General features: G+C 65.3%; 50 protein-coding genes and 1 tRNA gene (2 of these 51 only partly in view). 31 read left to right on the top strand and 20 right to left on the bottom strand.

Translation table 11 applies throughout. The annotated features are described in order from the left end of the window. From AC07R1_RS08495 to AC07R1_RS08480, 4 genes are all read right to left on the bottom strand, one after another. Positions 1 to 612 carry the start of an AAA family ATPase gene (locus tag AC07R1_RS08495; RefSeq protein WP_401025172.1) on the bottom strand. It extends 630 nt beyond the left edge of the window, so the window shows 612 of its 1,242 coding nt (coding positions 1-612); the start codon lies at positions 610 to 612; the stop codon falls past the left edge of the window. A 755-nt stretch (positions 613 to 1,367) separates the two neighbouring features. Then, positions 1,368 to 3,053 (bottom strand): hypothetical protein, encoded by a 1,686-nt coding sequence (locus AC07R1_RS08490; RefSeq protein WP_495110413.1) that lies wholly within the window; start codon positions 3,051 to 3,053, stop codon positions 1,368 to 1,370. Next, the gene (locus AC07R1_RS08485; protein WP_495110412.1) at positions 3,050 to 3,949 is read right to left on the bottom strand and encodes a hypothetical protein; all 900 of its coding nucleotides are present in this window, start codon (positions 3,947 to 3,949) and stop codon (positions 3,050 to 3,052) included. Before AC07R1_RS08485 ends, AC07R1_RS08490 begins: the two co-directional genes overlap by 4 nt. Before the next feature lie 289 nt (positions 3,950 to 4,238). Then, positions 4,239 to 4,326: transfer RNA gene (locus tag AC07R1_RS08480), tRNA-Ser, on the bottom strand. A gap of 123 nt (positions 4,327 to 4,449) precedes the next feature. On the opposite strand from AC07R1_RS08480, the gene AC07R1_RS08475 reads away from it, so the two are divergent. Beyond that, complete coding sequence (locus AC07R1_RS08475; RefSeq protein WP_011062013.1) at positions 4,450 to 5,121, top strand: Bax inhibitor-1/YccA family protein; 672 nt, start codon at positions 4,450 to 4,452, stop codon at positions 5,119 to 5,121. Between the two features lie 409 nt (positions 5,122 to 5,530). Here the strand turns inward: AC07R1_RS08475 and AC07R1_RS08470 are convergent, their stop codons facing one another. Then, positions 5,531 to 5,968, bottom strand: a complete 438-nt coding sequence (locus tag AC07R1_RS08470) for an Lrp/AsnC family transcriptional regulator (protein ID WP_011062012.1) — start codon at positions 5,966 to 5,968, stop codon at positions 5,531 to 5,533. Positions 5,969 to 6,100: 132 nt separating this feature from the next. On the opposite strand from AC07R1_RS08470, the gene AC07R1_RS08465 reads away from it, so the two are divergent. The 3 genes from AC07R1_RS08465 (at position 6,101) to AC07R1_RS08455 (ending at position 10,820) form a co-directional block, all read left to right on the top strand. After that, the gene (locus AC07R1_RS08465) at positions 6,101 to 6,994 is read left to right on the top strand and encodes a DMT family transporter (protein WP_011062011.1); all 894 of its coding nucleotides are present in this window, start codon (positions 6,101 to 6,103) and stop codon (positions 6,992 to 6,994) included. 251 nt (positions 6,995 to 7,245) lie between these two features. Further along, the gene (locus AC07R1_RS08460; RefSeq protein ID WP_495110411.1) at positions 7,246 to 9,519 is read left to right on the top strand and encodes an FdhF/YdeP family oxidoreductase; all 2,274 of its coding nucleotides are present in this window, start codon (positions 7,246 to 7,248) and stop codon (positions 9,517 to 9,519) included. A gap of 326 nt (positions 9,520 to 9,845) precedes the next feature. Further along, a complete protein-coding gene (locus AC07R1_RS08455; RefSeq protein ID WP_015636148.1) occupies positions 9,846 to 10,820 on the top strand; it encodes a Dyp-type peroxidase in 975 nt (324 codons plus the stop codon). A gap of 58 nt (positions 10,821 to 10,878) precedes the next feature. Here AC07R1_RS08455 and AC07R1_RS08450 read toward each other — a convergent pair whose 3' ends face one another. The 5 genes from AC07R1_RS08450 to AC07R1_RS08430 all read right to left on the bottom strand — a co-directional run bounded on the left by AC07R1_RS08450 (position 10,879) and on the right by AC07R1_RS08430 (position 16,043). Continuing rightward, positions 10,879 to 11,025, bottom strand: a complete 147-nt coding sequence (locus AC07R1_RS08450; RefSeq protein ID WP_492617314.1) for a DUF2474 domain-containing protein — start codon at positions 11,023 to 11,025, stop codon at positions 10,879 to 10,881. Continuing rightward, positions 11,018 to 11,149 carry a hypothetical protein gene (locus tag AC07R1_RS08445; RefSeq protein ID WP_015636146.1) on the bottom strand — a complete coding sequence of 44 codons (132 nt, stop codon included), beginning with the start codon at positions 11,147 to 11,149 and terminating at the stop codon, positions 11,018 to 11,020. Before AC07R1_RS08445 ends, AC07R1_RS08450 begins: the two co-directional genes overlap by 8 nt. Next, positions 11,136 to 12,152 carry a cytochrome d ubiquinol oxidase subunit II gene (cydB, locus tag AC07R1_RS08440; protein ID WP_015636145.1) on the bottom strand — a complete coding sequence of 339 codons (1,017 nt, stop codon included), beginning with the start codon at positions 12,150 to 12,152 and terminating at the stop codon, positions 11,136 to 11,138. Before cydB ends, AC07R1_RS08445 begins: the two co-directional genes overlap by 14 nt. 16 nt (positions 12,153 to 12,168) lie before the next feature. Beyond that, positions 12,169 to 13,590 carry a cytochrome ubiquinol oxidase subunit I gene (locus AC07R1_RS08435; RefSeq protein WP_495110410.1) on the bottom strand — a complete coding sequence of 474 codons (1,422 nt, stop codon included), beginning with the start codon at positions 13,588 to 13,590 and terminating at the stop codon, positions 12,169 to 12,171. Positions 13,591 to 13,718: 128 nt separating this feature from the next. Continuing rightward, positions 13,719 to 16,043, bottom strand: coding sequence for an FdhF/YdeP family oxidoreductase (locus tag AC07R1_RS08430; protein WP_053152590.1), 2,325 nt, complete (start codon positions 16,041 to 16,043; stop codon positions 13,719 to 13,721). 456 nt (positions 16,044 to 16,499) lie between these two features. On the opposite strand from AC07R1_RS08430, the gene moaA reads away from it, so the two are divergent. Genes moaA through moaE form a run of 5 tightly spaced genes read left to right on the top strand, consistent with a single transcriptional unit; the run spans position 16,500 to position 19,661 of the window. After that, positions 16,500 to 17,498 (top strand): GTP 3',8-cyclase MoaA, encoded by a 999-nt coding sequence (gene moaA, locus AC07R1_RS08425; RefSeq protein ID WP_041752364.1) that lies wholly within the window; start codon positions 16,500 to 16,502, stop codon positions 17,496 to 17,498. A 45-nt stretch (positions 17,499 to 17,543) separates the two neighbouring features. Next, on the top strand, positions 17,544 to 18,443 hold the full coding sequence (locus AC07R1_RS08420) for a bestrophin family protein (protein ID WP_011062003.1): 900 nt from the start codon (positions 17,544 to 17,546) through the stop codon (positions 18,441 to 18,443). Positions 18,444 to 18,469: 26 nt separating this feature from the next. Next, positions 18,470 to 18,952, top strand: coding sequence for a cyclic pyranopterin monophosphate synthase MoaC (gene moaC / locus AC07R1_RS08415; protein ID WP_036996513.1), 483 nt, complete (start codon positions 18,470 to 18,472; stop codon positions 18,950 to 18,952). Then, a complete protein-coding gene (moaD, locus tag AC07R1_RS08410) occupies positions 18,949 to 19,200 on the top strand; it encodes a molybdopterin converting factor subunit 1 (protein ID WP_011062001.1) in 252 nt (83 codons plus the stop codon). The genes moaC and moaD overlap by 4 nt, the downstream gene beginning before the upstream one ends. A 2-nt stretch (positions 19,201 to 19,202) precedes the next feature. Then, positions 19,203 to 19,661 carry a molybdopterin synthase catalytic subunit MoaE gene (gene moaE / locus AC07R1_RS08405; RefSeq protein ID WP_047337222.1) on the top strand — a complete coding sequence of 153 codons (459 nt, stop codon included), beginning with the start codon at positions 19,203 to 19,205 and terminating at the stop codon, positions 19,659 to 19,661. Between the two features lie 72 nt (positions 19,662 to 19,733). Here moaE and fdhD read toward each other — a convergent pair whose 3' ends face one another. The 3 genes from fdhD to mobA form a co-directional block, all read right to left on the bottom strand. Next, positions 19,734 to 20,561: a formate dehydrogenase accessory sulfurtransferase FdhD gene (fdhD, locus tag AC07R1_RS08400; protein ID WP_220222879.1), complete on the bottom strand. Its 828-nt coding sequence runs from the start codon at positions 20,559 to 20,561 to the stop codon at positions 19,734 to 19,736. 58 nt (positions 20,562 to 20,619) lie between these two features. Then, positions 20,620 to 21,510: a LysR family transcriptional regulator gene (locus AC07R1_RS08395; protein ID WP_011061998.1), complete on the bottom strand. Its 891-nt coding sequence runs from the start codon at positions 21,508 to 21,510 to the stop codon at positions 20,620 to 20,622. A 109-nt stretch (positions 21,511 to 21,619) separates the two neighbouring features. Beyond that, positions 21,620 to 22,234 carry a molybdenum cofactor guanylyltransferase MobA gene (gene mobA, locus AC07R1_RS08390; protein WP_041118955.1) on the bottom strand — a complete coding sequence of 205 codons (615 nt, stop codon included), beginning with the start codon at positions 22,232 to 22,234 and terminating at the stop codon, positions 21,620 to 21,622. Between the two features lie 226 nt (positions 22,235 to 22,460). On the opposite strand from mobA, the gene moaB reads away from it, so the two are divergent. Together moaB and AC07R1_RS08380 are read left to right on the top strand one after the other, a co-directional pair. Beyond that, positions 22,461 to 23,000, top strand: a complete 540-nt coding sequence (gene moaB, locus AC07R1_RS08385) for a molybdenum cofactor biosynthesis protein B (RefSeq protein ID WP_011061996.1) — start codon at positions 22,461 to 22,463, stop codon at positions 22,998 to 23,000. After that, positions 22,997 to 24,202 (top strand): molybdopterin molybdotransferase MoeA, encoded by a 1,206-nt coding sequence (locus AC07R1_RS08380; RefSeq protein WP_495110409.1) that lies wholly within the window; start codon positions 22,997 to 22,999, stop codon positions 24,200 to 24,202. Before moaB ends, AC07R1_RS08380 begins: the two co-directional genes overlap by 4 nt. Here the strand turns inward: AC07R1_RS08380 and AC07R1_RS08375 are convergent. The 4 genes from AC07R1_RS08375 to AC07R1_RS08360 all read right to left on the bottom strand — a co-directional run bounded on the left by AC07R1_RS08375 (position 24,199) and on the right by AC07R1_RS08360 (position 29,119). Continuing rightward, entirely contained in the window at positions 24,199 to 25,242 is a 1,044-nt protein-coding gene (locus AC07R1_RS08375) for an FUSC family protein (RefSeq protein ID WP_065363310.1), read from the bottom strand. The two genes, AC07R1_RS08380 and AC07R1_RS08375, sit on opposite strands and share 4 nt — an antisense overlap. Positions 25,243 to 25,348: 106 nt before the next feature. Beyond that, the gene (locus AC07R1_RS08370) at positions 25,349 to 26,974 is read right to left on the bottom strand and encodes an NADP-dependent glyceraldehyde-3-phosphate dehydrogenase (RefSeq protein WP_236204133.1); all 1,626 of its coding nucleotides are present in this window, start codon (positions 26,972 to 26,974) and stop codon (positions 25,349 to 25,351) included. Positions 26,975 to 27,157: 183 nt separating this feature from the next. Further along, the gene (locus tag AC07R1_RS08365) at positions 27,158 to 28,195 is read right to left on the bottom strand and encodes an AraC family transcriptional regulator (RefSeq protein WP_011061992.1); all 1,038 of its coding nucleotides are present in this window, start codon (positions 28,193 to 28,195) and stop codon (positions 27,158 to 27,160) included. Positions 28,196 to 28,204: 9 nt separating this feature from the next. After that, positions 28,205 to 29,119 (bottom strand): GGDEF domain-containing protein, encoded by a 915-nt coding sequence (locus tag AC07R1_RS08360; RefSeq protein ID WP_401400638.1) that lies wholly within the window; start codon positions 29,117 to 29,119, stop codon positions 28,205 to 28,207. 482 nt (positions 29,120 to 29,601) lie between these two features. On the opposite strand from AC07R1_RS08360, the gene AC07R1_RS08355 reads away from it, so the two are divergent. The 8 genes from AC07R1_RS08355 to AC07R1_RS08320 all read left to right on the top strand — a co-directional run bounded on the left by AC07R1_RS08355 (position 29,602) and on the right by AC07R1_RS08320 (position 39,470). After that, positions 29,602 to 32,124 (top strand): TonB-dependent receptor, encoded by a 2,523-nt coding sequence (locus tag AC07R1_RS08355; RefSeq protein ID WP_093409923.1) that lies wholly within the window; start codon positions 29,602 to 29,604, stop codon positions 32,122 to 32,124. 39 nt (positions 32,125 to 32,163) lie between these two features. Next, on the top strand, positions 32,164 to 34,086 hold the full coding sequence (locus AC07R1_RS08350) for a phytase (RefSeq protein WP_495110408.1): 1,923 nt from the start codon (positions 32,164 to 32,166) through the stop codon (positions 34,084 to 34,086). Positions 34,087 to 34,167: 81 nt separating this feature from the next. After that, complete coding sequence (gene tolQ / locus AC07R1_RS08345) at positions 34,168 to 34,878, top strand: protein TolQ (protein ID WP_125063549.1); 711 nt, start codon at positions 34,168 to 34,170, stop codon at positions 34,876 to 34,878. A gap of 16 nt (positions 34,879 to 34,894) precedes the next feature. Next, complete coding sequence (tolR, locus tag AC07R1_RS08340; protein WP_011061987.1) at positions 34,895 to 35,341, top strand: protein TolR; 447 nt, start codon at positions 34,895 to 34,897, stop codon at positions 35,339 to 35,341. After that, a complete protein-coding gene (locus AC07R1_RS08335; protein WP_220222876.1) occupies positions 35,338 to 36,159 on the top strand; it encodes an energy transducer TonB in 822 nt (273 codons plus the stop codon). The genes tolR and AC07R1_RS08335 overlap by 4 nt, the downstream gene beginning before the upstream one ends. Before the next feature lie 197 nt (positions 36,160 to 36,356). After that, complete coding sequence (locus tag AC07R1_RS08330) at positions 36,357 to 36,764, top strand: c-type cytochrome (RefSeq protein ID WP_011061985.1); 408 nt, start codon at positions 36,357 to 36,359, stop codon at positions 36,762 to 36,764. Positions 36,765 to 36,850: 86 nt separating this feature from the next. Then, positions 36,851 to 38,179 carry a D-arabinono-1,4-lactone oxidase gene (locus AC07R1_RS08325; RefSeq protein WP_495110511.1) on the top strand — a complete coding sequence of 443 codons (1,329 nt, stop codon included), beginning with the start codon at positions 36,851 to 36,853 and terminating at the stop codon, positions 38,177 to 38,179. Positions 38,180 to 38,264: 85 nt separating this feature from the next. After that, positions 38,265 to 39,470 (top strand): DSD1 family PLP-dependent enzyme, encoded by a 1,206-nt coding sequence (locus tag AC07R1_RS08320; RefSeq protein WP_172621768.1) that lies wholly within the window; start codon positions 38,265 to 38,267, stop codon positions 39,468 to 39,470. A gap of 227 nt (positions 39,471 to 39,697) precedes the next feature. On the opposite strand, the gene AC07R1_RS08315 is transcribed toward AC07R1_RS08320, so the two are convergent. Beyond that, positions 39,698 to 40,642, bottom strand: coding sequence for a SphA family protein (locus AC07R1_RS08315; RefSeq protein ID WP_495110407.1), 945 nt, complete (start codon positions 40,640 to 40,642; stop codon positions 39,698 to 39,700). A gap of 260 nt (positions 40,643 to 40,902) precedes the next feature. Between AC07R1_RS08315 and AC07R1_RS08310 the strand changes: the two genes are divergently transcribed. From AC07R1_RS08310 to AC07R1_RS08300, 3 genes are all read left to right on the top strand, one after another. After that, positions 40,903 to 41,940 carry an AraC family transcriptional regulator gene (locus AC07R1_RS08310; protein ID WP_011061981.1) on the top strand — a complete coding sequence of 346 codons (1,038 nt, stop codon included), beginning with the start codon at positions 40,903 to 40,905 and terminating at the stop codon, positions 41,938 to 41,940. A 290-nt stretch (positions 41,941 to 42,230) separates the two neighbouring features. Next, entirely contained in the window at positions 42,231 to 43,118 is an 888-nt protein-coding gene (locus AC07R1_RS08305; RefSeq protein WP_015636122.1) for a Dyp-type peroxidase, read from the top strand. Between the two features lie 17 nt (positions 43,119 to 43,135). Further along, entirely contained in the window at positions 43,136 to 44,104 is a 969-nt protein-coding gene (locus tag AC07R1_RS08300) for a Gfo/Idh/MocA family protein (RefSeq protein ID WP_177191015.1), read from the top strand. A 195-nt stretch (positions 44,105 to 44,299) separates the two neighbouring features. On the opposite strand, the gene AC07R1_RS08295 is transcribed toward AC07R1_RS08300, so the two are convergent. Next, positions 44,300 to 45,037: a TorF family putative porin gene (locus tag AC07R1_RS08295; RefSeq protein WP_495110406.1), complete on the bottom strand. Its 738-nt coding sequence runs from the start codon at positions 45,035 to 45,037 to the stop codon at positions 44,300 to 44,302. A 101-nt stretch (positions 45,038 to 45,138) separates the two neighbouring features. Next, positions 45,139 to 46,881: an amidohydrolase gene (locus tag AC07R1_RS08290; RefSeq protein WP_495110405.1), complete on the bottom strand. Its 1,743-nt coding sequence runs from the start codon at positions 46,879 to 46,881 to the stop codon at positions 45,139 to 45,141. A gap of 103 nt (positions 46,882 to 46,984) precedes the next feature. On the opposite strand from AC07R1_RS08290, the gene AC07R1_RS08285 reads away from it, so the two are divergent. The 9 genes from AC07R1_RS08285 to AC07R1_RS08245 all read left to right on the top strand — a co-directional run. Next, positions 46,985 to 47,902 carry a LysR family transcriptional regulator gene (locus AC07R1_RS08285; RefSeq protein WP_011061976.1) on the top strand — a complete coding sequence of 306 codons (918 nt, stop codon included), beginning with the start codon at positions 46,985 to 46,987 and terminating at the stop codon, positions 47,900 to 47,902. Between the two features lie 38 nt (positions 47,903 to 47,940). Next, positions 47,941 to 48,558: a transcriptional repressor LexA gene (gene lexA, locus AC07R1_RS08280; protein WP_047337206.1), complete on the top strand. Its 618-nt coding sequence runs from the start codon at positions 47,941 to 47,943 to the stop codon at positions 48,556 to 48,558. Beyond that, complete coding sequence (gene imuA, locus AC07R1_RS08275) at positions 48,558 to 49,175, top strand: translesion DNA synthesis-associated protein ImuA (protein WP_011061974.1); 618 nt, start codon at positions 48,558 to 48,560, stop codon at positions 49,173 to 49,175. Before lexA ends, imuA begins: the two co-directional genes overlap by 1 nt. Positions 49,176 to 49,182: 7 nt before the next feature. Next, positions 49,183 to 50,598: a Y-family DNA polymerase gene (locus tag AC07R1_RS08270; protein ID WP_053152558.1), complete on the top strand. Its 1,416-nt coding sequence runs from the start codon at positions 49,183 to 49,185 to the stop codon at positions 50,596 to 50,598. Then, complete coding sequence (locus tag AC07R1_RS08265) at positions 50,595 to 53,699, top strand: error-prone DNA polymerase (RefSeq protein WP_495110404.1); 3,105 nt, start codon at positions 50,595 to 50,597, stop codon at positions 53,697 to 53,699. Before AC07R1_RS08270 ends, AC07R1_RS08265 begins: the two co-directional genes overlap by 4 nt. Positions 53,700 to 54,149: 450 nt before the next feature. Continuing rightward, entirely contained in the window at positions 54,150 to 54,809 is a 660-nt protein-coding gene (locus AC07R1_RS08260; protein ID WP_015636114.1) for a CsgG/HfaB family protein, read from the top strand. 29 nt (positions 54,810 to 54,838) lie between these two features. After that, the gene (locus AC07R1_RS08255) at positions 54,839 to 55,210 is read left to right on the top strand and encodes a DUF4810 domain-containing protein (protein ID WP_011061970.1); all 372 of its coding nucleotides are present in this window, start codon (positions 54,839 to 54,841) and stop codon (positions 55,208 to 55,210) included. 5 nt (positions 55,211 to 55,215) lie between these two features. Continuing rightward, the gene (locus AC07R1_RS08250) at positions 55,216 to 55,866 is read left to right on the top strand and encodes a DUF799 domain-containing protein (protein WP_169893267.1); all 651 of its coding nucleotides are present in this window, start codon (positions 55,216 to 55,218) and stop codon (positions 55,864 to 55,866) included. A gap of 249 nt (positions 55,867 to 56,115) precedes the next feature. Then, positions 56,116 to 56,206: the beginning of a hybrid sensor histidine kinase/response regulator gene (locus tag AC07R1_RS08245; RefSeq protein WP_495110403.1), read on the top strand. 2,021 nt of this gene lie beyond the right edge of the window; the window shows 91 of its 2,112 coding nt (coding positions 1-91); its start codon is at positions 56,116 to 56,118; its stop codon lies beyond the right edge, outside the window.

Raw genomic sequence — 56,206 nt, 5'->3', positions numbered from 1 at the left:
CTTGAAATCAGAGTCTTTCTCAAGCAGGTTGATAGTAAAAGCCTTGAATCCGTGGTCGTTTGAGCCTGATATGATGTGTAGTTTTTTAAACCATTTTAAAACCCTTGTGGCGTGTTCTCCATTAAAGCTTGCGACGACGGAGAGAAAGGGAACGTCTTCCCTGGTTTGCTGGACCTCATTGTTCTTGACGAATCGCGATCCTTCGCTGAAGCCAGCCTTATTAATATTTATTGTCTGTTCGGTACGATGATAAAGTAAAGTCTCCCGCTTTTCCGGGGTGTAATAGAGCCATTCTTCAATCACTTTGCCATTCGTAACAGATACACCGTAGCGATATTTAGTGTGCTCACTGTAAAAGGATATTTCAACTTCACTTGGCTCTGTTATAGTTTTTTTGTTGAGAAGGAAAGGTACGAATTTTCGGATGGTGCCTTCCTCGACATTAGCTATTGAATTCATGACCAAGTCGCGAATCACATAAGCAGACTTAATAAAGTTAGACTTACCGCTAGCGTTGGGGCCGAAGAGAAGCGCGGACTTCAAAAGTAAATCCCCACTATCATCTTCAAAACAATTTAGGTGGCTGTCGCCTTTTGAGGTTGACGACAGCATGCTCAAGTTTTGCTGATCCCTGAAAGAGAACAGGTTTGTCACTGTGAGATTTACTAGCATAAATTCTAAAAAAGCCATTCCTTAAGTGAAAAAAAATGCAAAAACTGTCATTTTGCTTGGTTAAGCTTACGATTATGGCTCTGCTTGTCTGCGCTGACAATGCTTTCAGCGCTAATATCTCGAAAGCCAGCCCCCTCGCATGTTTGACTGGGGTAAGCTGTCCTACGTTAGGGCAAATTTAGGGTAAAGCTGAGGCCGCTATAGTCCGTTTCAGGTTACCCGACATGGCTCAACGTCTGGTAATCGTTGGCCTGGACCGGCCTGCCAAGTCTAGGAAGGGGGTCGAATCCCTATCGCCGGTAACTTGGTTTGTATTTGTCGAACTGGTTGTTGGCAAGGGAAGCGAGGCCGTGGGGCAAAAGTTGGAAAACCCGGACGCCAATCAATGCCATTTAATGCCAAACGGCCCCGTATCTAGCTGCATCGAAAAAGCCCTACAGCCCTTATCCTTCGCGGCGTAGGGCTTTTTTGCGTTAATACCCGAGCAAATCGGCGTGTGATTATCTCCTTTCGAGCCATAGCAGTTGGTGGTGAAGGACGTCTATCGGACAGAAGCGGGCGATCTCTGAAACTAGGGACGGTTCACGCTGGAATAGGTGGGTAACTTCTTTGGAATGCAGATGTACCCATCCTGCAAATTGTCTAGTTCAAGGCTCGTCTGGCAGTGCCCGGGCCCTCTTGATCGGTGGCTGCGGTCAAAGTGCCGGCGGCACTTTGGCGAGCTTCGCAACGTACCAGGTAGGCAAAGGATGGCGGTGCAACCTAGCTGAGATCGTAATCAGCACTTCCCAGGTGGTGTTGTGCCAAGCGAAATCCTCTGGGGAGGCGGCCTGGCTCGGCACTTTCACAGATGCCTCAACCTCATCAGCGGGTGTTTGCCGAAAACCAGTCAGGGCACGTGATATGCCAACGGTATTCAAATAGACATCTGAACCCGTCAGTATCTCCAGAGCCTTTTTGGGGAACCACCTTTCCTTGGTCACCCCTTCAAGCTTTGGAAGAATCTTCGCAGTCAGTTGATCGAGGGCTTTCTGGTCGCCCAGCAGAGCAGCCATGGTTCCCAGAAGCGGCACCAAGGTCGAAGTTTTGAAAAATCGACTTCTTTGGGTTTCTTTCCCGGAGAATAGGGCCAAGGCATCTTCAAGATCATCTGTATCCACCGGCATGATCCTATTCCGATGCAGAGCGGCATCAAAGCGACCAATGCACGCACGCACCATGAGTTGGCTGTTGACTGTATCACCGACGGCGATGATCGCGATCATGGCTATCGAAAGGTCAATGGCTTGTCCATCATAAACGGGTAGCAAGCATCCGTTGTGCGCGTTGATGAAGGACACCAGACGCCCGTGTATGGCTTGGAGAATTGCGGTATCGACGTTCAGTGCTTGAAGCAACAGCAGTGTGGTTCCCAACCGTCCAAGCTCATCGCAAACCAAGTCGATGTAGAGCACCTGATCGGGGCGGTAGCCGAGCATGTGTCTGCGGTTCAGGAGTGACGGCATCAAGCGCTCGTAGTACCGTAACAAGGCATTCGCATGGAGCCGAGCAAGCGTTTCGAAACGATTGAGGAACTGGGTGTCGGTCTGTAGACCAAGCGTTATCGACTCGCTCCAGAGGCGTAGCAAAAGGTACTCACCTGCGAGCACGCCTGGTTTCTGATTGCCCTCGCTTTCGCCCCAGACGAGGAGCACAGCCCACCCCATGCCCGCCGCCGCTGCTCGCTTGTGGAAGCGGTTCGCACGCGTATTTTCTGATACGTCTTTGTCATCCTCAAGTGCGGCCATGCAGTCATCAACAAACCGAACGAACCTGGAGAATGAAGCCTGGGTGTCTTCAAGCCCGGCCAAGGCTGCCCTCAGGTCGGATTTTCCTTTTCCGAGTAGCAAGGCATCGTCAAAGAGGTACTCCTCGATGTAGGGACTTAACTGATCCATGCCCCAGAAATCCAGCGAGCATAGAGGAGAGTATTCGGCCACCTCTTTCGAGATCGCCGAGTAATCTGACTGTGCATCTTGCTTAAGGGTACCGTTTGAAACTAGGACGATTCGCTTTTTTAGGCCCCGCAGAGGTTCTTGCAACCGATTCCGGACGTACTCGGTGTACGCCTGGCGGATGGAGGGAGAGATCGCCTGCTGAGTGCCATAGAAGTCGTTCCGGTTCACATTGCCAAATTTGATGATGAACAGGAAAACTTCCGTCTGCCCCTGAGCATTCTCCTTGGTGGACATGACGTCGACACCACCCTGATTTACGCCAATCTGAGCGCGACTGTGTACCGAATGCCCCATCGCTTGGAGAAGCTCTGGAAGGAGTGCATCCAGCTCATTGCGCTCGCGAAGTCCTGAAAGATAGTGTGAGAGAACCAGTTGGATGCTCATTGGTCAGCCTCCTTCCATAGGCTCATGATCTTCTGGTCATAGAGCAATGGGTCGGCAATCAAGGTCTGAGGCAATTCCATACTCATTTCCTGCGTGAACATGGGGATCATCGCCTCAACGGTTTCGTGATCGTTCTGATATTCCACTGATACTTGGTTGGAATACTTGAAATGCTGTGCGGTCGTGATCAGTTCGAACAGGGATTCGCCGTGAGCCTTCTCCGTCATCGCCCGATTCTCATTCCGTCGAAGGTAGCTGAAACTCCGTCGCATTTCCGATGACATCTGTAGCTCAGTGAGGCGGGGCAGTGCGTCCATGGCGCTACTTTCGGCGGACAGCCTTTCGTTCAGGTGCTTGGCTGGAGTTGACTGAGTCAGTGGTGAGGGTTCTGCTTCTAGGAGATGTTTGCAGGTGCTTGGGTACTCTGTCGCCAAAAAATCGAGGACGGCTGAGGTTGTTGCAGAGGTCAGAGGGCTTGAGGGAAGGTCTTCGTTCAAGCTCAACACCCAGCCAAGTGATACTGGTACAGGAACGTTCAGGGCACACAATCTGCGGGCCACCGCGTTGGCGGATGCCTCTGGGGCCCCGGACAGCGCGAACCTCACTAATTTTTGATGTTGGAAGTACTGGACGCTGACTTCGTGCGCCAGCGCTTTACTCAGCTTCTGGTGGCCTTTGTCACCAATCCATTTGCAGGCAGCCAGGACAAACAAGTCAGTAGACGCAACTCGATGGAGGCAGCTCTTTGCTTCATCTTCCAGGGTATCGGCCGCCACTTCGGCGGTTTCCGCCTCGCGCCAGAGTGCATAGAACTCGTCCAGCAAGGCCTGACCATCCTGAAGAAGATTGGCTCTGTAGAGGCGAAGGTAAAAATCGTCGAACCTGATCATATCCATGTGAATTGGTCTCCGCGGGCGTCAGTAGTACGCTTTAGGATGATATTACGCAGCCCCGTAGCTGCCGAGTGTGTTGTGTGGCAAGAATCGACCACTATAAGGCTAGGAAAATACGGGGCAGCATTCAGGTCGAACCACAGGTCTTGGCGTTCTGTCGGCAGGGTGCCGTAGGGGGGGGGGTTGCGGAAACTAAAGAAATGATGCGGAAACGGTCAGGCGGTGACGATAAGCGCTCGTGAGCAGCAGACACAAAAAAGCCCTGAAAAATCAGGGCTTTTTCGTTGAGATTTGGCGGAGGCGTAGAGATTCGAACTCTAGGACCTGTTACAGTCGGCGGTTTTCAAGACCGCTGCCTTAAACCACTCGGCCACACCTCCAGATCGCATTGCGGGCGCCATAATACCCGAATGAAACACACTGTCAAACTCTCTGCGTCGCGAGTTACAGAGCCTCTGTTATCATCCATGCCACTAAATGTTTCCCCCAACAGGAGTGTCGCCATGCGCGAACAGGATTACGCAGTTAACAACGGCGTGCAGGCCGAGCAGCTAGAGGTTAGCCGCGTCCTGCGCAACACTTACGGCCTGCTGGCCCTGACCCTCGCGTTCAGTGGGGTGATGGCCTATGTGGCACAGCAGATGCGTGTCGGTTATCCGAACATCTTCGTGGTGCTGATCGGCTTCTACGGTCTGTTCTTCCTCACCAACAAACTCCGTGACTCGGCCTGGGGCCTGGTGTCGGCTTTCGCCTTGACCGGTTTCATGGGCTTTCTGCTCGGCCCGATTCTCAACCGCTACCTGGGCATGCAGGGCGGCGCCGAAGTGGTCAGCTCGGCCTTTGCCATGACGGCACTGGTATTCGGCGGTCTGTCGGCCTATGTGCTGATCACCCGCAAGGACATGAGCTTCCTCGGCGGCTTCATCACCGCCGGTTTCTTCGTCCTGATGGGCGCCGTGCTGGCCAGCCTGTTCTTCCAGATCAGCGGCCTGCAACTGGCGATCAGCGCCGGCTTCGTGCTGTTCTCCTCGGTGTGCATCCTGTTCCAGACCAGCGCCATCATCCACGGCGGCGAACGTAACTACATCATGGCCACCATCAGCCTGTATGTATCGATCTACAACCTGTTCGTCAGCCTGCTGCAACTGTTCGGCATCATGGGTCGCGATGACTGATCACAGGTGCTGAGCCATTGAAAAAAGCCCGCTTCGGCGGGCTTTTTGTTGCCCAGGTTTTCTTTGGCTGTCCAGCTTTTCGACGCGCTCATACCTGTAGCTGTGCGGTGCTCAGCAGATGGGAGATAGCCAGTGCGCTGAATAGTGCTGGCCGCAGGGTTCGCTGTTCGCGTTCCGTCCGGCGCTGCCAAGGCGCCGGGGCGCAGAAGGGTGTGTATTCCAATCAAGGCCCGGAGAGGGTCATAGGTTATTTGAATGGGGGGCATCGATTCCATGGGTTCTGGGTTTCAGCAGGCATGAGCCTACAACCAAAACTCTGGGTTTTTCCCTGTCAGAGCTTCTTCATTTCGCGCCTTTGGAGGGGCTGCGAGGCGTTTTTTCGGACCTGGAAAGCGGTCCGGACCGCTGCCTATTCCAGAGGCGGCAGGCGCCGTTTGATCGGCGATTTCTTGACAATCGCGGTGTTGGTTTCGGCGTAGTGATTGAGGTGGTCCAGCAGGCTGTCCAGTTGTTCCATGGAGCGCACCTGGAGACGGGCAATGAAGCAGTCGTCGCCGGTGACCTTGTCGCATTCGGTGAACTCGGCAATCGCGAGGATCTGCCGTTCGACCTCCTGCAACTTGCCCGGCAAGGGGCGGATGCGGACGATGGCCTGCAACTGGTAACCGAGAAACCTGGGGTCGATCTCCAGGGTATAGGCGCTGATCACGCCGCGTTCTTCCAGCCGGCGCAAGCGCTCCGAGACGCTGGGAGCGGACAGCCCGCTGATCTGCGCCAGGGCTTTGAGGGAGCGTCGCGAGTCCTGCATCAGGGCGCTGATCAGGGTTTGGTCGATGGCATCCAGCATGGCGATCTCGTTAGGTGAATGGGTTCTTTGGCCTTGATAAAAAAGGTCTGAATCGATTCTAGCCCAGGTTTTGATCTGGCGATGGGCTCTGCTGGCTGGGCATAATTTGCCCACTTGCAAAGGAGCCTGATGATGGATGCACAAACCCGACGCGGATCATTGGAAATGACCGCTGCCATGCTGATTTCCGGAACCATTGGCTGGTTCGTCCTGGTGTCCGGGCAACCGGTGCTGGATGTGGTGTTCTGGCGGTGCCTGTTCGGCGCCGGGACCTTGCTGCTGATTTGTGGAGCTTTCGGCTTTTTGCGTAAGAACATTCTGAGCAAGCGCGCCTTGATCCTCGCGGTGCTCAGTGGCGTGGCCATTGTCGGCAACTGGGTGCTGCTGTTCGGTTCCTACTCCCGGGCTTCGATCGCCATCGGCACCGCGGTGTACAACGTTCAGCCGTTCATTCTGGTGGCCCTCGGGGCGTTGTTCCTGGGAGAAAAGATCACCCCGCAGAAGCTGTTCTGGCTGGGCCTGTCGTTCGCCGGAATGCTGGCCATCGTCAGTGCCCACGGCAGCCAGGGCGAGGAGGGTGGCGACTACCTGTTGGGCATTGCCCTGGCCCTGGGCGCGGCGGCGCTGTACGCCTTTGCCGCGCTGCTGATCAAGCGCCTGAGCGGCACGCCGCCGCACCTGATCGCCCTGATCCAGGTCTGCACCGGGGTGCTGTTGCTGGCGCCCTGGGCCAACCTCGGCGCGCCACCCCAGCAGGCCAGCGCCTGGGCCAGCCTGCTGACCCTGGGCATTCTCCATACCGGGGTGATGTACGTGCTGCTGTACGGGGCGATCCAGAAACTGCCGACGGCCCTGACCGGCGCCTTGTCGTTCATCTACCCGATTGCGGCGATCCTGGTCGACTGGGTGGCCTTCGGGCACCGCCTGGGGCTGCTGCAATGGGTGGGCGTGGGGGCGATCCTGCTGGCCGCGGCCGGCATGCAGCAGGGCTGGACCCTCAAGCGCCGGCGCAGCGTTTTGCAGTAGGCGCTACAGGTTCTGGCGGGGGCCTGCAATAGGCTCCCCCGGGCCTGGCCGGGGCCCTGGCATGGGCCCTGTACCGGTCGGCGCCTGGCCTTGACAGGCCAACCCGCAGGGCTAGATTTTACCCTGCGCTGAGGCTTTTCCAGCGCACTTGCCCCCTGATCCAGGCCCCTGGGCATCCTGCCCTGGCGCGCCTCGGTCATCCGCAACCACCGGTTCGCGTCGTGCAGCGCCGGGCCGGCCCTGGAGCGCTCATGAGTACTCGACGCAAGGTTCCCGGAATCCGCAACTACGATGGTCCCGCCGGTGGCTGGGGCGCGCTCAAGGCCACTGCGACCGCGGTGCGCGAGCAGATGGACACCCTCAAGGCGCCGCTGACCCTGATGCGCACCAACCAGCCCGACGGCTTCGACTGCCCGGGCTGCGCCTGGCCGGACAAGGAGCACAAGTCGACCTTCCAGTTCTGTGAAAACGGCGCCAAGGCGGTGACCTGGGAGGCCACCAACAAGCGGGTAACCCCGGCGTTCTTCGCCCAGCATCCGGTGACCTCATTGCTGCAGCGTTCGGACTACGAACTCGAAGACCTCGGGCGCCTGACCGAGCCCCTGGTCTACGACCGCGCCAGCGACACCTTCAAGCCTGTGGCATGGCAGGACGCCTTTGCCCGCATCGGCGAGATCCTGCGCAGCCTGCAGCCCGAGCAGGTGGAGTTCTACACCTCCGGGCGCGCGTCCAACGAAGCGGCCTACCTGTACCAGCTGTTCGCCCGGGAATACGGCTGCAACAACTTTCCCGACTGCTCGAACATGTGCCACGAGCCCACCAGCGTCGGCCTGCCGCGGTCCATTGGCATCGGCAAGGGCACGGTGTCGCTGGAGGACTTCGACCTCTGCGAGCTGATCATCTCCATTGGCCACAACCCCGGCACCAACCACCCGCGGATGATGGGCACCCTGCATGAAGCTTCGCGGCGCAAGGTGCCGATCATGGTCTTCAACCCTTTGCGCGAGCGCGCCCTGGAGCGGTTCGCCGACCCGCAGAACATGGTGGAGATGGCCACCTACGGCTCCACCCGCATCGCCTCGTCGTACTTCCAGGTCAAGGCCGGCGGCGACGCGGCGGCTATCAAGGGCATCATGAAGGCGCTGCTGGCCCTGGAGGACAGCCTGGGGCAAGTCCTGGACCAGGCATTCATCGCCGAGCACACCCAGGGCTTCGAGGCCCTGGCGGCGGACCTGCATGCCACCGCCTGGGCAGACATCGAGCAGGCCAGCGGACTGCACCAGGCGGACCTGGAAATGGTCGCCGCGGCCTATGCCAAGTCCAACGCCACCATCGTCACCTACGGCATGGGCATCACCCAGCACAACGAAGGCACGGCCAATGTCCGGCTGATCTGCGACCTGCTGATGCTGCGGGGCAACCTGGGCAAGCCGGGGGCGGGGATCTGCCCGTTGCGCGGCCACTCCAACGTGCAGGGCAACCGCACCGTGGGCATTACCGAGAAGCCTTCCCCGGCCTTTCTCGACAAGCTGCAGCAGACCTTCGGCTTCACCCCGCCGGCGCATCACGGTCACGATGCGGTGCAAGCCATGCAGGCGATGATCGCCGGCAGCGCCAAGGCCCTGCTGTGTCTGGGGGGCAACTTTGCCGTGGCCCTGCCGGACCCGGGCCAGTGCTTCCCGGCCATGGGCAAGCTGGACCTGAGCGTGCACATCGCCACCAAGCTCAACCGCAGCCACCTGCTGGTGGCCCGGGAAACCTTCCTCTTTCCCTGCCTGGGCCGTACCGAGCTGGATATGCAGGACGGCCTGCGTCAGGCGATCACCGTCGAAGACTCGATGTCCATGGTGCATGCCTCGGCCGGCAAGCTGGCGCCGGCCTCCGAGTTTTTGCTGTCGGAGCCGGCGATCGTCGCCGGCATGGCCCGGGCCACCCTGCCGGGCAGCCGCGTGCCCTGGCTGGAGCTGGTGGCCGACTACGACAAGATCCGCGACCTGATCGAACAGACCGTGCCCGGCTTTGACGACTACAACGCCCGCATTCGCATGCCAGGTGGTTTCCGCATGCCCCTGGCGGCAGCCGAGCGGCAGTGGCTGACGCCCTCGGGCAAGGCCGAATTCTTCGTCTTTCCCGGGCTGCATGAGGACAAGGAAGTGGACGGCGCCGATGTGCTGCGGCTGATCACCCTGCGCAGCCACGACCAGTACAACACCACCATCTACGCCCTGGACGACCGCTATCGCGGGGTGTTCGGCCGCCGCGACGTACTGTTCATCAGCCCGGCGGACCTGGCCGCCCGGGGCCTGGCCCATGGCGACCTGGTGGACATCGAAACGGTGATCGGCGGGCGCCGGCTGCGCTACGAGAAGATCACCGCCATCGAATACAAGATCGCCAATGGCACGGTGGGCGCCTACTACCCCGAAGCCAACCGCCTGGTGCCCCTGGACTACCTGGACGTGGACAGCGGCACGCCGTCCTACAAATCGGTGCCGGTGCGAGTGTTGCGCTCAAGCCCCGCTTGAACGGAGCCACAGCGTCACAGCGCCTCGCGACTCGTGCAGCCGCTGCCGCAGGCTGCGTACGGTCGCGTAGCGGCCGCGGCGATCCGGAAAACGCTGATGCCCGGCGGTAGATCGCCAAGCAAGGCCCTGCGGTCCTTTGCGCAGCCTCGCAGGCTCGGCAGCGGCTACAGGGTCGTGCGCTGTGCAAGGCCAGAGATGCTTGATGGCCCGGGGATTCGGTGAGTGGGAGGGCGGCACCTTCCAGGGGGAGCAATCTCCCTGGCCAAGGTCACAATCTGCTATTTTCCTGTCGGTGATTTTTCCGACCGCAGCCTGTGGAACCCATAATGACCCAGCCGTCCTCCCTGGCCGAGCGCAAGCCCGAGCCCCAAGCCATCTGCAATCCCATCACCCGTAGCGCGATCTTCATCGTCGCCACCCTGGCGCCCGGCGCCGCTGCCGCGCAAACCGTGCGCGACTGGTGCGCCGATATCGCCGCCTTGACCCGTTCGGTGGGCAAGCGCGTCCCGGGGGGCAATCTGTCCTGTGTCTGCGGTTTTGGCTCCAGCGCCTGGGACCGCCTGTTCGGCGGCCCGCGCCCGGCGTCGCTGCACCCGTTCATCGAGGTGGGCGTGGAGGGGCGCCGCGCGCCATCGACTCCCGGCGACCTGCTGCTGCACATCCGTGCCGAACAGATGGACCTGTGCTTCGAGTTGGCCACGCAGTTGCTCAAGCCCCTGGGGGATTCGATCAAGGTGGTGGACGAGGTCCAGGGCTTCCGCTATTTCGACATGCGCAGCATGGTCGGCTTCGTCGACGGCACCGAGAACCCGGAAGGCCGCGAGGCGGTGGATTTCACCCTGGTGGGGGACGAGGACCCGCAGTTCTGCAATGGCAGCTACGTGCTGGTGCAGAAGTACCTGCACAACATGACCGCCTGGAACGAACTGACGGTGGAGGCCCAGGAGCGCATCATCGGCCGCACCAAACTGTCGGATATCGAACTCGACGATGCAGTGAAACCCAGCTGCTCACACAGCTCCCTGACCACCCTGGAAGAGAACGGCGAGGAGGTGAAGATCCTGCGCGACAACATGCCGTTCGGCCGCCCGGGCGCCGGGGAATTCGGCACCTATTTCATCGGCTACGCCCGCTCGCCACGGCCGGTGGAGCAGATGCTGGAGAACATGTTCGTCGGCCGCCCTGCAGGCAACTACGATCGCCTGCTGGACTTCAGCACCGCGGTCACCGGCGGGCTGTTCTTCGTGCCCTCCGCCGACCTGCTGGAAGACCTGGCCGAGCGCGCGCCCACCGGCCTGTAGGCGCAAAAAAAACCGGCCCGCTATTGCGGGCCGGGGTTGCAGGCTTTATCGCCCCTGCTCAGTGGCTGTGCATGCCGGCGGCTTGCATCAGCAGCCGCAACACGCCGGCCACCAGCCCCAGGCCCACCACACTGGCCAGCCAGATACCCCCCATCCACAGCAACCGCCGCCAGGTGGATGCCGGCCGCGTCGATAGCCTATCCATGCGCCAGCTCCAGCATCAGTGCGCCGCTGCAGGCGAGCATCAGCAGTGCGCCGATGAACAGCAGGCTCAGTTGCGCCACAGCCTTGTGCCAGGGCAGGGGTGTAGCTCGATCAATGGTAGCCATCGCCAATCCTCACTTTGCCGCGGAACACGTAGTAGCTCCAGCAGGTGTACATCAGGATGACCGGCAGGATGAACAGGGTGCCGATCAGGATGAACAGCTGGCTGGACAGCGGTGAAGCCGCCTCCCACAGGCTGATGGACGGCGGCACTATGTTCGGCCAGATGCTGAACGCCAGGCCGATGTAGCCGAGGAACACCAGCACCAGGGTGAACACGAACGGCCAGTGGGAATGGTGCTGGCGCAAAGTGCCCAGGAGCCCGCACAGTGCCGCCAGCCCCAGCACCAGCAGCGCACCGAAGATCACGATATGGGCATGGCTGAACCAGCGGTTGGCGATCTCCGGGTGCAGCAGCGCGGTCCACACGCAGAGCACCGCCACCACCGCGGTCAGCGCGAACGCCAGGGGCCGGGTGTAGTGGCGCATGCGCGCTTCCAGCATGCCTTCGGTCTTGACCAGCAGCCAGGTGCTGCCCAGCAGCGCATAGGCCACGATCAGCCCCAGGCCGCAGAACAGCGGGAAGGGCGCCAGCCAGTCCAGGGTGCCGCCGGCGAACTGCCGATCGACCACCGGGATGCCGCTGATATAGGTGCCGATCACGATGCCCTGGCACAGGGTCGCCAGCAGCGAGCCGCCGATGAACGCCCAATCCCAGATGTGCCGTTTCTCGGGGCTGGCCTTGAAGCGGAACTCGAAGGCCACGCCGCGGAAGATCAGCCCTGCGAGCATGAAGATCAGCGGCAGGTACAGGGCCTCCAGGATCACCGAATAGGCCAGGGGAAAGGCGCCGTACAGCGCCGCGCCACCGAGGATCAGCCAGGTCTCGTTACCGTCCCACACCGGGGCCACGGTGTTCATCATCACGTCCCGTTCCCGGGCATCGGGGATCAGCGGGAAGAGAATCCCCAGCCCCAGGTCGAAGCCGTCCATGATCACGTACATCATCACCCCGAAGGCAATGATCACGCCCCAGATCAACGACAGGTCTATGCCTTGAATCGTCATGTCGATATCCCTTGTTTCAGTGGTGTTGGTCGCTGGACGCAAAGGTCTCGGCGATGGCGGACAGTGGACGGCGCGGTGTTGGCTCCTGGCCGACAGGGTGGGTCGGCGGGTGCTCGTGGTGGGGCTGCGGGCCCTTGCGCACCAGCTTCATCATGTAGCCGATGCCCACGGCGAACACCGAGAAGTAGACCACCACGAACAGCGCCAGGGAGATGCTCAGTTGCGCCACGCTGTGGTTGGACGCGGCGTCGCTGGTGCGCAGCAGGCCGTACACCACCCAGGGCTGGCGCCCGACTTCGGTGGTGATCCAGCCTGCCAGCAGGGCGATCAGGCCGCTGGGGCCCATCCACAGCACCAGGCGCAGGAACAGGCGGTTGCGGTACAGCCCGCCGTTGCGTCGCAGCAGCAGGCCCAGCAACCCGGTGAGGATCATCAACATGCCCAGGCCGGCCATGATGCGGAAGCTGAAGAACACAATGGCCGAGTTGGGCCGGTCTTCCTTGGGGAAGCTCTTGAGCGCCGGGATCTGCTTATCCAGGCTGTGGGTCAGGATCAGGCTGCCCAGGTAGGGCACTTCCACGGCGTAGTCGGTTTTCTCGCCGTCCATGTTGGGAATGCCGAACAGCACCAGGGGCGAGGGTTCGCTGCCGTGGTTTTCCCAGTGGCCTTCGATGGCGGCGATCTTCGCCGGCTGGTGCTCCAGGGTGTTCAGGCCATGGGCGTCACCGACCACCGCCTGGATTGGTGCCACGATCAGCGCCATCCACAGCGCCATCGACAGCATCTTGCGCACCGGCGGCGTGTCGTTGCCCCGCAGCAGGTGCCAGGCGGCGCTCGATCCGACGAAGAACGCCGTGGCGACGAATGCGGCAATCGCCATGTGCATCAGGCGCAAGGGGAAGGACGGGTTGAAGACGATCGCCAGCCAGTCCATGGGCATGATCCGCCCATCGACGATGGAGAAGCCCTGGGGCGTCTGCATCCAGCTGTTGGAGGCGAGGATCCAGAAAGTCGAGATCAGGGTGCCGATGGCCACCATCACCGTGGCGAAAAAGTGCAGCCCGCGACCCACCCGGTTCCAGCCGAACAGCATGACCCCGAGAAAGCCCGCTTCGAGGAAGAACGCGGTCAGCACTTCATAGGTCAGCAGAGGGCCGGTGATACTCCCGGCGAAGTCCGAGAAGCGGCTCCAGTTGGTGCCGAACTCGTAGGCCATGACCAGTCCGGAAACCACGCCCATGCCGAAGTTGACGGCGAAAATCTTCGACCAGAAGTGGTACAGGTCCTTGTAGGTGCTGTTGTGGGTCTTGAGCCACAAGCCTTCGAGCACCGCCAGGAAACTGGCCAGGCCGATGGTGATGGCGGGAAAGATGATGTGGAACGAGACCGTGAACGCGAACTGGATGCGCGCTAGGTCGAGTGCCTGTAGATGAAACATGACGAAACCCTCGTAATGGCTGGGGGCCCGCGCAGGCGCCTTCCGGCCGCCGTGAACCCGGGTTCGCGGCGTACGGCAAAAGGCTGCGCGGGGCAGGCTGGAGCGGCGCCTTGGCCGCTCCGGCCGGGTCAAACGCCGACGGACTGGATCAGGTTGCTGGCCGCCGCCGGCTCAAGGCGGATGGCGATGAACTTGGAGGTCGGCGTGTAGGTGCGGTCGCCGTAGCTTTCCAGGGGCACCAGGGGGTTGGTCTCCGGGTAGTAGGCGGCCGACTGGCCGGCGGGAATGTCGTAGGCGATCAGGGTGAAACCGCTGACCCGGCGTTCCCGGCCGTCATCCCACAGCGACACGATGTCGACCTTCTGCCCCGGCTCGTAGCCCAGCCGGCGGATGTCGTCCTCGTTGGCGAACAGCACCTCGCGCATGCCGTAGACCCCGCGATAGCGGTCGTCCAGGCCATACAGGGTGGTGTTGTACTGGTCGTGGGAGCGCATGGTCTGCAGGATCAGGTCGGGCTTGACCTTGAGCTTGCGCACCCCGGCGCTGACCAGGTGTTCCGGCAGCTCGCTGGGGATGAACCGCGCCTTGCCGGTGGCGGTGTTCCAGCGCCGTTGGCTGGCGTCGTTGCCCAGGTGGAAGCCGCCGGGGTTGAGCAGCTTGAGGTTGAAGTCGGAAAAACCGGGGATGGTGTCGGCGATCAGGTCGCGGATGCGCCCGTAGTCTTCGATCGCCCACAGCCAGTCGATGGGGTGCTGGCCCAGGGTGGCGTTGGCGATGCCGGCGATGATCGCCGGTTCCGAACGCAGGTGCGGCGACTTGGGTTTGAGCTGGCCGTGGGAGATATGCACCATGCTGAAGGTGTCTTCCACGGTGATGCCTTGCGGGCCGTTGGCCTGGATGTCGATATCGGTGCGGCCCAGGCACGGCAGGATCAGCGCCTCGCGCCCGGTCACCAGGTGGCTGCGGTTGAGCTTGGTGGCGATGTGCACGGTGAGCTCGCAGTTGCGCAGGGCCGCGTGGGTGCGCGGGGTGTCCGGAGTGGCCTGGGCAAAGTTGCCCCCCAGGCCGATGAACACCTTGGCCCGGCCCTGTTCCATGGCCGAGATCGCCATCACCGTGTTGTGCCCGTGCTCCCGGGGCGGCTTGAAGCCGAAGCGCGCCTCAAGGGCATCCAGCAGCTCGGTGGGCGCCAGTTCGTTGATGCCCATGGTGCGATCGCCCTGCACGTTGCTATGGCCGCGCACCGGCGACAGGCCGGCGCCGGGACGGCCGATATTGCCCCGCAGCAACAGCACGTTGATCACTTCCTGGATGGTCGGCACCGAATGGGTGTGCTGGGTCAGGCCCATGGCCCAGCACATGATCGCGCGCTTGGCCTTGCGGTACATGCGCGCCGCCAGCTCGATGTCGGCCAGGCTCAGGCCGGACTGCTCGACGATGTGGTTCCAGGACGTGGCATCGACCTCGGCCAGGTAGCTGTCCAGGCCCGAGGTGTGTTCGGCGATGAAGGCCCGGTCGAACACCGCTTCGCCATTGTTGGCCAGGGCTTCGCGCTCCCAGCGCAGGAGGAACTTGGCGATGCCGCGAAAGGCCGCCATGTCGCCGCCCAGGGCCGGGCGGAAGTAGGCCGAGGAGGTGGGCTCGGAGCCGTTGGTGAGCATCTCCAGCGGGTGCTGCGGATGCTGGAAACGCTCCAGGCCACGTTCCTTGAGCGGGTTGAAGCAGATCACCTGGGCACCGCGTTTCACCGCCTCGCGTAGTGGCTCGAGCATCCGCGGGTGGTTGGTGCCGGGGTTCTGGCCGATGACGAAGATCGCGTCGGCCTGTTCCAGGTCATGGAACACCACCGTGCCCTTGCCCACGCCGACGCTTTCGAACATACCCACGGCACTGGCCTCGTGGCACATGTTGGAGCAGTCGGGGAAGTTGTTGGTGCCATAGGCGCGCACGAACAGTTGGTACAGGTAGGCCGCCTCGTTGCTGGCCCGGCCGGAGGTGTAGAACTCCGCCTGGTTGGGCGAGTCCAGGCCCTTGAGGTGGCTGGCAATCAGGTCGAAGGCTTCGTCCCAGGTGGTTTCCACATAGCGGTCCTGGGTGGCGTCATAGCGCATGGGGTGGGTCAGGCGGCCCTGGTACTCGAGCCAGTAGTCGCTCTGCGCGGCCAGGGCCGAGACCGTGTATTTGTTGAAGAAGGCCGGGTTCACCAGGCGCCCGGTGGCTTCCCAGTTGACCGCCTTGGCGCCGTTCTCGCAGAACTTGACCATGCCGTTTTCCGGCGACTCGCCCCAGGCGCAGCCGGGGCAGTCGAAGCCGCCGTTCTGGTTGGTCTTGAGCATGGCGCGGATGTTCTTGAAGGCATTCTCGCTGCCCAGCCAGTTCTTGGTCACTGCGATCAGCGCCCCCCAACCGGCAGCGGCGCCCTTGTAGGGTTTGTATCGATCAACTTCGCTCATGATATTTCTCCAATACAGCGCACGCAGGCAACCGGCCGACATTGAATCGATGTCAGTGATTGTTTGACTGCACAGGCTAAATGCGGTTGTTGTGAACTTGTTTGAGTTCGGTATTGCTTATTGGCGTGGAGTAACTTTCAGGGCTCGTTATATGGGCCACGAATAAAGCCTATTCGTCACCCGTGGCCGCTGTCTAATCGCAATTAATGACCGGCTGATCGAAAGCCTCTATCATCGTTAAAAACCTATATATATCAAATGGTTGATTGTTTGTTTCGGTCTTTGTTGGAAGCGATTTGAGGAGTGATAGATTGTATTGATCAGCCAGTTGTTAATAGCGATTGGACGGGGCTTTTAATGGCTTTTAATCTTGCCGCCAATAACACCTTCTGCATGTTCTTGTGTGGAAGAACTTCAACTAATCGCGATGGATTCCCACCGTCGAAAGAGGCTCGGATGTCAGATCAGGTATTGCTCGATGGCTTCGCTCGGCGGGTCGACTATCTGCGCATGTCGGTGACCGACCGCTGCGATTTCCGCTGTGTGTATTGCATGGCCGAGGACATGCAGTTCCTGCCGCGCCAACGCATTCTTACCCTGGAAGAGCTGTACCAGCTGGCCGAACGTTTCGTGGCCCTGGGCACCCGCAAGATCCGCCTCACTGGCGGCGAGCCGCTGATCCGCCCCGGGGTGGTCCAGCTGTGCCGGGACATTGCCCGGCTGCCCGGGCTGCGGGAGCTGTGCATGACCACCAACGGCTCGCAACTGGGCAAGCTGGCCGCGCCGTTGTTCGACGCCGGGGTCAAGCGCCTGAACATCAGCCTCGACAGCCTGGACCCGACCCTGTTTCGGCAGCTGACCCGCACCGGCGAGCTGGGCCAGGTGGTTGCCGGCATCGACGCGGCGATTGCCGCCGGCTTTGAGCGCACCAAGCTCAACTGTGTGGTGATGAAAGGGCGCAACGACCAGCAGATCAACGAACTGGTGGCCTTTGCCATCGACCGCGGCCTGGACATCTCCTTTATCGAGGAAATGCCCCTGGGCACCATCAGCGAACACAGCCGCAGCGATGCGTTCTTTTCCAGTGCCCGGGTTCGCGAGCGGATCGCCGAGCGCTACACCCTGATCGAGTCCGCCGAGTCGACCCAGGGCCCGTCGCGCTACTGGCGCCTGGCCGAGGCGCCGCACATTCGCCTGGGGTTCATCTCGCCCCACAGCCACAACTTCTGCGGCACCTGCAACCGCGTGCGCCTGACCGTCGAAGGCCGCTTGCTGCTGTGCCTGGGCAACGAGCACTCGGTGGACCTCAAGGCCGTGCTGCGCGCTCACCCCGGCGATACCGGGCGCCTGCAGCGGGCCATAGTCGAGGCGATGAAACTCAAGCCCTACAGCCATCACTTCGAACTCAACGACGAGGTGCAGGTGGTGCGCTTCATGAACATGACCGGCGGCTGAACCGCTGCTCATCACGGCTTTTCATTGTGCAAAGGTTCTACCCCGATGATCGTCAGATCCAAACCCAACCTGATCAGCGTGCTGATTTCCCTCAAGGGGTCGATTGCCAAGCGCATCGCCCTGCGCAGCCTGCTGGTGACCCTGCTGGCCTCGGCCATCGTGCTGATCGAGACCTTGCACCCGGCGTATTTCTCCAAGGTCAATGCCACCCCGTTCACCTTGCTCGGCCTGTCGCTGTCGATCTTCATGAGCTTTCGCAACAACGCCTGCTACGACCGCTGGTACGAAGCGCGCAAGGCCCTGGGCACGGTGGTGACCGAGGTGCGCTCGATGATCCGCGAAACCCAGGTGCTTGAAGACACCCGGGCGCGCAGCGCGATCCTGCGTGACCTGTGCGGTTTCGCCCATGCCCTCAAGGCCCGGCTGCGCCGCGAAGATGAACTGAGCGCTGCCGAAACCTGGCTCAGCCAGTTGCCGCCGGCAAGCACCAGCAACCTGCCGGACAGCCTGCTGCGCCAGATCGCGCGCCAGTGTTCGGACCAGGCCCAGGCGGGGCGGCTCAGCGAATGGCGCTACCTGCTGCTGGCCAATCAACTGGCAGCCATCACCGGCGCGCAATCCACCTGCGAGCGGATCAAGGCCACGCCGCTGCCGTTTCCCTACACGTTGCTGCTGCACCGCACCAGCTACATGTTCTGCATCCTCCTGCCCTTTGCCATGGCCGAGCCCCTGGGCTGGCTGACGCCGATCTTCACCGCCATCGTCAGCTACACCTTCTTCGGCCTGGACGCCATTGGCGACGAGCTGGAAGACCCCTTCGGCCACGACGAGAACGACCTGCCGCTGAGCGCCATCGTGCGCAACATCGAGCGCGAGATTCTCGAAGCCCTGGGGGCCACCGAACTGCCGCCGGCGCTGGAGCCGGTGGACTATGTCCTGAGCTGATCCACTGTTGTTATCCGAGGTTGCACATGAATGAACTCACTCACCTGGACGACCAGGGCCGGGCCAGCATGGTGGATGTCACCTGCAAGGCCGCTACCGAGCGCGAGGCCCAGGCTCGGGCCTGGGTACGCATGCTCCCGGCCACCCTGCAACTGATCCAGGACCAGGGCCATCCCAAGGGCGATGTGTTCGCCGTGGCGCGCATCGCCGGAATCATGGCGGCAAAGAAGACCCACGAACTGATCCCCCTGTGCCACCCGTTGCTGCTCACCGGGATCCACATCGAACTGCAGGCACTGCCGCCGGACCGGGTGCAGATCACCAGTTGCTGCCGGCTCAACGGCGCCACCGGGGTCGAGCTGGAAGCCATGACCGCCGCCAGCGTGGCGGCGCTGACGATCTATGACATGTGCAAGGCGGTGGACCGCGCCATGGTCATCGAAGGGCTGCACCTGCTGAAGAAGCAGGGCGGCAAGTCCGGCACCTTTATCGCAGGAGAGGCCCGATGATTCTGGTCAACTACTTTGCCCGCTACCGTGAGCAACTGGGCTGCGGTGGCGAGAAACTGCCCCTGGATGCCAGCCTGCGCACCGTCGAGGACCTGCGCCAGCGGCTGATGGCCCGGGGTGAAACCTGGGCGCAGGTGCTGGGGGAGAACAGCCTGATGTGCGCGCTGAACCAGGAACTGTGCAAGCTCGATGCGGCCATCGAGGACTTCGATGAAATCGCCTTCTTTCCGCAAGTGACCGGGGGCTGAGCATGAGCATCCAGGTGCAGACCCAGGCGTTGAGCCTCGACCAGTTGAATGCCGGCTTGCAGGCCGGCGACGCCAGCGTCGGCGGCGTGGTGACCTTTGTCGGTTATGTGCGCGATCTCAACCTGGGGGAGGCGGTGCACAGCCTGTTTCTTGAACACTACCCGGGCATGACCGAGCGCTCGCTGCAGCGCATCGTGGAGCAGGCCCAGGCGCGCTGGCCGCTGAACCGGGTGAGCCTGGTGCACCGGGTGGGGTTGCTGCAGGTGGGTGAGCCCATCGTCTTTGTCGGGGTGGCCAGCGCCCATCGCCAAGCGGCCTTCGAGGCTTGCGCCTTCATCATGGATTACCTCAAGACCCGCGCCCCGTTCTGGAAACGCGAAGTCACCCCGGCCGGCGAACGCTGGATCGACGGCCGCGAGAGCGACCGGCAGGCGGCCGAACGTTGGGGTGTAGAACATTGAGCTTATGCCGCTGACAGAGGCTTGAGGGAAGGGGCTAGCCACGCCGGATGCATGTCATCCGGCGTGGTGCATTTACACCGGGCTGTAGATCCGTGGGGCGTTGCGGTGGGGGACGTGGATCAGGTTCAGGCGATGCTTGTTGGCCCATTGCACGGTGAGTGCGGTCGGCGCCGAGAGGCTGACCAGGGTGCCGAGGCGGGCGCGCACGGCCTTGTGGATCAGTTCCAGGCTGCAACGGCTGGTGACCACGGTAAAGCCCTGGCGGCCATCGACCCCGGCCTGCAGCAGCGCGCCAATCAGCTTGTCCAGGGCGTTGTGGCGGCCGATGTCTTCCTGGCACAGGCGCACCTCGCCCTGTTCGTCGAAGTACAGCGCCGCATGCAGGGCACCGCTGCTGCGGGCCATGTGCTGGGCCTGTTCGATGCGCTCGCGCAGGCCCTGCAGGTGTTCGGCAGGTGGCAGGGCCGCGGGTTCGAGGATCTGCAGTTGCGGCAGCGCCTGTTCCAGGGCCTCCACTCCGCACAGGCCACAGCCGCTGGTGCCGGCCATTTGCCGGCGATGGTCCTTGAGCGCCCAGAACGCCCGGCTGGAAATTTCCACGTCGGCCTGGCAGGCCTGGGGGAAGTGGCTGAGGCGGATGTCGTAGATTTCGCCGAGGTCATTGACGATGTCGTTGGTGATGCTGAAGCCGCGAATGAAGTCTTCCAGGTTGCCCGGAGACACCATCATCACCGCCTGGCTCAGGCCGTTGTAGGTGATCGCCAGGGCGATCTCGGCGGCCAGCGGCGCCTCGGCCATCGGGCCGTCGGCGCTGTACTCGCGATAGGCCACCCGCTGCGGCGCCGGCGCCGGCGCATTGGCCTCGGGTTGTTGCTCCGTTTGTTCGATCCGGCAAACCATGACCACACCTCGTTGCATTCGATTTGCCCAGGGCCATGGGCGGCCCTGGGGCATTGATTCACTCTTTGATCGCAAACAGCTTCTTGGCTTCGGCGAAGCACTTTTCGGCAATCGCCGAGCGCGGCTCGGTCTTGCGCATCACCAGCCCCAGTGGCGCCAGCACGCTGGCATCCGGCAGTTGGATAAAGGCCAGGTTCTCGATGGGCGAATCCAGGCCGCTGTCCAGGGGCATGATCGAGCAGCAGAAGCCTTCGTGGATCGCCTGGAACAGCTGGTAGGTGGAGTCGCTTTCCAGGATCGGCTGCGGGTTCAGCCCGCGGCTGCGAAAGCTCAGGTCGATGGACTTGCGATAGTGCATGCCGGTGCTGAGCATGCCCAGCGGCAGTTCGGCGGCGTCCTCCCAGCTCATCTCGGTGCCTTCGAAATGAAAGTGCCGGGTGTCGTAGAGCAGGCCGACCCGGGTCTCGCCGATCTCGAAGAAGTCCAGGTAGTTGGGGTTGACGTGGTCCAGGTAGCAGACCCCCAGGTCCAGCTGGTTGTTGCCGATGTCCTCGATGATCCGGTCGGAGCTCATGGACGACAGGCTGAACTGCAGTTCCGGGAAGCTCGACGATAGCTGTTGCACGTAGCTGATGGGGTTGAAGCCGCTCAGCGGTACCAGCCCCAGGCGCAGCTTGCCCACCAGTTGCCCGCGGCAGGCAGCGGCTTCGGCGAACAGCCCGTCATGGGCTGCCAGCAGGGTCTTGGCCCAGGCCAGCACCCGCTCGCCGGCTTCGGTGAAGCCTTCGAAGCGCTGGCCACGGGTGACCAGGATCAGGTCCAGTTCATCCTCAAGATTGCGCAGGCGCATGGACAGGGTCGGCTGGGTGATATGGCAGCGCGCGGCGGCCTGGCCAAAGTGCCGGGTCTGCTCCAGGGCGATCAGAAACTTGAGTTGCTTGATGTCCACGGTGGCACCTGTTGTGGGAAAAGTCGGGTTCAGTAATAACGCAGGTGTTGCGCCCATGAAAAGGCCTGGGGCCTTGCCCGGTCGCGCCCTTGGGCACCTCCGGCGGTGTTCAGGCCAGGGGCTTGGGGCCTGCTTCAGACAGTAGTTCAGGGGTATTGAAGTTGCTCAGCCGCGGATCGTCCGCGGCGCAGGGCAGGGGCCTCAGCCCATGGGCGGCCAGGGCCCGCAGCAGGCTGCGCTCGCCGTTGTCCCAGGCCTGGCGCAGGTCACCCAGCAGCGCCGTGGGGATCAGGCTGAACATGGGTTGCCATTGCCCGGCCTGCTGCACCATCACCGGCCTGGTGTCGTTGCCGCGGGCATCCAGCAGGGCCTGGATCAGCGCCGCGTCGATCTGCGGCGCATCGCAGGCCAGCACCAGCAGCCAGGGGTGGCGGGCCGTCGCGAGGCCGGCCAGGACTCCGGCCAGGGGCCCGGGGAAATCCTTCTGCCCGTCCTCCACCAAGCGGTCGGCATAGGCCCGGTAGCGCTCGGCGTTGCGGTTGCAGGAAATGATCAGGTCATCGCTCAAGGGCCGCACCACCGCCTGCACATGGGCAATCAGCGGCTGGCCGCGCCAGGCCACCAGGCCCTTGTCCTGGCCGCCCATGCGCGAGCCGCGGCCACCGGCCAGCAGCAGGATCGAGCAGGGCAGGGAACAGGCGGGGGCGGGCTGGGTCGGGGTCATGGCAGGACGCATATCAAGTAGGTGGCGCAAACGATGGCATTGTCCTTCGGGTACGTCCAATCGGAAGTGTTGAATGGCCGATTGACGGGCTTTATCGGCCCCCTGGCAGGGCCCGGCAGGATGATAGAGCGCATCGATAATCCGGTCAGCCAGAACGATTAGACAGCCGCGTCGGCGGGCCTTTAGCCTGGGTTCATGATTTTTAGCCTGCCGGTCGGAGAATGACATGAGCGTGAAGTCGGATGCGTTGTTTGTACCCTTGAACATTGCCGTGCTGACGGTCAGCGATACCCGGGAATATGCCACTGACACCTCCGGGCAACTGCTGGTCAGCCGCCTGCTGGAGGCCGGCCACAGCCTGGCCGAGCGCAACCTGCTCAAGGATGACCTGTACAAGATCCGCGCCCAGGTGGCGGCCTGGATCGCCGACGAGCGCATCCAGGTGGTGCTGATCACCGGTGGCACCGGCTTTACCGGCCGCGACAGCACCCCGGAAGCCGTGGGCTGCCTGCTGGACAAGCACATCGACGGTTTCGGCGAGCTGTTTCGCGCCATCTCGATTCTCGATATCGGCACCTCCACGGTGCAGAGCCGGGCCCTGGCCGGGCTGGCCAACGGCACCCTGGTGTGCTGCCTGCCGGGCTCCACCGGGGCCTGCCGCACCGCCTGGGAAGGCATCCTCGCCGAGCAGCTGGATGCCCGCCACCGGCCATGCAACTTCGTGCCGCACCTCAAGCCGGTGCAGGCCTGCGAGAGCCGGGGATGAGCCAGAACCCACTGATGCCGGTGGAAGAGGCACTGGCCTGCCTGCTGGCCATGGCCGACGCCCAGCGCCTGCCGGAGAGCGAAACCCTGGCCGTGGATCAGGCCCGGCAACGGGTGCTGGCCACCGACCTGGTGGCGACCCTGGACCTGCCGCCCTGGCCCAACAGTGCCATGGACGGCTACGCCCTGAACCTGCAGTACTGGGACGGTGCACCGTTGCTGGTAGCGCAGACCGTGTTCGCCGGGCAGCCCGGTGCGCCCCTGCAACCGGGCAGCTGTGCGCGGATCTTCACCGGCGCCCCGGTGCCCGAAGGCGCCGACTGCGTCGAGATGCAAGAGAACGTCGAGCTGCTGGAAGACGGCCGGGTGCGTTTTACCCAGGCCCTGAAAACGGGGCAGAACATTCGCCCCCAGGGCCAGGAGAACCGCGCCGGCGAGGTGTTGCTGCAGGCCGGCAAGCGCCTCGGCCCCTTCGAACTGGCGGTGGCCGCCGCCCAGGGCTGCACCGAGTTGCAGGTGGTGCGCCGCCCGCGCGTGGCGCTGCTGTCCACCGGCGATGAATTGCTGGAGCCGGGCATGCCCATGCGCCCCGGCTGCATCTACAACAGCAACCGTACCCTGCTCAGGCACTGGCTGGACGCCCTGGGCTGCGAGGTGATCGACGCCGGGATCCTGCCCGACCGGCCGCAGCACACCCGCCTCAGGCTGGAGCAGTTGCAGCATGGCGCGGACCTGATCCTGACCACCGGCGGCGTTTCCGCCGGGGATGCCGACTGCCTCGGGCAGGTGCTCAGGGACTGTGGCCGGCCGCTGTTCTGGAAACTCGCCATCAAGCCCGGCAAGCCCCTGACCGTGGGTTACTTCGGCCAGGTGCCGGTGATCGGCCTGCCGGGCAACCCGGCCTCGGCACTGGTGACCTTCGGCCTGTTGGCCCGGGCCTACCTGCTGCGGCTGCAGGGGGTACAGGAGGTGGCGCCGCTGAGCGTCGAGGTGCCTGTGGCCTTCGCTTGGCCCAAGGCCGGCAAGCGCCGCGAGTACCTGCGGGCGCGCCTGGAGAACGGCCGCGCCGTGCTCTATCCGAACCAGAGTTCCGGGGTGTTGCTGGGGGCTTCCTGGGCCGATGGCCTGGTGGAAATCGTCGAGGGCCGGACCTTGCAGGCAGGGGATCGGGCACCCTTCATTCCTTTCAGCGAGCTGTTCTAGATCTTCCAGTGCCGGGCGCTCTTGGCCAGGCGCTGGTGCATCTCTCCGAGGGTCGCGGCCAGTTGCCGGGTCAGCAGCCGGTAACCATCCAGGGCCGAATACACCGGTGCCTCCAGAGCGTTTTCGGGGTGGCCTTCCACGGATTTCTCCAGGCGCTGGGTGACCCCCGATTGCAGGGCCCGGGCCATTCCGATCAGTTGCACGCGGATCTGCCGGTGCTCGGCCTTGAGCGCCAGTTGCATCTGCGCCATGGCCTGCGGGTCGCTGGCATCGGGGCGGGTGTTGCCGAGGATCTCGAGGGTGCTGATGCACATGCGCAGGTTGCGCTGGATGGCGTCCAGCTCGGTCATGGAAATCCGTACTTCCTTGGACACCGAAGGCATCAGCGAACGCAGTTGCAGCATGGCGCTGTTGACCCGGCCCAGGAGCTTGAGGTGCTCGTCGTCGGTCACCGACTGGCCCTTGATGATCCGCCCGTACAACTGCGCGCAGTCGCGCAGGGCGCTGGCCAGGTTGTAGCGCCAGGAGTACACCGCATACAGCGGAATGGCGAAGGAAAACGCCAGGGCCAGGGCAATCCCGATGAGGATGTCCACCGCCCGCCACAGGCCGTCGCTGACCTGGTTGTCACCGTGGCCGGCGACGATGAACACGGTGATCGCCGCCAGCAGCGCGGTGTAGCCGCCCTTGCCGATGGCGTGATAGGAAAAGTAGCCGCACACCACCGACATGCCCAGGTAGGTCAGCCAGGGGTGGCCGAAGTAGGCCTGCTGCACCACCAGCACCAGCCCGACCCCGGCGCCCACCAGGGTGCCGATAGCCCGTTCCGCGGCCTTCTTGCCGATGTTGCCGTGGTGCTGCAGGCCACCGATCACCACCAGCATGGTCACCGAGGCCCATTCGCCGTGGGGCAGGTTGAGGCCGGTGGTCAGCACGATGGTGGCGATCAGGCCGAGGGCGACCCGCACCGCGTGGATCAGTCGGGCGTGACGGTAGCGCCGGTACGGGTCGAGCACGGGACGCAGCAGGCGGCGCAGCAAAGGTGGCAGGGTGATGCCCCGCAGGTGTTTGAACGGGCCCAGATCGGTTCCTCCGGTTGGCGGCAGGGGCCGGGCGTTCGCGCCAGGGCGAACGCTCGGGGCTCCCTCAGAAAATGTAGTCGGTGGTCAGGAAGCTCGACTCGCGATTACGGATGATGTCGCTGATCAGTTGCTTGTTGCGCTCCTGGAACTTGGTCGCCACCAGGGTGCGGATCGAGAAGGTGCGCAGTGCGTCATGTACCGACAGCGTGCCCTCGGCGGAGTTCTTGCGGCCGTTGAAGGGGAAGGTGTCCGGGCCGCGCTGGCACTGGGCGTTGATATTGATCCGCCCGACCTGGTTGGCGAAGGCGTCCACCAGCCGGCCGATCTCGGCCGGGTCGCTGCCGAACAGGCTCAGTTGCTGGCCGAAGTCCGATTCCAGGACATAGTCGATCACGGTGTCCAGGTCGCGGTAGGGCACGATGGGCACCACCGGGCCGAACTGCTCCTCGTGGTAGACGCGCATCTGCGGGGTCACCGGGTACAGCACCGCTGGGTAGAAGAACGAAGCCCGGGCCTCGCCGCCGTGGGCGTTCACCACCTTGGCGCCGTGGGCCTGGGCGTCGGCCACCAGGGCGTGCAGGTAGTCGACCTTGGTGCTCTCCGGCAGCGGCGTCAGGGCCACCCCCGGTTCCCAGGGCATGCCCGGCTTGAGGGCTTGCAGCTTGGCGTTGAACTGCTCGATGAAGCGTTCGACCACGGCTTCGTGGACGAACAGGATCTTCAGCGCGGTGCAGCGCTGGCCGTTGAACGACAGCGAGCCGGTGAGGGCTTCGCTGACCGCGTTGTCCAGGTCGGCATCGGGCAGCACGATCCCCGGGTTCTTCGCGTCCAGGCCCAGGGCCGCGCGCAGGCGGTGGGGCTTGGGGTGGAGTTTCTTCAGGTCGCTGGCGGCCTTGTTGGTGCCGATGAAGGCAAAGATGTCGATCTTGCCGCTGGCCATCAGCGCGCTGACGGTCTCGCGGCCGCTGCCGTAGATGACGTTGATCACCCCGGCCGGGAAGCTGTCGCGGAAGGCTTCGAGCAGCGGGCGGATCAGCAGCACGCCGAGCTTGGCCGGCTTGAACACCACGGTGTTGCCCATGATCAGCGCCGGGATCAGGGTGGTGAAGGTCTCGTTCAGCGGGTAGTTGTAGGGGCCCATGCACAGGGCCACGCCCAGGGGCACGCGGCGGATCTGGCCGAGGGTGTCCTGTTCCAGTTCGAAGCGGCTGGAGCGCCGGTCCAGTTCCTTCAGCGCGCCGATGGTGTCGACGATGTAGTCGCAGGTGCGGTCGAACTCCTTTTCCGAGTCCTTGAGGTTCTTGCCGATTTCCCACATCAGCAGCTTGACCACCGCCGTGCGCTGCTCGCGCATGCGCGCCAGGAAGGCTTCCACGTGCTGGATGCGTTCGGCCACGCGCATCGTTGGCCAGGCGCCCTGGCCGCGATCGTAGGCGCGCACCGCGGCGTCCAGGGCGGTGAGGGCGGTGTCGGCGTCCAGCAGCGGGGTGCTGCCGAGAATCACCTGGGTATCGCCGTCGGCGCCGCTCAGGTAGATCGGGCTGCGGACCTGGGCCAGGGGGCCGTTCCAGGTGCGCAGTTCACCGTCCACCAGGTAGTCGCGCTGCTCCACCGGGTCGGGCAGGCGAAAGGCTTCGGGGATGTCGGCGGCGGCAGGAAACAGGTGGCTCAATAGATTGGCTGTGGTCATGACTCTACCCCGTGTTGGAAATGGCTCCGGCGCGGTGACAGCGACGGCATCGCTCCATGGTTTATACGCCTTAATGGCCCGGCGCTTTAGCGGTTTTTCCACCGGGCGCCCGAGCGCGACGGCCCGCGGTGCCCCTGTGCGGGCCCGCGGCGCGTCAGCGGTCGTGGTTCGAGATTAAACGTTTCAGCCGCTGCCCAGCAACTGCCGGATCAAGCTCGGGGTGCTACCGGTCCAGCGCTTGAATGACCGGCGGAAGTTGGCCGGGTCATTGAAGTTCAGGTACTCGGCCACCGCCTCGTTGCTCCAGCCCTTGATCTGGTACAGGTACAGCGCCACGTGCTTGTGCACCCGGTCCACCTGTTGCTGGTAGCCGCTGTGGTGCTTGCTCAGCTTGCGCTTGAGGGTGGCCGGGCTCATGGCGAAATCCTGGGCCGCCTGCTCCAGGCTCGGGGTGTGGCGTACCTGGGTTTTCAGGTAGCGGTACAGGGTGTCGAGGAAACTGCTGGCAAACCCCAGTTGACGCAGGTGCTCGCCGGCCTCCAGGCGCGCCACCTGGCCGGCGGTGGCCGAGGCCCCGGGCCAGGGCCGGGTCAGGTATTGCCGGGGGATGCGCATCAGGTCCAGGGGGCGCTGGAACTGGGTCTGTTCCCCCAGGTGCACCCAGTACTGCTCGACGTAGCGCGGCTCGCTGTGGCTGAAGCTGCATTCCCAAGGCAGGCGCTGGCCGGCCAGCCACTGACTCATGGCCACCAGTGAAGTCATGCTGGCTTCCAGGAGGAACCGCCAGTGCTCGCCGGCGCCGCAGCTGTCCAGCCAGTAGCAGTAGGCGTGATGCTCGTCCAGCACCAGGCGCGGGCTGGCCAGGGGGCTGAGCAGCGCCTGCTGCTGCACCAGGGCGTCCAGGGCCTGGTGCAGGTTCTGCGCATGGCGCAGGGCATGGCTGGCGGCGCCGTAGTGCCCGGGCAGCAGGCGCTGGCCAAACAGGAAACTGCTGTCGTCGGCATCCAGCAGGCGCCGGCCGTTGCCGATCAGCGCCAGGAACTGCTGCGGGCTGAGGCGGGTCTGGCCGGCCAGGATGTCCTCGTGGAACAGCCCGGTGCCGCGCAGCAGGCGATGGCTGTCGATGTCCCGGGACAGCGCCAGGTCGATCAGCGCCGCCGGTTGATAGTGCCCGGGGATAAACCGCGTATCGGCTTCGTACCAGCTGGTCTTCACGGTCATGACGGCGCCTCAGGCGGTTTTTGCCAGGGGCTGCTTGGCCCGGGCCAGGGCCAGGTTGAGGCGCTTGAGCAGCCCCTCCGGGGTTTCCTCCAGGGCCATCACCACCGCAGTGCTGGCCGCCAGGTGCAGGCGCTCGCCGTGTTGCCGGGTCTTGTGTGCCAGGCCCTGCACCGCCTGTTGCAGCTCCAGGGCCAGCAGCCGTGCCTGGCTTTCCCCGGTGTTGGGCAGCAGCACCACGAAGCGGTCGCCGGCCAGCCGGCACAGCAGGTCCTGGCGCCGCAGGTTGAGCAGCAGCACATGGCTCAGGGCCTGCAGCACCGCATCGCCTTCGGCATGGCCGTAGTCCTGGTTGATCGCCGCGAAGTGGTCCAGGTCCAGGGCCAGCAGCGACAGCGGCTGCTGCTGGCGGCGGCTGTCTTGCAGGCTGCTGGCCAGCTCGCGCTTGAGGTAGTCGGCGCCGGCCAGGGGGGTGAGCTTGTCGAACTGGCGATGCTCGCGAAACAGTCGCTCCTTCTTTTCCATCTGCGCGCTGATGGCCAGCTGTTCGCGGTGCCAGTGGTAGATGCCGATGGTCAGCAGGATCATGCCGATGGGCATCGGCCCGGACTCCAGCCAGTGGTCCCAGGTGATGCTGTCGGGCAGGCGGATGAACTCGTCGAGGCTGTCGATCCACCAGGAAAAGAAAATGCAGCTCAGGCCCAGGGCCAGGTAGTTGGTGACCCGCCCGGCGGGGCGGCTCTTGAGCACCAGCCCGAGCCAGACCAGGGCCAGGAGCGCCGAGCCTCCTTCGCCGATGATGTCCAGCCACTGCCACTCGCTGACCGATTTCAGGCTGCCGCAGGCCAGCTGCAGCAGCAGCCCGGCATTGGCCGCCAGCAACAGCGCGGCGAGTTTCCAGCGGTGGGGTTTGAGCACGGAGAACATGGCCGCGATCCTTTTTGCCAGGAGTGAGAGGGCGCCAGCACAGCAGATGTTTGTGACAGTGGGGTGACGCCGGGGAAACCCGGCGTGAGGTCGAATCAGCTCACGGCGAACGCGTTTTTTTTCGGCCCGCAGGAGCCGGCTTGCCGGCGAAGGGGCCGGCAAGACCTGCGCCCGAGGGGGGATGGCTTTCGCGGGCAAGCCCGCTCCTACGGGGCGGTGGGTGCACCACGGATCTGTAGGAGCCGGCTTGCCGGCGAAGAGGCCCGCAAGACCTGCGCTCGACGGTGGATGGCTTGCGCGGGCAAGCCCGTTTCCACAGGGGTCAATTCAGCTCATTTGCCGGGGCGAAAGCCGGGCAATGGGGCGTTTTGGCCCGTTGCCGCCCAGGCCTGTCACAGAACCGTCATTCGCCGACCCTAGCGTGCCCTCCCAGTTGCCGGGCCTCTTGCCCGGCGTTAGCGGACTCTTGGGGGAGGACCATCATGTACAAGCGCAGCAGTCCCGGGCTTGTCAGCTTTACCTTGACCGCGCTGGCCATGGCCATCGCCAGTGAACGCTTGAGCGCCGCGGAACCTGCGGCCACCGAGCATGTGGAAGTGGTGGGCCAGGCCGCCAGCATCGACCAGGCGCTCAAGGAGCAGCGGCGCTCGGACAGCATCGAAAGCGTGGTGCACGCCGACGGCGTGGCCCAATTGCCGGACCAGAACGTCGCCGAGGCGGCGCAGCGCCTGCCGGGCATCAGCATCGAGCGCGACCAGGGCGAAGGGCGCTTTGTCAGCGTCCGCGGCCTGGGCCCGGACCTCAACAGCGTGACCATCAACGGCACCCTGGTGCCCTCGCCGGAAAGCGCCCGCCGGGCCGTGGCCCTGGATGTACTGCCCTCGGAGCTGGTGCAGTCGCTGTCGGTGATCAAGACCCTGACCCCGGACATGGACGCCAACTCCCTGGGCGGCACCGTGGATGTGAAAAGCCTCTCGGCCTTCGACCACAAGGGCCTGTTCTACAGCGGCAGCAGCGAGGCCAGCTACGACCAGAACACCCGCCAGGCCAGCCCGAAATTCTCCGGCGCGGCGAGCAACCGCTTCAGCCTCGGCGACGGCGTCGACAACTTCGGCGTGGCCGCGGCCCTGAGCTGGCAGAAGCGCGATTTCGGCTCCGACAACGTCGAGACCGGTGGCGCCTGGGACTTCGAACAAGGCGCCAAGCTGCAGGAATTCGAGCAGCGCGACTACGCCATCAGCCGCGAGCGCGCCGGTGGCGGCCTGAACTTCGACTACAAGCCCGACGACAGCAGCAGCTACTACCTGCGCACCCTGTACAGCCGCTACAAGGACAGCGAGACCCGCAACTCCACCAGCATCGAGTTCGCCGATCCCCTGGCGGCCGGCGAGCGCGGCGACGCCGAAGCCTCGCGCAAGCTCAAGCAGCGCGAGGAAACCCAGGAGATCCAGTCCTACGTGTTCGGCGGCGAGCGCCAGCTCGGCCTGTGGACCCTCAGCGGCCAGACCGGCTACAGCCGCTCCAGCGAAGACAGCCCGGCGCATATCGCCGGGGCCACCTTCAAGGGCAACAGCGATTTTTCCGACAGCGGCTTCTACGACAACGGCAAGCCGCGCCCGGTGATCGGCGCCGGTTTCTATGACCCCGCCAACTTCACCCTGGACAAGGTCGACTGGGAAAAGCAGAACACCACCGACACCGAGAAGAACCTGCGCCTGGACCTGGCCCGGGACTATGACTTGAGTGGCTACGCCGCGCAGTTCAAGTTCGGCGGCAAGCTCAGCCGGCGCAACAAGGACAACGACCTGGAAGCCTGGGTCTACAAGGACTTCGACACCCTGGGCTTTACCGATCAGCAGCTCAACCTCGGGCAGTTCCAGAAGGGCAACGTGGACTATTCCCTTGGCCGCTTCGGCCCGGGCATCAGTGGCGGCGCCATCAAGCAACTGATCGGCGGCCTGAATCAGGCGGCCTTCTACGACGAGGAAGAATCCCGGGTCAACGACTTCAAGATCCGCGAAGACATCAACGCCGGCTACTTCATGAACACCCTGGACATCGACGACTGGCGCTTCATCGCCGGCCTGCGCTACGAGGGCACCGAGTTCGAGGCCAAGGGCACCGGGGTCACCGACGGCGCCTTCACCGCCACCGACACCCAACGCCGCTACCAGCACTGGCTGCCGGGGCTGCATGCGCGCTACCAGCTGGACAAGAACACCCAGGTCCGCGCGGCCTGGACCAAGAGCGTGGTGCGCCCGACCTTCGGCCAACTGGCCCCGGGCTTTGTCATCGACGGCGACGAGGCGACCTTCGGCAACCCCGACCTCAAGCCCCTGGAGTCGAGCAACCTGGACCTGGGCATCGAGCACTACATGGGCCATGCCGGCACCGTCTCGGCCTTCGTGTTCTACAAGGACATCCAGAACTTCGTCTACAACACCGACCTGGCCGGCACCGGCGCCTGGAGCGGGTTCTCCGAGGCGCACACCTTCGCCAACGGCGACAGCGCCAAGCTGTACGGCCTGGAACTGGCCTATTCGCAGAAATTCGACTGGCTGCCGGCGCCGTGGAACGGCCTGCTGCTGGGCGCCAACAGCACCTTCAGCCGCTCCAGTGCGAGCATCGAGGGCTTCGACCAGAAGGCCGGGGTCAACCGCAAGCGCGACATCGACCTGCCCAACCAGTCGGACACCGTGGGCAACCTGATGCTCGGCTGGGAAGACGACAAGCTCAGCCTGCGCCTGTCGGCCAACTACAAATCGGCCTACCTCTATGAGCTGGCCTCCATCAGCGACAAGGCCCACGACCTGCATGTGGATGCCCAGACCTTCGTCGATTTCAGCGCCAAGTACTCCCTGACCAAGAACCTGCAACTGAGCTTCGAGGCGCAGAACCTCACCGACCAGCCGTACTTCGTCTACACCGGCAACCGCTCCTACAACGCCCAGTACGAGGAATACGGCCCGACCTACAAGCTCGGCCTGACCTTCACCCATTTCTAAGTAGCGGGCCCTTGCCCGACCGCACACCCAAGGATTGTGATGAGCACTGTATCGACCGCAAGAAACCGCCTGCTGGCCCTGTGCATTGGCTTGACCTGTGGCGCCGCCCTGGCTGCCCCCAGCGTGCCCGGCCTGAACCTCAAGCCCTGGGCCGAGCAGGCCCCGGGCGTTACCGGCCTGGGTTTCGTGCCCGCCGGCACAGGCGCCGACCGGCTGCTGGCCAGCGAGCGCGAAGGCCTGTTGCTGGTGGATGAACAGGGCCGCCAGCTGGCCCGCTTCAAGGGCTCGTTCAACGGCCTGGACAGCCGCGCCGCCGGTGGCCAACTGCTGGTGGCCAGCCTCGACAACCAGCGCCAGCAGGCACTGCTGGTGAGCCTCGACCCGGCCAGCCGCACCTGGGGCCAGCCGCTGTACCTGCCCACTCGGGACTACCCGGTCAACGGCCTGTGCCTGTACCGCGACGAGGCCAGCAACCTGTTCCTGTTCCTGGTGGGCGAGGAGGGCAAGGGCGAGCAGTGGCTGGTGGGCCACGGCGCGCAACTGAGCGCCGAGCCGCAGCGGGTACGTGGCCTGCCCCTGCCGCCGGAGGCCAAGTTCTGCCAGGTGGACGATGCCGCCCAGCAACTGCTGGTCAATGAACAGAATGTCGGCTGGTGGGCCTACCCGGCCCATGCCGAAGCCGACACCGCGCGCCAGCCGGTGGCCCTGCGCGCGCCCTTTGGCGACATCAGGAAAAGCGCCGGGGCCATGGCCCTGGTGCCGGGCGGGGTGCTGGGCCTGGACCCGAAGGCCGCGCAACTGCATCTCTATCAGCAGCAGGAAAAAGGCTGGGTGGCCCAGGCCACGTTGCCCCTGGCCGGCCTCAAGGAACCGGAAAACATCGCCCTGCGCGCCAGCGACAAAGGCCTGCAGGTCTTGCTGCGCGATGACGAGGACGGGCGCCTGTACCAGGGCCAGTTGAACTGGCAGGCCACCCCGCTGGCCCTGCCGCCGGTATTGCCCACCGTACAGGCGGCGGCACAGAGCGAGCCGGTGGGGCGCCAGGGCGATGCCGCCGATGACCCGGCGATCTGGGTCCACCCGCAGCAGCCCTCCCTGAGCCGGGTGCTGGGCACCAACAAGAAGCAGGGCCTGCTGGCCTACGACCTGCAGGGCAAGCTGTTGCAGGAGCTGGCAGTGGGGCGCCTGAACAACGTCGACGTGCGGCCCAACTTCCAGCTCGGCGAGCGCCGTGTGGACCTGGCCGTGGCCAGTAACCGCGACCGCAACAGCCTCAGCCTGTTCGCCATCGACCGCGCCAGCGGCGAGCTGAGCGAGGCCGGGGAGGTGCCGACGCCGCTCAAGGAAATCTACGGTATCTGCCTGTTCCAGCCGGCCAGTGGCGAGATCTACGCCATTGCCAACGACAAGGACGGCACCTTCGTCCAGTACCGCCTGAGCGCCCCCGGCGGTACCGCCCAGGGCGAGCTGGTGCGCCGGTTCAAGGTGGCCAGCCAGCCCGAGGGCTGCGTCGCCGACGACCAGCGCCAGCGCCTGTTCCTCGGTGAAGAGGACGTTGGCGTGTGGGCGGTGGATGCCCGGCCCGAGCAGCCGGCGACCCTGCACAGCGTGATCAAGGTCGGCGGCCTGTTGCAGGCCGATGTCGAGGGCCTGGCCCTGTACCAGAGCAACGCCCGCGACTACCTGGTGATTTCCAGCCAGGGCAACGACAGCTACCTGGTGCTGGATGCCGAACCGCCGTTCGCTTCCCATGGCGCCTTCCGGGTCAGCCTCAACGCCCGCGCGGGGATCGACGGCGCTTCGGAAACCGATGGCCTGGAAGTCACCTCGGCCAACCTCGGCGGGCCCTGGAGCCAGGGCCTGCTGGTGGTCCAGGACGGGCGCAAGCGCATGCCCGAGCAGACCCAGAACTTCAAGTTCGTGCCCTGGGCCGAGGTCACCCAGGCCCTGAAGCTGCCCTGAGCCGGCGGTCATCACCTTGTCATTTGAATGTCATCGAATAGCCCCGCCAGCCCAGGCGGGCACCCGAGAAGGAGTTCCACCATGCAGGCCACACTCGAACACATGAGCATCTGGGGGCTGATCAGCGATGCCAGCCTGTTGGTCAAGGCGGTGATGCTGACCTTGCTCCTGGCGTCCTTGCTCAGCTGGTACCTGATCATCCAGCGTGGCGCCGTGCTGCGCGGTCGTGAGCTGCGCTTCCAGGCTTTCATCCAGCGTTTTCGCGCCGCCCCCGAGCTGCTGCCGCTGTACCGCGAAGTGGCCAAGGGCAGCGACGCCGAAGGCGGCGTGGAGCCGATCTTTGCCGCCGGCTACCAGGAGTTCAGCCACCTGCGCGGCCAGCCCGGCGGTGCCGGAGAAGGGGTGCTGGAGGGTGTGGAACGGGCCTTGTACGTGGCCATCAGCGAGCAGGAAACCCGCCTGGAAAAGGGCCTGCAGTTTCTCGCCACTGTGGGTTCGGTAAGCCCCTATATCGGCCTGTTCGGCACCGTGTGGGGGATCATGAATTCCTTCCTCGGCCTGTCCCAGGTGCAGCAGGCGACCCTTTCCACCGTGGCCCCGGGCATTGCCGAGGCGTTGATCGCCACCGCCATCGGCCTGTTCGCGGCCATTCCCGCGGTGATTGCCTACAACCGTTTTTCGGCCCGCAGCCAGACCCTGCTGACCCGCTACTACGCCTTTGGCAATGAACTGCAAGTACGCCTGCATCGCACCTTGCAGGGTACCCCGAGCCACCTGGCCGTGGCCGCCTGAGAGAAGGAGCAAGCCGATGTTGACCCGGCCGCAACGCAAGCACGGACCCAAGGCGGAAATGAACGTGGTGCCCTACATCGACGTGATGCTGGTGCTGCTGGTGATCTTCATGGTCACCGCGCCGATGCTCACCCAGGGGGTGAAGATCGAATTGCCCAAGGTCGCCAGCGAAGCCCTGGCCACCGACAGCCGCCAGCAGATCCTCACCCTGTCGGTGCAGGCCGGTGGCGGCTACTACTGGAACCTGGGCAGCGAATTGGACACCCGCAATCAGACCGACAGCGCTGTGGACCTTGAGCAGATGCGCGCCAAGGTGGCCCAGGTGATTGCCCGGCGCGGCGACACCCAGGTGTATATCCGCGCCGACCAGGACGCCGCCTATGCAAGCGTGGTGGCGGCCATGGCCGCGTTGCAGCAGGGTGGGGTACACAACCTGGGGCTGGTGACCGAGGCCCCGCAATGACGGCGATGATCATGCACAACCCCACCGCGATGCCCCTGCGGCCCGAGGCGTCCGGCTTCTGGCGCAACAGCCTGGCGGCCAGCCTGGCCCTGGCCCTGCACGCCGGAGTGCTGGGGGCGCTGGCGCTGGGCTGGTCGGTGGACAAGCCGCAGGTCGAGACGCCGCCGGTACTGACCACCCAACTGGTGATGCTGGCGCCGCCTGCCGCCCCCGCGGAACCGCTGCCGGCGGTGGCCGAGGTGGCGCCACAGCCACCGCCAACGCCACCACCCGCGGCTGCGCCGGAGCCGGCCAGGCCCCGGGTTGACCCCCATGTACAGGCGCAGAAGCTGGAGCAGGCGGCCCTGGCGCGCAAGCGTGTGGAAGACAAGAAACGTGAGCAGGTGCAGGAGCAGCAGCGCCAGCAGCGCGAGCGCCTGGAGGCCGAGCAGCGCCAGCGCGATACCGAGCAACGTGTGGCCCAGGAACAAGCGCAGGCCCAGCGTGCCGAACAGTCGCGGCTGGCTGCCGAGCGCACGCGCCAGCAGGCGGCCCAGGCGGCGGCCGACAGTCGCCAGTACCAGCCCCTGAGCAAGGAGGCCCCGGACTACCCGCAACGGGCCCTGGACAAGAACCTGGAAGGCGACTGCACCGTGGAATACAGCGTCAACCCCCAGGGGCGGGTGGAGAACCCCAAGGTCATCGACGGTTGCCACCCCCTGTTCATGCGCCCGTCCCTGGCAGCGGTGGCGACCTTCCGTTATCAGCCGCGGCTGATCGACGGCCAGGCGGTAACGGTGCCGGCGGTGCGCAACACCTTCCACTACCGGATCAAGTAGGGCGCGGGGCAGGCATGGGCCCGTTGCCATGCAGGCAGCCTCTGGCTGACCGTGCGCGCCCTGGCTGGCCGAGCCTGTCCCCTTGGCTGGCCGCCAATGCCCTCAACCTCGGGGCGCGGGTGTCTTAGTGTGGCCGGGTGTGGTCCGCCGCTGTCGCCGGGGCGGGCCCCTTGCCCTGGCCGCACTGAGGACCGCCGATGCCCACTGTCACCCCCGCCTGTTCGCGCCCGTTGCGGCGCCACTCTTGGCTACCGATTCGTAGCGCCCTGGGCCTGGCCCTGGGGCTGCTGCTGAGCGCCTGCGGCGAGGCTGAACCGCCTGCTGCCGTGCGCCTCGACGCCGCCCGCCAGAGCCCGGCCGACCCGGCCCTGGCCCAGGTCTACGCCAGCAGCTGCCAGCTGTGCCATGCCAACCCGGCCTCCGGCGCGCCCCTGGCCGGCGATGCCAAGGCCTGGGCGCCGCGCCTGGCCCAGGGCGCCGACACCCTGCTGGACCACAGCATCAACGGCTACCAGGGCATGCCGCCCATGGGCCAGTGCATGCAGTGCAGCGAAGAGCAGTTCCTGGCCCTGATCAGCTTCATGTCCGGCCATTCATTCCAATAAAAAGCACAGGTTCCCCCTTCATGGTCATGCACCTTTCCCGACGCCGGCTGCTGCAAGGGGCCGGCGCCCTCGGCGCGTTCAGCGCGTTGTGCAGCAACCCGCTGCTGGCCGAACTGGCCCGCGCCCCGCGGCTGATTCCCTGGCGCAACTGGTCCGGCGCGCAAAGCTGCCTGCCCCAGGCGCGGCTGGCGCCCAAGGACCTGGATGAACTGCGCCAGGTGGTCCGCCAGGCCCCGGGCAAGATCCGCCCGGTGGGTGCCGGGCACTCCTTCAGCGCCCTGGTGCCCACCGACGGCACCTTGCTGTCCCTGGCCTATTTCAACGGCCTGCTGGACCACGACCCCAAGACCCTGCAAGCCGAATTCGCCGCCGGCACGCCCATGTCGCTGATGGGCCCGGCGCTCAAGGAGGTGGGGCAGGCGCTGTGGAACATGGCGGATATCGACTACCAGACCCTGGCCGGGGCGATTGCCACTTCGACCCACGGCACCGGGGTCGGCTTCGGTTCCTATTCGTCCCGGGTCTGCGGGCTGCAACTGGTGACCGCCAGCGGCGAAGTGCTGGACTGCGACCCCCGGCGCAACGCCGAGGTGTTCCACGCCGCCCGGGTCTCCCTCGGCGCGCTGGGGGTGGCGACCCGGGTGCGCCTGCAGAACCGCGCCGCCTATCGCCTGCGGGAAAAACAGTGGATCGGCAAGACCGAGGAACTGCTGGAGGACATGGACAACCTGACCCGCGACAACCAGCACTGGGAAATGCTCGTGGTCACCCACTCCGACTACGCCCTGGCGGTGGCCCTGAACGAAACCACGGAGCCGCCGACCCCGCCCACCGATCCGGCCGAGGAGGGCGGCAACGAGTTCGTCAACCTGATCGAAAACCTCGACAAGTACGTCAGCGACTTCCCCGAGACCCGCCGCCACCTGCTCAACAGCCTGCGCTGGCTGGCGCGCTTCGATGAGCGGGTGGGGGATTCCTACCAGATCTACGCCAACGTGCGCAGCGTGCGCTTCAACGAAATGGAGTACTCGGTGCCGGCGCACCTGGGGCCGGCGTGCCTGCGGGAAATCCTCGCGCTGATCCGCGGCAAGGACCTGCGCACCTGGTTTCCCATCGAGTACCGCTACGTCAAGGCCGACGACATTCCCCTGAGCATGTTCGAAGGTCGCGACAGCTGTTCGATCTCGGTGCACCAGCACTACAGCATGGACCACCACAACTTCTTCGCCGCCGTGGAGCCGATCTTCTGGAAGTACCAGGGGCGCCCGCACTGGGGCAAGCACCACAGCCTCAACGCCCGCACCCTGCAGGGGCTGTACCCGCAATGGTCGGCCTTCGCCAGGGTGCGCCAGGCGCTGGACCCGCAAGGCAAATTCATCAACGCCCACCTGGCCTCGGTGCTGGGTGTGGCGTGAACAGGAGATGCGCACAATGAACCGTCGTCATTTCATGGCCGGCACCCTGGGGGCCGGAGTCTTGCTGGCCGGTGTCGGCGCCTGGCTGCGGCCCGGCGACCGGGGCCTGCCCTACAGCCCGTACTTCGCCGAGCTCAATCGCGAGCTCAAGGCCCACGGGCCAATGCAACCGGTGATGCTGATCGACCTGGATCGCCTGGACCACAACATTGATGTGGTCATGCAGTCGGTGCAGCGCGGCGGCAAGCACCTGCGCCTGGTGGAAAAATCCCTGCCATCTCCCGGGCTCCTGGCCTACATCGCCCAGCGCGCCGGTACCCGGCGCCTGATGTCCTTCCACCAGCCGTTTCTCAACCACGACGCCGAGGTATTTGCCGACGCCGATATCCTCTTGGGCAAGCCCCTGCCGATCCGCGCCGTCGAGCTGTTCTACCAGCAGCTCAAGGGGCCGTTCGACCCGCGCCGGCAACTGCAATGGCTGCTCGATACCCCCGAACGCCTGCAGCAGTACCTGGCGCTGGCCCAGGGCCTGGGCACGCGGATGCGCATCAACATCGAACTGGATGTGGGGCTGCACCGTGGCGGCGTGGCGGACCATGCCGTGCTCGGGCAGATGCTGGCGCTGATCAGCGCCCACCCCCGGCACCTGGAGTTTGCCGGGTTCATGGGCTACGACCCCTTTGTCGACATGGGCGTGCCGGGGATTCTCGGGTCGCCGCAAAGCCTGTTCGATAAGGTCATGCAGCGCTACAACGGCTTTGCCGATTTCACCCGTCAGCAGTACCCGGCGCTATGGCAGGCCGAGCTGACCCTGAACACCGCCGGCAGCCCCAGCTATCGTCGGCACGAGCAGGAAAGCCTGAGCACCGAAGTATCGGTGGGCACCGCACTGCTCAAGCCCAGCCACTACGACCTGGCGTCCCTGGAGCAGCACGTGCCGGCCGCCTTTATCGCCACCCCGGTGCTCAAGAGTACCGGGCCGGTGCGGATCCCGGCCCTGGACGACAAGTCGCGGCTGTTCTCCTGGTGGGACCGCAACCAGCACCAGACCTTCTTCATCTATGGCGGCCACTGGCTGGCGGATTTCGAATCGCCGGCGGGTCTGCAGAGCAACGAGCTGTTCGGTCGCAGCTCCAACCAGGAGATGGTCAACGGCTCCCGCGCCGTGGGCTTGCAAGTGGACGACCAGGTCTTCCTGCGCCCGCAGCAGAGCGAAGCGGTACTGCTGCAGTTTGGCGACCTGCTGGCCCTGCGCGGCGGGCGCATCGTCGAACGCTGGCCGGTGTACTGATCCCACGTATAGCCCTTGCCTGGCGATCCTCCGTCGGAGCGCTGTCGGCCTTAAGAACGCCGCGTCCCTACGGGCCGTTCGCAGCCTGCGGCAGCGGCTACACGAAACGCGTCCCGGCAACCGCCTGTAGCCGCTGCCGAGCCCCGGCGAGGCTGCGCAAAGGCCCGCAGGGCCTTGCCTGGCGATCTCCCGCCGAACCCGCAGCAGCTTCAAGGCTGCCGCGGGTTTCACAGGGCAAAGGGAATGGTCAGCTTGGCCCAGAGCATGTCGCCCTCGGGGCGGTTTTCCACATCGAACTCCTTGGCCCAGCGGATCTCGGCGCTGGCGTACTTGAGAAAGCGCAGGTGCAGCGCCGGGCCGATGGCGAACACTTGCCCGCGTACCCCGTCACTCACGTCCTCGCCCATGAAGGTCACGGTCTTGCCGTTCTGTTTGTCGTCGGTGGTCTGCTTCAGGTAGTAGCCGTTGAGCCCCAGGCTCAGGTCGTCGGTCAGGCGGTAGCTGGCCGAATAGTCGAAGTGCAAGATCTGCCCGGAACGGTAGTGGGTGGCGTGGTTTTCCTGGTTGATGCTGTAGGTGCTCTTGAACGACAGCTCGGTGCGTTCGCTGGGCAGCCAGGTCATGGAGAACAGCGGCTTGTAGGTGGTGAAGTTGTTGCTGGTGTTGGCCAGCCGATCGGCATCGTACTGCCCGGTGGGCAGGGTCACTTCCAAGGCCGCGCCCAGGGTCAGGTCGGGGCCCATGTCCCACAGGATGATCGGCGCGAAGGTGGTATCGCCCATGCTTTCGCGGCGGTCGCTCTGGCCGTACAGCGACACCTGCTGGCGCAGGTAGGGCTGGGCCACGTAGCCCCCCAGGCGCCCGCCCAGGACCCGCAGCGGGCTCAGGTAGTCCAGGCGCGGGATGATCGCGTCGGAGGTGATCCTGACCTCCTGGACCTTGCCGCCAAAGGAGCTGATGTCGAGCTTCCTGGCCTGGTAATGGTTGTAGTAGAGGTTGAAGGCGAACATGTGCTCCGGGAGCTGGTCGGGGCTCAGGGGCAGCACGTAGAAGCCGTCGGTGCCGGGGCCGATATTGTCGACCCCGGATTCGGTGGCCTGGGCATTCAGGCTGGCGCAGGCGGCCAGGGCCACGCCCAGGTGCAGGGAGCGAGTGAGGCGGGTCGGGTGCATGGTTGGGCTCATTCTTATTGTTAGTGGGGGCGCGGCGGCAGGCACGCCGTCCGCCCCATAGAAATAAGCCCTGGGCCGGGCGCGGGGCAGGGTATTGGCGGACAGGGAGGGGGACTTTGTCGGACACTTTGCAATGCTTTGTTACATTCCCCCGTAAAACCCCAGGCAACGGGATATGCTTGAACCGCCGGTGAAGCCTTGGCACCGGTGCCTGACCGACAATAAAAACAGCCGCTCAAGCGGCCCGGAAGCCCACTCCCATGCAGATCAAAGCCGCCGATGCCCACGACCAGCTGGCCCTGGTTTCACCCTTCCTGCTGCAGACCCTGGCGGATGTCGCCGAAGCCAAGGGCGTCAGCGCCGAGCGCCTGTGTCGCGGCCTGGGCTTTACCCTGGACGACCTGCAGGACCCGACCCTGCGCATCTCCTACCGCCAGGCGGTGGCGATGATCGAACGTGCCCTGGCGGCGCTGCCGCAGCAGGGCCTGGGGCTCTGGGTCGGCAGCCGCAATGTGCTGGGCACCCTGGGCCTGCTGGGGCATGCGTTGTCGTTGTGCCGGACCCTGGGCGACGCCTTCGAGCTGGGCATCCGCCATCAGCACACCTCCGGCACCATCGTCAGCGCCGATGTCGGGCGCCAGGGCGAAGAGTTCTTTGTCGAGCTGCAATGCCGCCTGCCCTACGGCGAGGTGCAGATCTTTGCCGCGGAAGAGTTCTTCGCCAGCCTGCTGATCTATGGCCGGGCCCTGGTCAGCGCGGATTTCCAGGCCCTGCGGGTGGAGTTCATGCACGCCGCGCCGGCCTATGCCGAGCTCTATACCCGGTTGCTGGGCCCCCACGTGCAGTTCGGCTGCCTGCAGGCGCGCATGGTGATCGAGGCCCGCTGGTTGCAGGCGCCGCTGCCCAACCATCATCCGGTGGCCCTGCGCCAGGCCCTCAAGCTGCTGGAACTGGAAAGCGCCCAGGTGCACCAGAAGATGGACCTGATCCAGGCGGTGGAGCGCGCCCTGAGCCGGGACCTGCGGGCCGGCAGCCACATCGAGCAGGTGGCGGGGGATTTGAACATGAGCGGGCGCACCCTGCGGCGGCGCCTGACCGAACACGGCCTGACCTTCGAGGCGCTGCTGGAGCGGGTGCGCCAGGCGCGAACCCTGAACCTCTTGGGCAACCCGGAGCTGTCCATCGAACGCATCACCGAAGAGGTCGGCTACAGCGACGTGCGCAGCTTCCGCCGGGCCTTCAAGCGCTGGACCGGGCTGAGCCCCAGCGCCTTTCGCGAAGAGGCGGCGCTGCATTGAAGGCCGCCCTGTAGCCGCTGCCGAGCCCGCGAGGCTGCGCAAAGGCCCGCAGGGCCTTGCTTGGCGATCTCCCGTCGAACCTTGAGCGGCCTCAAGATCCCCGCGTCTGCTGCGTCGCAATGCCGCCCATGCCGTTCTCAGCCTGCGGCAGCGGCTACACAACCCCGGCCCGGCCTTTCCACCACGGCCTTGCAACGTCGCCGCGCAAGCGGCGACAAGCCTTGCCCGTTTCGACGCTGACGCCGGCAGCCCATGGCGGTAAACTTCTGCGCCTTTATTCAGGAGTTCCCATGAGTTACTACCAGCCCGGCATCCTCGCTGCACCCGTTCCGTCCCAGGCTCGCCACCTGTTCTTTGCCCTTGAGTCCATCGAGGCGTTGCCCCAGGCCCTCGACCAGTTGCTGGCACGGGTGGATGGCGCAACGGCGGTGGCAGGTTTTGGCGCGTCACTGGTCAAGGCCCTGGGCGCGCGAGTGCAGGGGCTCAAGGCGTTCCCGGCGCTGACCGGCGTGGGCGTGGACAACCCTTCGACCCAGCACGCGCTGTGGGTCTGGCTGCACGGTGATGATCGCGGCGAGCTGCTGCACCGCAGCAACGAGCTGGCGGCCGCCCTGGCCCCGGCCTTGCGCCTGGTCGGCATGAACGAGACCTTCCGCCACAAGACCGGCCACGACCTCACCGGTTATGAAGACGGCACCGAAAACCCTCAGGACGAAGCCGCCGTGGCCGCCGCACTGGCCGAGGGCGAAGACGGCCTGCGCGGTGGCAGCTTTGCCGCGATCCAGCAGTGGCAGCACGACTTCCAGGGGTTTGCCGCGATGCACCAGCAAGAGCGCGACCACATCATGGGCCGGCGCCTGAGCGACAACGAAGAACTGGACGACGCGCCGGTCTCGGCACACGTCAAGCGCACCGCCCAGGAAAGCTTCGCCCCGGAAGCCTTTCTCGTGCGCCGCTCGATGCCGTGGATCGAAGGTGACAAGGGTGGCCTGATGTTCCTTGCCTTCGGCCACACCCTGAACGCCTTCGAAGCCCAACTGCGGCGCATGAGCGGCCTGGAAGACGGCATCACCGACGGCCTGTACCGCATGAGCCGGCCGATCACCGGGGGCTACTACTGGTGCCCGCCGCTGCACAACGGCCAGCTCGACCTGCGCGCGCTGCAAGCGTCGAAATGAACACCGGGGCCGAGCCGCTGCGGACCGTGCGCTGGGGCATGATCGGTTGCGGCAGTGTCACCGAGCGCAAGAGTGGCCCGGCCTTCTACAAGGTTCCGGGTTCGGCGCTGGTGGCGGTGATGGGCCGCCGCCCCGAGGCGGTGCGCGACTATGCACAGCGCCACGGCATTGCCCGCTGGTACACCGATGCCCAGGCCCTGATCGACGACCCCGAGGTGGACGCGGTGTACATCGCCACGCCCCCCGACAGCCATTACGCCTACAGCCTGCAAGTGGCTGCCGCCGGCAAGCATTGCTGCGTGGAAAAACCCATGGCCCTGCATGCCGGGCAAAGCCTGGCCATGCAGCAGGCCTTCGAGCAGGCCGGGCTGCATCTGTTCGTCTCCTATTACCGGCGTTCCTTGCCGCGCTTTGCGCAGGTGCGGCAATGGCTGGCGGATGGGCGTATCGGGGAGGTCCGGCACCTGCACTGGAGCCTGAGCAAGGCTGCCTCCGAGGCCGACCGCAGCGGCGCGGCCAACTGGCGGACCGACCCGCAAGTGGCCGGCGGCGGTTATTTCGCCGATTTGGCCAGCCATGGCCTGGACCTGTTCCAGTACCTGCTGGGCGATATCGTCGAGGTGGCCGGCTTCAGCACCCGCCAGGCCGGGCTGTATGCCGCCGAGGATGCGGTCAGCGCCAGTTGGCGCTTCGCCTGTGGGGCGCTGGGCAGCGGCGCCTGGAACTTCGTCGCCGACCGCCGGGTAGACCGAGTGGAAATCATCGGCAGCCAGGGGCGCATCACTTTTTCCGTGTTCGACGAGCATCCGCTGCAACTTGAAGCCGAAGAGACCCTGAACCTGTTCATCGACAACCCCGCGCACATCCAGTGGCATCACGTGCAGGGCATGAACGCCCATATCCGCGGCCAGATCCGGCACCCGGCCCTGGCCAGCGAAGCCCTGAAGACCGACCGGGTGATGGACCGCATCCTGCAGCGCGGCTGATCCCAGGGCGCATGCCTGTCGGGCCCCTTCGCCGGCAAGCCGGCTCCTACGGGGTTTGTGGGGCGCATTGCCGGCGTGTTCCTGCGGGCTTTTGTAGGCGCTGGCTTGCCAGCGAAGGCGGCCTTGAGGCGGGTGCCAGTCGTTCGGGCCCCTTCGCCGGCAAGCCGGCTCCTACGGGGGCGGGCGGCTGGTCGCTCAGAAGGTCTTCTTGACGCTGGCCACCCAGGTCGCTCCGCACAGGTCGCTGAAGCCGTAGTTGCTGGTGCACTGGCTGCGGGACAGGTCGGTGTCGATGTAGCTCAGGCCCAGTTCCAGACCGGCCATTTCCCGGGTCAGTTTGGCTTCCCATTCGTGGTAGCTGTCCTCGCCCTGGCCCGAGGCGCGGATCAGCCGCGGATCCTTGAAGTCCATCTGGCCGTAGCGCAGTTGCAGCCCCAGTTCCAGGGGCAGTCGGGTCTCGTAGCCAAGGTAGCGGTACAGGGTGCTCTGCTGGCTGTCGATGCCGGGGGCATCGTCGGAGTAATAGGCCCCCAGCTTGACCCCGTAGACGCTGAGGATGCCGTACACCTCGCTCTGGTTGAACTGGGCTTCCCGGGGGTAGCTGTACTTCAGGTAGCCCAGGTCCAGGCTGATGTCTGCGCTGGCCTGCCACAGCCAGCCGCCGTAGTAGTCGACTTCCTGGCGGGTCTTCAGACCACCGCCGAAATCGACGTTGGAGCTCCAGGTGCCCAGGTACAGGCCGCTGCTGTGCAGCAGGGTCACGGCCGCCTGGGCCGCGGGGTCGTTCTGGGTCTGGGAGATGCCGCGGGTGCGGTAGTCGCTGGCCAGGGTCAGCTCCAGCTCCACGGCCAGGTCGTCGGTCAGGGGCAGGGCGTGGCGGGCCTGCGGCAGCAGGCACACGGCGCCCAGGGTGAGCAGGGTGAGGGTCTTCATGGGTATCCCGTTGTTGTGATTGTTATGGGGGAGCGGGCAAGGCGGCGCCGTACCCCGGCGTCACCAGGGCGCGGGGCAGGCGGTGCAACGGTGGAGCGGGGTCAGAGCGGGCGGCTGTAGATCTCGCGGCCGGCGAACCAGGTCTGCAGCACCTGGGTTTCATGCAGGGCCTTTTCGTCCACGGTAAACACGTCGCGGTCGAGGACGATGAAGTCGGCCTGCTTGCCGGCCGTCAGCGAGCCGATCTGCTGTTCCAGGCCCAGGGTGCGCGCGGCATGCTGGGTGTAGGCATAGAACAGGGTTTCGCGGTCCAGGCGTTCGTCGGCGTTGAGCACCCCCAGTGGCCCCTGGCGGGTGATGGCCTGGGCCATGGCGTTCCACGGGTTGGGCGACGACACCGGCCAGTCGCTGGCGCCGGCGATGGTCGCGCCCTGTTTGAGCAGCGAGTGCGCCGGGTACTGGTAGCGGAACGCCAAGGCGCTGACGTAGGGCTTGATCATGTCCAGGGTGTAGTCGTCGGCCGAGGCCCAGAGCAGTTGCATCGAGGCAATCACGTTGAGCGGCTTGAAGCGGGCGAACTCCTTGGGGTTGACCATCTGCAGGTGGGTGATGGAGTGGCTGATGCCGCTCTGGCGATCCTTGCGCGCCTGCTCGATGCCGTTCAGCGACTCACGCACCGCACGGTCGCCGATGGCGTGGATGTGCACCAGCCAGCCGCGCTGGTCGATGGCGCTGACCAGTTCGCCAAAATGCGCCGGGTCGATCAGCAGTTCGCCGGGTTTGTGCGAGTTGCTGTAGGGCTCGAGCATCGCCGCGCTCTGCGCCGGGTATTCGATCACCCCGTCGGCGAAGATCTTGATGCCCGGCAGGGTCAGGTTGGGAATGCCCTGGAACTGTTGGCGCACCTTGTCCAGGGTGTCGAGGTCGGCCGGCCGGCTGCGGGGGTTGGCCACCAGCAGGGCGGCGACGTGGGCGGTCATCCCGCCGCTCTCGGCCAGGGCCTTGTAGGCCGGCAGCACGCCGACGGTGTGCTCGGTGGGCTTGAGGGCGAACACCGCTTCGCCGGGGGCGGCGTTGGCGGCCGGGTCCATCCAGGCGGTAATCCCCAGGCTGTTGTTGTAATGCAGGGCCGACTGCGCGGCGCGCAGCATCTGCTCGGGCCCCGGCACCGGCATTTTCGCGGCCACCCGGTCCCAGCCAGCGTCCACCAGGAAACCGTTGGGGCGGCCGTCGGGCAGTTGGCCGATGGTGCCGCGCTCGGCCTCGGGCAGGCTCTTGAGCAGGGCGGCGTCGATGCCGGCGCGCTGGAGCATGAAGTCATTGGCCCAGGCGGTATGGTGATCGCTGCCGGTGAACACCACCGGCACGCTGGCCCATTCACCCTGGTTGAAGCGCTGGCCCAGGGCCTGGGCCTGGGCCCAGTAGGTCGAGCTCATGCCGGCGATGCTGAGCACGTCGGCATGCCGGGCGCTGCCGTCGTCACGCCAGGCGCGCAGGCGTTTTTCCAGTTCGTCGAGGCTGACCACCTCGTCCTGCAGGTTGGCGCCGGTCATTTCCAGGCCACCGAAGATCGCGTGGGAGTGGGTGTCGATCAGGCCCGGCATCAGGGTCTTGCCGCCCAGGTCGACGACCCGGGTGTGGCTGTCGATCAGTGCCTTGATCTGCGCATCGCTGCCGGCTTGCAGGACCTTGCCGTTCTCCACCGCCAGGGCCTGGACCTTGGGCTGGGCGCGGTCGGCGGTGAAGACCTGGCCGTTGAGCAGCACCAGGTCGGCGGCGGCCATGGCTTCCAACGAGGCAAAACTCATGGCGGCCAGTAACAGCGTGGGGGTCAATCTTTTCATTGAACATTTCCTTGTTATTGCGTCTGATCGCCAGCTTAGGGACTGCCCGCAGCGGGCAGAACGGCTGCTTCACGAAAAACATTTTTGCCTGGGTGGAAAAACCATGGACAAGTTGAATGCCTTGAAGATGTTCGTGGTCACCGCCCAGCTGGGCAGTTTCAGCCGGGCGGCGGAGCAGTTGGGCAAGACCCCCTCGGCCCTGACCAAGGCGGTCAACCACTTGGAGGCCGAGCTGGGTTCGCGCCTGTTCGAGCGCAGTACCCGGCGCATCGTGCTCACCGAAATCGGCCGGCTCTACCTGGAGACCGCGCGCCAGGTGCTGCAGCGGCTGGAAGAGGTGGGCGAGGAGGTGGAGCAGTTGCAGCACGGTCTGCGCGGCAACCTCAAGGTCACCGCGCCGCTGGCCTACGGCCAGGCATTCCTGGATCAGGTGTGTGGCGGTTTTCTTGAGCAGTACCCGCAGATCAATCTGCAAGTGGACCTGTGCGACGAGTTCGTCAACCTGCTGGAAAGCGGCTACGACCTGGCCCTGCGCGAAGGCCATGACGACCTGCCGGGGCTGATTGCCCGGGTGGTCGGGAGCAACCGCCTGGCCCTGTGCGCCAGCCCGGCCTACCTGGCGCGCAAGGGCCGGCCGGTGACCCCGCAGACCCTCGAAGAACATGAATGGCTGCTGTATCGCCACCCCTTGCTCAGCCGGGAGTTCTGGTGGGTCGAGCGCGACGGCCAGCGCCTGAGCCTGCCCCAGCCCCAGGCACCACGCCTGCGCAGTGACAATTACGACCTGCTGCTGGCCAATGCCCTGGCCGGGCGCGGCCTGTTGCACACGCCGCTATGGAGCGCCGCACCGTACCTGGCCGACGGGCGCCTGGTGCGGGTGATGGCCGACTACGCGATCGACCCGGACAGCTTCGGGCCGCACATCCTCGCGGTGTACCCCAGCCACCGGCGAGCGACCGCCAAGGTGCAGGCATTCATCGACTATGTCAGTGGCTTCCTGGCCAGCCGTGGCCTGGACTGATTGGCGGTTCTTGTCAGATAAATCCGAGAGGAGTACAAATGTACTCCATGACGACTTTATCTCCCCGCCGCAGTGCCATCCTGACCTTTATCCGCGAGCGCATCGCCGATCACGGCCAGCCCCCGAGCCTTGCTGAAATCAGCCAGGCGTTCGGTTTCGCCTCGCGCAGCGTGGCGCGCAAGCATGTGCTGGCGCTGACCGAGGCCGGGTTCATCGAGGTCAACCCGCATCAGGCCCGGGGCATTCGCCTGCTCAACCAGCCGCGGCGCCCCGAGCTGCTGGAAATTCCGGTGCTGGGGCGGGTGGCCGCCGGTGCGCCGATTGGCGTCGATGCCGACATACACGGCCAGTTGCTGCTGGACCCGGGGATGTTCTCCCGCACTCCGGATTACCTGCTGCGGGTCCAGGGCGATTCGATGATCGACGACGGCATCTTCGACGGTGATCTGGTGGCAGTGCGCCGCAGCAGTGAGGCGCGCAACGGCCAGACCGTGATCGCCCGCCTCGACGGTGAGGTGACCATCAAGCGTTTCGAGCGCAAGGGGCAGGGCATTCGCCTGTTGCCGCGCAATCCGGCCTATCAGCCGATCGAGGTCACGGCCGACCACGAACTGTTTATCGAAGGCGTGTTCTGCGGTCTGGTGAGGCAAGGCTGATGGGCGCCGTGGTCGCACTGGATTCGCTGTTCAATGCCGGGCGGGTGTGGAAAGGCCGCCCGGCCGCCGCGCCTGCCAGCCCGCAGCCCACCGGCCATGCCGCCCTGGATGCGGTGCTGCCTACGGGCGGCTGGCCGGAAGCGGCACTGACCGAAATCCTCATTGCCGCCCAGGGTCTGGGCGAGCTGCAACTGCTGTGGCCGAGCCTGGCGCGGCTGAGTGCGGCGGGGGAGCGCATCGTGCTGGTGGCGCCGCCGTTCGTGCCCTATCCCCAGGCCTGGCAGAACGCCGGGGTGGATGTGCGCCAGTTGTCGATCATCCAGGCCGGGGAGCGTGATGCCCTGTGGGCCGCCGAGCAGTGCCTGCGTTCCGGCAGTTGCGGCGCGGTGCTGTGCTGGCCGCAGCAAGCCGACGATCGCGCCCTGCGGCGCCTGCAGGTGGCGGCGGAAAGCGGCCAGACCCTGGCCTTTGCCTACCGCCCCCTGGAGACGGCGCGCAACCCCTCGCCGGCGGCCTTGCGAATTGCCGTGCAAGGCCGTCCCGGGCAGTTGCGGGTGCTCAAGTGCCGGGGCGGGCTGGCCCATCCGGCGCCTATCGCCTGGCCCGCCGGGCACTGAGGTTGGCATGCGTTGGGTGTGCATCCTGTTCCCGCAATTGGCGCTGGACGCAGTCTTGCGTCAGCGCGCCGAACCCGAGGCGCCCCTGGCGCTGCTCAGCGGCACCCCGCAGCGCCGGGTGATCCAGGCGGTGAACGCCGCCGCTCGCGAACTGGGCCTGCGCCCCGGGCAATCCCTGACCGCCGCCCAGGCCCTGACCAAGGCCTTTGCCAGCGCCGAATACGACCCCCGGCAGATCGAGCACTGGCAGCAGTTTCTTGCGGCCTGGGCCTATGGCTTCAGCTCCCAGGTCAGCGTCGCCTATCCGCGCACCCTGGTGCTGGAGATCGAATCCAGCCTGGGCCTGTTCGGCCCCTGGCCGCAGTTGGAAGCGCGCCTGCGCCGTGAATTGCAGGCCCTGGGCTTTCGCCACCGGATCGTCGCCGCCCCCAACCCAGCGGCGGCCCGGGTCCTGGCCAATGCCTATGACGGCTTGGCGGTGGCCGACTGCGAGGCCCTGGCCCAGGCCCTGGGGGCCATGCCCATCGAGCGCCTGGGGCTGGCCCCGGAGCAGGCCACGGCCCTGTCGCGCATGGGGGTGCGCAGCTTCCAGCAACTGCGGGAGCTGCCCCGGCCCAGCCTGGCCCGGCGTTTTGACGGCAGCTTGCTCAAGCACCTGGATACCCTGCTCGGCGAGCGCCCGCTGGGGCTGGCCTTCTATCAGCCGCCGGACCGCTTCGACCTGCGCATCGAGCTGAATTTCGATGTGCAGTCCCATCAAGCGCTGCTGTTTCCCCTGCGCCGGCTCACCGCCGACCTGGCGGCCTTTCTCTGTGGTCGCGACAGTGGCGTGCAGCGCTTTGCCCTGCACCTGGAGCACGCCGAAGGCGCCGACACCCTGATTCCGGTGGGGCTGCTCAGCGCCGAGCGCGACCCGGCGATGCTGTTCGAACTGGCCCGTGGGCGCCTGGAACAGATCCAGGTGCCGGCGCCGGTGCGCAACCTGCGGCTGGTGGCCGAGGACCTGCCGCTGTTCGTGCCCCAGCACAGCGAGCTGTTCGACGAGCGCCCGCAGCAGAACCTGCCCTGGGAGCAGTTGCGCGAACGCCTGCGGGCGCGCCTGGGGGATGACGCGGTGCAGGGCCTGGGGCATCGCGCCGATCACCGCCCGGAGCGCAGTTGGCAGGCGCAGACCGATTCGCGCCCGTGCCCGGCCACCCCCGGGCTGCGCCGCCCCGGCTGGCTGTTCACCGAACCCCAGGTGCTGGGCGAGGGCTCGGTGCGCATCCTCATGGGCCCGGAGCGGATCGAGTCCGGCTGGTGGGACGGTGCCGATGTGCGCCGCGACTACTACCTGATCGAAACCGCCGCCGGCCAGCAGGGCTGGGCCTATCGTCAGGTCGGCGAGCCCGGGCCGCTGCTGTTGCAGGGCTGGTTCGCATGAACGCCTACGCCGAGCTGCACTGCCTGTCCAACTTCAGCTTCCAGCGCGGCGCCTCCAGTGCCGCCGAATTGTTCCAGCGTGCCAAGGCCCTGGGCTACCAGGCCCTGGCGATCACCGACGAGTGCACCCTGGCGGGAATCGTCCGGGCCTGGCAGGCCTCACGCGATACGGGCCTCAAGCTGATCGTCGGCAGTGAAATGCAGGTCGAGGACGGCCCGCGGCTGGTGCTGCTGGTGGAAGACCTGGCGGGTTACCAGGGCCTGTGCCGGTTGATCACCCGGGCCCGGCGCCGAGCCGAGAAGGGCAGCTATCGCCTGCTGCGCGAGGACTTCGCCGAACCCTTGCCGGGGCTGCTGGCCCTGTGGCTGACGGGCGCCGGCGAGCCGCTGGTCCAGGGCCGCTGGTTGCAGCAGGTGTTCCCCCAGCGCCTGTGGCTGGCGCTGGAGCTGCATTGCGGCCAGGACGATGCCCGGCACCTGCAACAGCAACTGGCCCTGGCCCGGCAACTGGGGCTGCCGGCCGTGGCCTGTGGCGATGTGCACATGCACGTGCGCGGGCGCCGGGCGCTGCAGGACACCATGACCGCGATCCGTCATCACCTGCCGGTGGCCGAGGCCGGGCAACGCCTGTTCGCCAACGGCGAGCGCCACCTGCGGCCCGTCGAAGTGCTGCAAGGCCTGTACCCCCAGGCCCTGCTCGACGAGTCGCTGGCCATCGCCGGGCGCTGCGCTTTCGACCTCGGCCAACTGCGCTACCAATACCCCCGGGAGCTGGTGCCCGAGGGCCACGACGCTGGCTCCTGGCTGCGGGTGCTGACCCAGCGCGGCATCGTGCGCCGCTGGCCCGCTGGTGCCCGGGCCGAGGTACTGAAGCAGATCGACAAGGAGCTCACGCTGATCTGCGACCTGGGCTACGAGAGTTATTTCCTCACCGTGCACGACATCGTCGACTTCGCCCGGCGCCAGCACATCCTCTGCCAGGGCCGGGGCTCGGCGGCCAACTCGGTGGTGTGTTTCGCCCTCGGCATCACCGAGATCGACCCGGACCGCTCGACCTTGCTGTTCGAGCGTTTCCTGTCGCGTGAACGCAACGAGCCGCCGGACATCGACGTCGACTTCGAGCACGAGCGCCGCGAAGAGGTGCTGCAGTATGTGTTCCAGCGCTATGGCCGGCACCGCGCGGCGCTGACCGCGGTGGTCAGCACCTACCACGGCGCCGGGGCGGTGCGGGATGTGGCCAAGGCCCTGGGCCTGCCGCCGGATCAGGTCAATGCCCTGGCCGACTGCTGCGGCCACTGGAGTGACACGCCGCCCAGCGTCGAGCGCCTGCAGGAGGCCGGGTTCGATCCCCAGAGCCCGGTGCTGCGCCGGGTCCTGAGCCTGACCGGGCAGTTGATCGGCTTTCCCCGGCACCTGTCCCAGCACCCCGGCGGTTTCGTGATTTCCCAGCAGCCCCTGGACAGCCTGGTGCCGGTGGAGAACGCGACGATGGCCGAGCGTACGGTGATCCAGTGGGACAAGGACGACCTGGACATGGTCGGCCTGCTCAAGGTGGATATCCTCGCCCTGGGCATGCTCAGCGCCATCCGCCGCTGTTTCGACCTGATCCACGGCTACCGCGGCCAGCGCTACAGCCTCACCAGCATTCCGCCTGAAGACCCCGCCACCTACGAAATGATCGGCCGCGCCGACACCATCGGCGTGTTCCAGATCGAATCCCGGGCGCAGATGTCGATGCTGCCCCGGCTCAAGCCGCAGAACTTCTACGACCTGGTGATCGAGGTGGCCATCGTCCGGCCCGGGCCGATCCAGGGCGGCATGGTCCATCCCTACCTGCGCCGGCGTAACCGCCAGGAGCCGGAAACCTATCCGTCTCCGGAGCTGGAGGGCGTGCTCAAGCGCACCCTGGGAGTGCCGCTGTTTCAGGAACAGGTGATGCAGATCGCCATTGTCGCCGCCGACTACACCCCGGGGGAGGCCGACCAGTTGCGCCGCTCCATGGCCGCCTGGAAGCGCCACGGCGGCCTGGAACCGCACCGCGAACGGCTGCGCAAAGGCATGCGCAAGAACGGCTACAGCGACGAGTTCGCGGCGCAGATCTTCGAGCAGATCAAGGGCTTTGGCAGCTACGGCTTTCCCGAATCCCATGCCGCCAGCTTTGCCTTGCTGACCTACGCCAGTTGCTGGCTCAAGTGCCACGAACCGGCGGCCTTCGCCTGTGCCCTGATCAACAGCTGGCCCATGGGCTTCTACAGCCCCGACCAGATCCTCCAGGACGCCCGGCGCCATGGTTTGCAGGTTCTTGCGGTGGATGTGGGCGCCAGTGACTGGGACTGCAGCCTGGAGCCGATTCCTGTCCAGCCTGCACGCGCTGGAAATGGCCCCCCCGGGCAGCCGGCCCTGCGCCTGGGGCTGCGGATGATCAAGGGCTTTCGCGAGGACGATGCCCGGCGCATCGAACGTGCCCGCCGGCAACGGGCCTTTGTCGATATCGCCGACCTGGGCGAGCGGGCCCGCCTGGATGTCCGCGCCCAGGAATTGCTGGCCGATGCTGGCGCCTTGCAGGCGCTGGCCGGGGATCGCTATCGGGCACGCTGGGAAGTGGCCGGGGTGGAAAGACAGCTGGGGCTGTTCGCCGGCCTGCCGAGCCAGGAGGAAGCGCCGGTAGCGTTGCCCCGGCCCAGTGTCGGCGAAGACCTGCAGGCGGATTACCACAGCCTGGGCACCACCCTCGGGCCGCACCCCCTGGCGCTGCTGCGCCCGCAGCTTGCGGCCCGGCGCTGCCGCAGCTCGCGCGACTTGCTGGCGGTGGAGCACGGGCGTTCGGTGAGCGTGGCCGGGCTGGTCACCGGGCGCCAGCGGCCGGGCACCGCCAGCGGGGTGACCTTCGTGACCCTGGAAGACGAGTTCGGCAACGTCAATGTGGTGGTCTGGCGCGACCTGGCCGAGCGCCAGCGCCGGGTGCTGGTGGGTGCGCAGTTGCTCAAGGTCGACGGCACCCTGGAAACCGAGGGCGAGGTGCGCCACCTGATTGCCGGGCGCCTGAGTGACCTGAGCCCGCTGCTGGATGGCATTCACGTACGCAGCCGCGACTTTCGCTGATGTAGCCGCTGCCGAGCCCGGGCGATGCTGCGAAAAGGCCCGCAGGGCCTTGCTTGGCGGTCTCCCGCCGGAACCCCGGCGTCCTCAAGACCGCCGCGTCTGCTGCGTCGCAATGCCGCCCAAGCCGTTCGTCCGAACGCGGCCCGAGCCTGCGGCAGCGGCTACACGAAACGCGGATCGGCAGTGGCCTGCCGCTTTGCTATCCCCCGAGTCTGTGGCAATGGTTACAGAATGACGCCAAGGTTTTTTATTCCTTTTCGCACTGATGGCGCTTTGGCATAATCGCCGCCGATGATGCCCCCTGCATCAAGTTTCAGAACGCTCGGCCGACGACTTTCGAGCCTGCACAGACTGGGGCCGCAGACGTGCGGCAGGGCGCAAGTGCATCTAGACAGTGCACCCAAATGGATACTCAAGAAGGAACATAGAGTGAGAGTGATCTCGAAGTTGATGTTGTCCGCTGTAGCACTGGCGGTGCTGGCGGGCATGAGCGGTTGCGCCACGGAAAGCTCCCGGGCCTTGCCGGTGGAGAAGGTCCAGAGCGCCAGCCAGGTATGGACCGGAGCCCGGGTGCCGATGGCCGTGGGCAAGTTCGACAACCGCTCCAGCTACATGCGCGGAATCTTCTCCGATGGCGTCGACCGCCTCGGCGGCCAGGCCAAGACCATCCTCATCACCCACCTGCAGCAGACCAACCGCTTCAGCGTGCTGGACCGCGACAACATGGGCGAGATCCAGCAGGAAGCGGCCATCAAGGGCCAGGCGCAGAAGCTCAAGGGCGCGGACTTCGTGGTCACCGGCGATGTCACCGAGTTCGGTCGCAAGGAAACCGGCGACCACCAGCTGTTCGGCATCCTCGGCCGCGGCAAGACCCAGGTGGCCTACGCCAAGGTGGCGTTGAACATCGTCAACATCAGCACCTCCGAAGTGGTCTATTCGACCCAGGGCGCTGGCGAGTACGCCTTGTCCAACCGTGAAGTGATCGGCTTCGGTGGCACCGCTGCCTACGATTCGACCCTCAACGGCAAGGTCCTCGACCTGGCCATGCGCGAGGCGGTCAACCGTATGGTCGAGGCCATCGACGCCGGCGCCTGGAAACCGGGCCGCTGATCACACAGCTGACAGGGAGAAGTGCAAGCATGTCGAAGACGATGATGGCGCGGCCAATGATGGCCGGCGCCTTGCTGGGCTGTGTGCTGCTGGCCGGTTGCAGCGGGCCGAAGACGCTGTACCAGTGGGAAACCTACCAGGCCCAGACCTACGAGTACTTCAAGGGCGAGGAGGCCCGGGAGGCCCAGGTCGAGGCCCTGGAGCGCGACCTGCAGAAGATCAAGTCCACCGGCAAGGCCGTGCCGCCGGGCTACCACGCCCACCTGGGCATGCTCTACGCGAGCCTGGGCAAGGATGACCAGATGGTGCAGCAGTTCAATACCGAGAAGGCGCTGTTCCCCGAATCCGCCTCGTACATGGACTTCCTGCTCAAGAACGCCAAGAAGGGAGCCGCCCAATGAGCCTGATGACCCTGCGCAACCTGCTGGGCCTGTTGGCCGTGAGCCTGCTGGTGGGCTGCGCCGCGCCCAGGAGCGTGGACTACTCGGCCTACAAGCAGGCCCGGCCGAAGTCGATCCTGGTGCTGCCGCCGCTCAATGAATCGCCGGACATCAAGGCCACCTACAGCATGCTGTCCCAGGTGACCTTTCCCCTGGCCGAAGCCGGTTACTACGTGATGCCGATCGCGGTGGTGGATGAAACCTTCCGCCATAACGGCCTGACCAACCCGGCAGACATCCACGGCCTGGCGCCGGCCAAGCTCAACGAGATCTTCGGCGCCGACGCCGGCCTGTACATCACGGTCAAGGAATACGGCACCAGCTACATGCTGATCAGCAGCGCCACCGTGGTCACCGCCAGCGCCACCCTGGTGGACCTGAAGACCGGCACCACGTTGTGGACCGGCAGCGCCCGCGCCTCCAGTGAGGAAGGCAACAACGGCAACAACGGTGGCCTGGTGGGCATGCTGATCACCGCTGCGGTGAAGCAGATCATCAACACCAGCACCGACGCCGGCCATCCGATTGCCGGCATCACCAGCCAGCGCTTGCTGTCGGCCGGGCAACGCACCGGCTTGCTGTACGGTCCGCGTTCGCCGAAATACGGCACCGACTGAGGGGCAGGGAGCGGGCAATCCGCTCTTTTTCAGGCGGCGCCTGTCGGCGTCCGCCTGGAACCCGGGCCATCGCCTATTCTGTCTTTGCAGTCGCGCGAAGGGCGTTGCCCGACGGCATGGCCGACCAGTGGCGAAGCCGATCCCGGCCCTGGTGAAACCATCCGCGTGCACCGTGCTCAAAGGCTCTGGAGGCTGCGTCGCGGCCTCTTGAAAACCCACGCTGTGCCACGTTCTTCGTAGAGTCCGCTCATGCCGTTCTTATCTGATCATCACGGGTGCCAGGGGTGGAAGGGCGAAATGGCCGAGCGCATCCGTGCCTTCGACTGGTCCGCCACCAGCC

Source organism: Pseudomonas sp. GW821-FHT07F01 (assembly GCF_059418825.1).
The sequence above is the reverse complement of the archived record's forward strand: the minus strand, read 5'-3'. Positions and strand labels throughout refer to the sequence as shown.

Excerpts from the sequence above, each read along its gene's own strand:
- AC07R1_RS08290 (WP_495110405.1), bottom strand. The coding sequence starts at position 46,881 with ATGAAAAGATTGACCCCCACGCTGTTACTGGCCGCCATGAGTTTTGCC.
- AC07R1_RS08490 (WP_495110413.1), bottom strand. The coding sequence starts at position 3,053 with ATGAGCATCCAACTGGTTCTCTCACACTATCTTTCAGGACTTCGCGAG.
- AC07R1_RS08310 (WP_011061981.1), top strand. The coding sequence starts at position 40,903 with ATGCAGATCAAAGCCGCCGATGCCCACGACCAGCTGGCCCTGGTTTCA.
- AC07R1_RS08485 (WP_495110412.1), bottom strand. The coding sequence starts at position 3,949 with ATGGATATGATCAGGTTCGACGATTTTTACCTTCGCCTCTACAGAGCC.
- AC07R1_RS08335 (WP_220222876.1), top strand. The coding sequence starts at position 35,338 with ATGACGGCGATGATCATGCACAACCCCACCGCGATGCCCCTGCGGCCC.
- AC07R1_RS08360 (WP_401400638.1), bottom strand. The coding sequence starts at position 29,119 with ATGTTCTCCGTGCTCAAACCCCACCGCTGGAAACTCGCCGCGCTGTTG.
- tolR (WP_011061987.1), top strand. The coding sequence starts at position 34,895 with ATGTTGACCCGGCCGCAACGCAAGCACGGACCCAAGGCGGAAATGAAC.
- AC07R1_RS08420 (WP_011062003.1), top strand. The coding sequence starts at position 17,544 with ATGATCGTCAGATCCAAACCCAACCTGATCAGCGTGCTGATTTCCCTC.
- AC07R1_RS08265 (WP_495110404.1), top strand. The coding sequence starts at position 50,595 with ATGAACGCCTACGCCGAGCTGCACTGCCTGTCCAACTTCAGCTTCCAG.
- AC07R1_RS08260 (WP_015636114.1), top strand. The coding sequence starts at position 54,150 with ATGTTGTCCGCTGTAGCACTGGCGGTGCTGGCGGGCATGAGCGGTTGC.
- AC07R1_RS08465 (WP_011062011.1), top strand. The coding sequence starts at position 6,101 with ATGGATGCACAAACCCGACGCGGATCATTGGAAATGACCGCTGCCATG.
- AC07R1_RS08365 (WP_011061992.1), bottom strand. The coding sequence starts at position 28,195 with ATGACCGTGAAGACCAGCTGGTACGAAGCCGATACGCGGTTTATCCCC.
- AC07R1_RS08460 (WP_495110411.1), top strand. The coding sequence starts at position 7,246 with ATGAGTACTCGACGCAAGGTTCCCGGAATCCGCAACTACGATGGTCCC.
- AC07R1_RS08285 (WP_011061976.1), top strand. The coding sequence starts at position 46,985 with ATGGACAAGTTGAATGCCTTGAAGATGTTCGTGGTCACCGCCCAGCTG.
- AC07R1_RS08435 (WP_495110410.1), bottom strand. The coding sequence starts at position 13,590 with ATGTTTCATCTACAGGCACTCGACCTAGCGCGCATCCAGTTCGCGTTC.
- moaA (WP_041752364.1), top strand. The coding sequence starts at position 16,500 with ATGTCAGATCAGGTATTGCTCGATGGCTTCGCTCGGCGGGTCGACTAT.
- AC07R1_RS08250 (WP_169893267.1), top strand. The coding sequence starts at position 55,216 with ATGACCCTGCGCAACCTGCTGGGCCTGTTGGCCGTGAGCCTGCTGGTG.
- tolQ (WP_125063549.1), top strand. The coding sequence starts at position 34,168 with ATGCAGGCCACACTCGAACACATGAGCATCTGGGGGCTGATCAGCGAT.
- AC07R1_RS08370 (WP_236204133.1), bottom strand. The coding sequence starts at position 26,974 with ATGACCACAGCCAATCTATTGAGCCACCTGTTTCCTGCCGCCGCCGAC.
- AC07R1_RS08450 (WP_492617314.1), bottom strand. The coding sequence starts at position 11,025 with ATGGATAGGCTATCGACGCGGCCGGCATCCACCTGGCGGCGGTTGCTG.
- AC07R1_RS08445 (WP_015636146.1), bottom strand. The coding sequence starts at position 11,149 with ATGGCTACCATTGATCGAGCTACACCCCTGCCCTGGCACAAGGCTGTG.
- AC07R1_RS08305 (WP_015636122.1), top strand. The coding sequence starts at position 42,231 with ATGAGTTACTACCAGCCCGGCATCCTCGCTGCACCCGTTCCGTCCCAG.
- AC07R1_RS08350 (WP_495110408.1), top strand. The coding sequence starts at position 32,164 with ATGAGCACTGTATCGACCGCAAGAAACCGCCTGCTGGCCCTGTGCATT.
- AC07R1_RS08315 (WP_495110407.1), bottom strand. The coding sequence starts at position 40,642 with ATGCACCCGACCCGCCTCACTCGCTCCCTGCACCTGGGCGTGGCCCTG.
- moaE (WP_047337222.1), top strand. The coding sequence starts at position 19,203 with ATGAGCATCCAGGTGCAGACCCAGGCGTTGAGCCTCGACCAGTTGAAT.
- moaC (WP_036996513.1), top strand. The coding sequence starts at position 18,470 with ATGAATGAACTCACTCACCTGGACGACCAGGGCCGGGCCAGCATGGTG.
- cydB (WP_015636145.1), bottom strand. The coding sequence starts at position 12,152 with ATGACGATTCAAGGCATAGACCTGTCGTTGATCTGGGGCGTGATCATT.
- moaB (WP_011061996.1), top strand. The coding sequence starts at position 22,461 with ATGAGCGTGAAGTCGGATGCGTTGTTTGTACCCTTGAACATTGCCGTG.
- AC07R1_RS08355 (WP_093409923.1), top strand. The coding sequence starts at position 29,602 with ATGTACAAGCGCAGCAGTCCCGGGCTTGTCAGCTTTACCTTGACCGCG.
- AC07R1_RS08430 (WP_053152590.1), bottom strand. The coding sequence starts at position 16,043 with ATGAGCGAAGTTGATCGATACAAACCCTACAAGGGCGCCGCTGCCGGT.
- moaD (WP_011062001.1), top strand. The coding sequence starts at position 18,949 with ATGATTCTGGTCAACTACTTTGCCCGCTACCGTGAGCAACTGGGCTGC.
- AC07R1_RS08270 (WP_053152558.1), top strand. The coding sequence starts at position 49,183 with ATGCGTTGGGTGTGCATCCTGTTCCCGCAATTGGCGCTGGACGCAGTC.
- lexA (WP_047337206.1), top strand. The coding sequence starts at position 47,941 with ATGTACTCCATGACGACTTTATCTCCCCGCCGCAGTGCCATCCTGACC.
- AC07R1_RS08470 (WP_011062012.1), bottom strand. The coding sequence starts at position 5,968 with ATGCTGGATGCCATCGACCAAACCCTGATCAGCGCCCTGATGCAGGAC.
- AC07R1_RS08475 (WP_011062013.1), top strand. The coding sequence starts at position 4,450 with ATGCGCGAACAGGATTACGCAGTTAACAACGGCGTGCAGGCCGAGCAG.
- imuA (WP_011061974.1), top strand. The coding sequence starts at position 48,558 with ATGGGCGCCGTGGTCGCACTGGATTCGCTGTTCAATGCCGGGCGGGTG.
- mobA (WP_041118955.1), bottom strand. The coding sequence starts at position 22,234 with ATGACCCCGACCCAGCCCGCCCCCGCCTGTTCCCTGCCCTGCTCGATC.
- AC07R1_RS08295 (WP_495110406.1), bottom strand. The coding sequence starts at position 45,037 with ATGAAGACCCTCACCCTGCTCACCCTGGGCGCCGTGTGCCTGCTGCCG.
- AC07R1_RS08455 (WP_015636148.1), top strand. The coding sequence starts at position 9,846 with ATGACCCAGCCGTCCTCCCTGGCCGAGCGCAAGCCCGAGCCCCAAGCC.
- AC07R1_RS08380 (WP_495110409.1), top strand. The coding sequence starts at position 22,997 with ATGAGCCAGAACCCACTGATGCCGGTGGAAGAGGCACTGGCCTGCCTG.
- fdhD (WP_220222879.1), bottom strand. The coding sequence starts at position 20,561 with ATGGTTTGCCGGATCGAACAAACGGAGCAACAACCCGAGGCCAATGCG.
- AC07R1_RS08330 (WP_011061985.1), top strand. The coding sequence starts at position 36,357 with ATGCCCACTGTCACCCCCGCCTGTTCGCGCCCGTTGCGGCGCCACTCT.
- AC07R1_RS08255 (WP_011061970.1), top strand. The coding sequence starts at position 54,839 with ATGTCGAAGACGATGATGGCGCGGCCAATGATGGCCGGCGCCTTGCTG.